Here is a 57178-nt window from a genome sequence, read left to right as displayed (position 1 = left end):
GACGGCGTGACCGCGGTGCACCTCAGCGGCGTCCACGCCGCGCCGGACCAGGACGTGGCGCTGCGCCTGGTGGCCCTGGCCGACCGGCTCTACGACCGCTCGATCCCGGTGCGCGTCTCGGGCGAGGCGCTGTCGGCGCTGTTCACCGAGGAGATGCTGCAGGGCGGCTACCGGAAGAAGTACCTCCGCGCGATCAGCCGCCTGACGGCCCTCTCCCGGGACCTCGCCACCTCCTGACCGCCCTTTCCGGTGAAACCCGGCTCGGTCCGAACGCAGCCCCCACCAGCGCGAACGCCGTCCGCGCGGTGGGGGCTGCGTCAATTTCGTACGAAATTGACCGCTGCCCGGGTGACGGCGGGGTTCAGCGGGCCAGGACTTCGGTGATGGCGTCCAGGCCGGTGTCGAGCTCGTCGCGGGTGATCACCAGGGGCGGGGCCAGGCGCAGGGTGGTGTCCTGGGTTTCCTTGCACAGGACACCGCGCTCGACGAGGGCTTCGCTGGCCTCGCGGCCGGTCGGGCCGCCCGGGGCGATCTCCACGCCTGCCCACAGCCCGCGCCCGCGGACCTCCAGCACTCCGCGGCCGACGAGCTCGCCGAGCCGGGCGTGCATGTGGGCGCCGAGGTCGCGCGAGCGCTCCTGGAACTCGCCGGTGCTCAGCAGGCGGATCACAGCGCGCCCGACGGCGCAGGCCAGCGGGTTGCCGCCGAAGGTGGAGCCGTGCTGGCCGGGGCGCAGGACGCCGAGGACGTCGTCGCGGCCCACCACCGCGGACACCGGCAGGATGCCGCCGCCGAGCGCCTTGCCGAGGGTGTAGAGGTCGGCGCGGATGCCGTCGTGCTCGCTGGCCAGCAGTTCACCGGTGCGGGCCAGGCCGGACTGGATCTCGTCGGCGATCAGCAGCGCGCCGTGCTCGTCGCAGAGCCGCCGCAGCCGCGGCAGGTAGTCGGCGGGCGGCACGATCACGCCCGCCTCGCCCTGGATCGGCTCGACCAGCACCGCCGCGGTGCGCTCGCTGATGGCCGCTTCCACCGCTGCGGCGTCGCCGTACTCGGTGATGCGGAAGCCCGGCGTGTACGGCCCGAACCCGTCGTGCGCGACCGGGTCGGTGGAGAACGACACGATGGTGGTGGTGCGGCCGTGGAAGTTGGAGCCGGCGACGATGATCTCCGCCTGGTTCTCCGGCACGCCCTTGACCTGGTAGGCCCACTTCCGGGCGATCTTGATGGCGGACTCGACGGCCTCCGCGCCGGAGTTCATCGGCAGCACCCGGTCGGTGCCGGTGAGCTCGGCGAGCTCGCGGCAGAACGGGCCGAGCTGGTCGTGGTGGAACGCGCGGCTGGTCAGCGTGACCCGGCCGAGCTGCTCGGTGGCGGCGGCGACCAGCGCGGGGTGCCGGTGGCCGAAGTTCAGCGCCGAGTACCCGGCCAGGAAGTCCAGGTGGCGCCGTCCGTCCACATCGGTCATCCAGGCGCCGTCGGCCTCGGCGATCACGACCGGCAGCGGGTGGTAGTTGTGCGCGCTGTACTGGTCGTCGAGGGCGCGGAGACCGGCGGCCTTCGACGAAGCTTCGAGGTGCGACGGAACGGCTGTCATGGACACAAGGCTATGTCGCAGGTGGCGAAGATTTCAGCCGCTAGGCGTTGCTTGCGATGGCACTTCGTTGCGTGGTCAACGCCGGTGTCGTCTGATCGTTGTTTCATCGAGGGAACTGGGCGTCGGCTTGACATCATGTGGCCGACGGGGGATTCGCAGCGGCGGAAGGCGGGACATCGATGCCGGACGAGGGTGAGTACCGGGTGTACCTGGGTGCCTACACGGGCGCGGATTCGGCGGCCGACGGCATCCGGTCGGCCACCGCCGACGGGCGCGGTTCGCTGCGGTGCGCCGAAGGCGTCGCCGAGATCCACGACCCGTCGTTCCTGGCGCTCGCGCCGGACGGGTCGACGCTGTTCGCGGTCAGCGAGGAGCGCGACGGCCGGGTCTTCGCGCTGGAGGTCCGCGACGACGGAACCCTCCGCGAGCTGAACTCGCAGCCGACCCTCGGCGCGGCTCCGTGCCACCTGAGCGTGCACCCGTCCGGGAAGTACCTGCTGACCGCGAACTACGAGTCCGGCAACGTGGTGGTGCACCCGATCGACGCCGGCGGTGTGCTGCGCGAACCGTGCCACGTGGTGCAGCACAGCGGCAGCGGCCCGAACCCGCAGCGCCAGGAGGGCCCGCACGCGCACCAGGTGCTGCCCGATCCCACCGGCCGGTTCGTGCTGGCGGTGGACCTGGGCACCGATTCGATCTACACCTACGACTTCGACGCGGACAGCGGGCACCTGATGCTCCGGCACGAGCTGGCGCTGCGCGCCGGGACCGGGCCCCGGCACCTGGCGTTCCACCCGGACGGCAAGCGCGCCTACCTGGTCAACGAGCTGGCGTCGTCGGTCACCGAGCTCGGCTACGACCCGTCCTCGGGTGCCTTGGAGCCGGGGCGGACGCTCAGCTCGCTGCCGCCGGACCACGGGCGGCCGAGCCTGGCCGCCGAGGTGGTGGTGACCCCGGACGGCCGGTTCGTGCTGGCCTCCAACCGCGGCCACGACAGCATCGCGGTCTTCCGGACCGATGCCGGCGACGGCGAGTTCCGGCTGCTCGGCATCCACCCGGCGGGAGTGGCCGAGCCCCGCCACATCGCGCTGTCCCCGGACGGCGGGGTCCTGTTCGCGGCGGGCCAGCGCAGCGACGACGTGCAGGCGTTCGCGATCTCGCCGCAGGGCGAGCTGACCCCGCTCGGCGACCCGGTCGCCACTCCGACGCCAGTCTGCATCCTGCCGGTGCCATGATGGCACCACACTTTTCGGGTGCCTCCATATCGCATCGTATTCGCAGGTGAAGCGCTAGTTCGCGCGGTCGGCCCAGGGTGTTGCTCGGCTTGATGAGCCACCCCGGGCTTGCGATGGCACCGATGTGATGCCATGATGGTGCCATGGATCTCACGACGTACGTCGACAACCTGCGCCACCAGCTCGCCGTCGCGGCCGAAGCGAGCGGGGAGGACGCCCGGGCGCTCGCCGAGCGCCTCACCGCGCCGCTCGACTCGGCCGTCCGGCTGACCCTGCTGGACGCGCTGTCGGACGCTGCCGACGAGATCACCCGGGACCTCGCCCCGGGCTCGGTCGACCTGCGGCTGCGCGGCGGGAATCCCGGCTTCGTCGTGACCCCGCCGCCTGCCGAGGAGGCCGCCGAAGCCGAGGCGGAGCCGGAGCAGCCGGAGCCGTCGGCCCCGCAGGAGGGCGACGACGGGGCCATGACGCGGATCAACCTCCGCCTGCCCGAGCACCTCAAGGCGCAGATCGAGACGGCCGCCAACCGCGACGGCCTGTCGGCCAACGCCTGGCTCGTGCGAGCCGCGTCCGCCGCGCTGGAATCCGGACGCCGCACCACCCGCCGCGCCGCGCGCGGCGGCCAGCACTACACCGGCTGGGTTCGCTAACCACCACCGGAACTTTCCGCTCACCGCACATCCCCGACCAGCGGGGATGCTCATCGAAGTCCCCAGGAGGGCACTGCCATGCCGAAATTCGACACGCCCGAACCGATCACCGCGACCATCGAGCTCGCGCTCGGCGACGTCCGCATCGTCGCGGGCGACGACCGCGTGGACACCGTGGTCGAAGTGCGTCCCACCGACAGCTCCGACAGCAAGGACGTCAAGACCGCGGAGCAGGTCAAGGTCACCTGCTCGAACGGGAACCTGCAGATCCTGGGGCCGAAGGGGCGGTCGCCGTTCAGCAAGGTCGGCTCCGTGGACGTGGTGGTCGAGCTCCCGGCCGCTTCGCGGCTGCGCGTCGACGCGGCCGCGGCGAGCTTCCGCTCCGAGGGCGTGCTCGGGGAGTGCCGGTTCAAGACCGCGGCCGGTCACCTGCAGCTCGACCGGACCGACGCACTGACCCTGAGCACCGCCGCGGGTGACGTCAGCGTCGAGCACGTCGCGGGCCGCGCCGAGATCACCACCCACAGCGGAAGCCTGCGCGTCAGCGAGATCGAGGGCTCGGCGGCGATCAAGAACTCCAACGGCGCGAGCTGGATCGGGCTGGTCGGCGGCGATCTGCGGGTGAGCGCCGCCAACGGCGACATCACGGTGGACAGCGCGCAGGCGTCGGTGAACGCCAAGACCGCCAACGGGACCATCCGCATCGGCGAGGTCGTCCGCGGCGAGGTGGCGCTCGCGACGTCCATGGGCGGCCTGGAGATCGGCATCCGCGAGGGCAGCGCTGCCTGGCTGGACGTGCGGTCCTCCTTCGGGCGCGTGCACAACTCGCTGACCGCCGCGGACGGCCCGGCCGAACCCGACGAGAAGGTGGAGGTGCGCGCCCGGACCTCGTTCGGCGACATCACCGTCCGCCGTTCCACCGAGGCCTGAGCGGAGGACGAGATGACGAAGCCGGCGATCGAAGCCGTCGGACTGCGCAAGTCCTACGGTCACAAGCTCGTGCTCGACGGGATCGACCTGCGGATCCCGGAAGGCAGCATCTTCTCGCTGCTGGGCCCCAACGGGGCGGGCAAGACCACCACGGTGCAGATATTGAGCACGCTGCTCGGCGCCGACGCCGGGGCGATACGCGTCGCCGGGCACGACCCGGCGACCGAGCCCGACCTGGTCCGGTCGGCGATCGGCGTCACCGGCCAGTTCGCCGCGGTGGACGACCTGCTCACCGCCGAGGAGAACCTGCTGCTGATGGCCGACCTGCGGCACCTGCCGCGCGCGGTGGGGCGGCGTCGCGCCGCCGAGCTGCTCGACCGGTTCGACCTGCGGGAAGCCGCCCGCAAACCGGCCTCGACCTGCTCCGGCGGCATGCGCCGCAGGCTCGACATCGCGATGACCCTCATCGGCGAGCCGCGCATCATCTTCCTGGACGAGCCGACCACCGGCCTCGACCCGCGCAGCCGCCGCGTCATGTGGCAGCTGATCCGGGAGCTGGTGGCCGACGGCGTGACGATCTTCCTCACCACGCAGTACCTGGAGGAGGCCGACCAGCTCGCCGACCGCATCGCCGTGCTCGACGGCGGCCGGATCGTCGCCGAGGGCACCGCGGCGGAGCTGAAGAGCCGGATCCCGGGCGGCCACGTCCGCCTGCAGTTCGGCGACATCACCGAGCTCGAATCGGCGGCGGGCGCGTTCGGCGTGCTCGCCCGCGACGACGAGGCGCTGACCCTGCAGGTTCCCGGCGACGGCAGCCTGCAGACGCTCCGGGCGCTGCTGGACCGGCTCGACCAGGAGTCGATCAAGGTCGAAGGGCTGTCCGTGCACACCCCCGACCTCGACGACGTCTTCCTCGCGCTCACCGGAGCCCCCGAAGCTGCCCAGGAGGTGCTGCGATGACCATCGCCCACGCGGTGCGCGATTCGCGGACGATGCTGCGGCGCAACCTCCTGCACGCGCTGCGCTACCCGTCGATGACGTTGTCGGTGGTCGGCATGCCGATCGTCATGCTGCTGCTGTTCGTCTACGTCCTGGGTGGCGTGCTGGGCGCCGGTCTGGGCGGGGGCGGCAGCTACGTCGACTACCTCGCGCCCGGCATCATCCTGATGGCCGCGGCGTCCGGCTCGATGACGGTGGCGATCTCGGTGTGCTCGGACATGACCGAGGGCATCATCAACCGGTTCCGCACCATGCCGATCTCCCGCGCTTCGGTGCTGACCGGGCACGTGGTGGGCGGCACCGTGCAGACGGTGCTCAGCGTCGTGCTGATCACCGCGGTCGCGCTGCTGGTCGGCTTCCGGCCGGCGGCCGGTCCGCTGGGCTGGCTGGCCGCGCTCGGGCTGCTGACCCTGGTCAGCTTCGCGCTGAGCTGGATCTCGGCGGCGGCGGGCCTGATGACCAAGAGCGTGGAGACGGCGAGCAACATCGTGCTGCCCCTGTCGCTCCTGCCGTTCATCGGCAGCGCCTTCGTGCCGACCGGTTCGATGCCGCCCGCGGTGCGCTGGTTCGCCGAGAACCAGCCGTTCACCCCGATCATCGAGACCATCCGCGGCCTGCTGATGGGAACCCCGGTCGGTGTTGACGGGATGCTCGCGGTGGGCTGGTGCGCGGCCATCGCCCTGGGCGGCTACCTCTGGGCCCGGGCGGCGTTCAACCGCGCACCGGCCTGAGGGTCACATCATGCGGGTGTCGTAGCGGCCCGGGGCGTACTGCTGGAGGGCCGTGCGGATCCGGCGGATCTCCTGGCGGCGGCTGAGCCAGCCGCCGGTCGCGCCGATCGGGAAGACCAGGTGGCCGCCGTGGTGCGGGCGGAGCCGGTGCCACGGCGCCGAGCGCGGAGCGGTGCCCTCGGTGAACCACACCGCCACCGAGGCCCGCTTGCCGCTGCCGACCACGCCGACCCGCTGGACCTGGCTCCACGGGATCTCCCGCTTCAGGCCCATCCGCGAGATCAGCAGGCCGTCGCTGTTGACCTTCAAGAGCAGGCCGGGCAGCACCGCCCTGGCCACCGACCAGGCCGCGCTGAGACCCAGCAGCAGCATGCCGATCTGGAAGATCAGGAACCGGTCACCGGGGCCGAGGACGTTGCGGAACAGCTCGTAGGCCCCGAACATGATCGCCACGCAGACGGCAGCGGAGAGCAGCGCGCGGAAGCGCCCGGCGGTGGTGAACACCGGCCCGGGGTTGTCGCGGCGGACCTGCGGCTGCTGGGAGGTCTGCCGGGGCTGCGCGGGCACGATCTTGTCGCGCACCGGCGCGACCTCGGCCCGCGCCGCGGCGACCGGCACCGGCGGTTGCGGCGCGGGTGCCGGAGCCGCCGGTGCCGGTGCTGCGGGCGCGGCCTGGGTGTAGGTGCGGGTCGCCGGCCGCGGTGCGGCGACCGGCTGCGGCGGGGGAGTGTCGGGCAGCTGCGCGCTGGCCGTCTGCTGCAGCTGCGTGGCGTGCTGGGCGATCACATCGCTGATCGCCGGCGGCAGCCACTGGTTGCCGTGCGGACTGGATTCGCCGATCTCGTCCAGCATCTGACCGGGCGTCGGGCGGGCCGCCGGGTCCTTGGCCAGGCACGCGGCCAGCAGCGGGCGCAGTCCGTCCGGCACCTCGGACAGGTCCGGCTCGGCGTGGGCCACCCGGTAGAGCAGGGTGGCGGTGCTCTCCTCGCCGAACGGGCCGCGGCCGGTGGCGGCGAACACCAGCACCGCGCCGAGCGAGAAGACGTCGCTGGGCGGGCCCACCTCGGTGCCCAGGGTCTGCTCCGGGGAGAAGAAGCCGGGCGTGCCCATGAACATGCCGGTCGCGGTCAGCGCGCTGCCGGTCATCGCCCGCGAGATGCCGAAGTCGATGACGCGCGGACCGTCCGGCCCGAGCAGCACGTTGGCCGGTTTCAGGTCGCGGTGCACCAGCGCGGCGCGGTGGATCGCGATCAGCGCTTCGGCGAGCCCGGCCCCCAGGCCGCGCACCGTCGCCTCCGGCAGCGGTCCGTGGTCGGCCACCGCCTGGTGCAGGGTCGGGCCCGGCACGTACTCGGTGGCCAGCCAGGGCTGCTCGGCGTCCGGATCGGCGTGCACCACGGCGGCGGTCCAGAACCCGCCGACCGAGCTCGCGGCGATCGCCTCGCGGCGGAACCGCTCCCGGAACTCCGGGTCCTCGGCCAGATCGGGCCTGATCACCTTGACCGCCACGACCCGGCCGCCGCGCGAGCGGCCGAGGTAGACCCCGCCCATCGCGCCGCGCCCCAACCGGGCGAGCAGCCGGTAGTCGCCTACCCGGTGCGGGTCGCTGGCCAGCAACGGCTGCACGGGCTATCGGCCTCCTGTCCACGAGATCGCGAATTCGTCCGGTTCGAGCTTAGAGGCTGTCACCGGAGCCGTGTGGTGCCCCGGGGGCGTTGGCTGCCCGATCGGCCTGGCAGCGGTTCCCCCACCGCGGGCCGCCGCATTGCCGCTGCCGGTGCGGGCTGGTAATCGAATACTTGGCTTCGTTCCAACCCTTTCTCGGCGTCGGTGTTGTGGGTATGATCCGGCGCACTGCGAGCCCGAGGAACGATCACCGCGATCGAGGGAGGCGCGCGTGTCGCCCACCGACCAGCTCGACCCCGCCGTGGCGCTGCACGGCGTCGGCAAGTCGTTCCCCGGCGTGGTGGCGGTCTCCGACGTGTCGTTGCGCATCCCGCCCGGCGAGGTGCACGTGTTCGCCGGGGAGAACGGCGCGGGCAAGTCGACGCTGATGAAGCTGATCGCGCAGGTCGAACCGCCGAGCACCGGACACGTCGAACTGGGCGGCGTGCGCGTCGAGCACCACGGCCCCGGTGCGGCGCGGCGGCTGGGCGTGTCGATGGTGCACCAGGAGTTCGCGCTGGCCCCGGACCTGTCGGTGGCCGAGAACCTGTTCATCGGTCACGAGCCCGGCCGCGCCGGCTGGATCTCCCGCTCCGCCGAGCGCCGCGCCGCGCGCGAGCTGCTCGCCGAGGTCGGGCTGGACATCGATCCCGGCCGCCGCGTCGGGCAGCTGTCCACAGCGGAGCAGCAGCGCGTCGAGCTGGCCAAAGCCCTTGCCGTGCAGGCGAAGGTGCTCATCCTGGACGAACCGACCGCGACCCTGACCGAGGGCGAGGCCGCGGAGCTGTTCGGCATCGTGCGCGGGCTGACCGCCAAGGGCATCGCGGTGCTCTACATCTCGCACCGGCTGGACGAGATCTTCGAGATCGGCGACCGGGTCACCGTGATGCGCGACGGCGCGGTGGTGGCCACCCGGCCGGTGGCCGAGCTCGACGAAGCGCGGCTGGTGCAGCTGATGGTCGGGCGCGACGTCGCCAACCTCTACCCGCGCACCCACCAGGAACCCGGTCCCGTGCGGCTGAGCGTCTCGGGGCTCACCCGCGGCGATGCCGTGCGCGACGCGTCCTTCGAGGTCCGGGCCGGGGAGATCGTCGGTCTGGCGGGCCTGGTCGGTGCCGGGCGCACCGAGCTGGCGCGCGCGGTGTTCGGCGCCGAGCTGCCCGACGCGGGCACCATCGCGCTGGACGGCAAGGTCCTGCGCATCCGCGGGCCCGCCGACGCGATCGCCGCCGGGATCGGCTACCTCACCGAGAGCCGCAAGACCGACGGGCTGGCCCTGCAGCTGGGCGTGGACAAGAACATCACGCTGGCGAACCTGCCGATGCGCGCCGGGCTGATCGACCTGGCCGCCGAGCGCCGCATCGCCGAGCGGGAGCGGGACGGCCTGCGCATCCGGGTGCCGTGGGTGGGGCGGCCGGTGCGCCAGCTCTCCGGCGGCAACCAGCAGAAGGTGATCCTGGCCCGCTGGCTGGAGACCGGCGCGGACGTGCTGTTCTTCGACGAACCCGGCCGCGGCATGGACGTGGGCGCCAAGTCGGAGATGTTCCAGCAGATGGATTCGCTGGCGGCGCGCGGCGCGGCGGTGGTGCTCATCTCCAGCTACCTCCCGGAGCTGCTGAACATGTGCGACCGGATCCTGGTCATGCGCGGTGGGCGGATCACCGGCGAGGTCGGTCGCGCGGAGTTCTCCGAGGAACGCGTCGTCGCGCTGGCGACCGGTGCCCGGAACGTCGAGAACGGGGGCAAGCATGGCTGATCCGGCCACCGAACCGTCCACATCGGACCGCGGGTTGCTGGGTGCGCTGGGCGACCGCATGTCCGGTGCGGTCTCGCAGGTCGCGGCGGCGGGCGCGCTGATCGTCGTGTTCGTGGTGCTGTCGGTCATCGCACCGTCGTTCCTCACCGCCGACAACCTGTTCAACCTGGGCTCGCAGACCTCGGTGAACGCGGTGATGGCGGTCGGCGTGACGCTGGTGATCATCACCGGCGGCATCGACCTGTCGGTGGGCTCGGTGGCCGCGCTCTCCGGCGTGATCGGCGTGCTGCTGATGGCCGAGCACGGGTTCAACCCGCTGATCGGCATCCTCGGCGGCATCGCCGTCGGCGCGGTGGCCGGGCTGGTGAACGGGCTGCTGGTGTCGGTGGTGGGGCTGCCGCCGTTCATCGCGACGCTGGGCATGCTCAGCGTCGGCCGCGGGCTGGTGCTGATCGCCACCGGCGCGGTCGCGGTGTTCGGCGCACCGGAGTCGTTCCGGCTGCTCGGCCAGGGCGTCATCAACGCCATCCCGATCCCGGTGGTGCTGATCGCGGTGGTCGCGGTGCTCGGGCACCTGGTGCTGACCCGGACCAGGCTGGGCCGCTACGCCTACGTGATGGGCTCGAACATGGAGGCCGCGCGGTTGTCGGGCGTGCCGGTGAAGCGCTACACGACGCTGGTCTACGTGCTCTCCGGCGCGCTGGCCGGGCTCGGTGGCATGATCGCCGCCTCGCGGATCAACTCCGGCCAGCCGAACTTCGGCGAAGGCCTGGAGCTGGACGTGATCGCCGCCGTCGTCATCGGCGGCGCCAGCCTGTTCGGCGGCCGCGGCACCGTGCTGGGTTCGCTGATCGGCGCCTTCCTCGTCGCGGTCATCCGCAACGGCGCGGTCCAGCTCAACATCGGCACCTTCTACCAGAACGTGCTGATCGGCGTGATCATCTGGCTGGCGGTCTGGTGGGACCGCTACCAGCGGCGCAAGCTCGGCGGCGACACCGCGTGAGCGGCAGGAGTCCGGTGATGAGCAAGGGAGCTCGGGGATGAAGAAGGTTCTGACCGCGGCGTGCGTGCTGGTCTCGGTGGTGGCGGCGGGCTGCAGCGTCGGGGTGCGCGAGCAGACCGGCGGCGGAGGCGAGCAGGGCGGGCCGATCAAGATCGCGGTGGTGCCGAAGGCGATCGGCTTCGACTTCTGGGAGAACGTGCGGGTCGGCGCGGAGTGCGCGGGCGGCAAGCAGCCGGACGTCACGGTGCACTGGGACGGCGTGCACGCGGAGAGCGACGTCAGCGGCCAGCAGAGCCTGCTGCAGAGCCTGCTGGCGCAGGGCGACGTCAAGGGCCTGGTCTACGCCGCGACGGACGCCAAGGCGCTGGCCGACGTCACCAAGTCCGCGCAGGGCCAGGGCACCACGGTGGTCAACATGGACTCCGGGACCTCGCCGCAGCCGCCCGACGTCCCGGTGTACGCCACCAACAACGTGGCCGCCGCCGAGCAGGCCACCGACGTGCTGGCCGAGCAGCTCGGCGGGCGCGGCAAGGTGGCGTTCATCGAGTTCCAGGCGGGCACCAGCACCAACGAGACGCGCGGCGAGGGCTTCAAGCGGGGCATGGCCAAGCACCCGGGACTGCAGCTGGTCGCCCAGCAGTCCAGCGAGAGCGACTTCAACCGGGCGCTGCAGGTCACCCAGGACATCCTGACCGCGAACCCGGACCTCAACGGCATCTACGCGGCCAACGAGCCGAGCGTGCTCGGCGCGGCCGAAGCGGTCCGGCAGGCGGGCAAGGTGGGCCAGGTCAAGATCATCGGCTGGGACACCTCGGAGGGCGAGATCCAGGCCCTGCGCGACGGCGTGATCACCGGCCTGATCGCGCAGAACCCGTTCAAGATGGGCTACGCCGCGGTGAACGCGGCGGTGGCCGAGATCCGCGGCGAGCCGAACCCGGCGCCGGACACCGACACCGGCTCGACCCTGATCACCAAGGACAACGTGGACAGCCCGGAGGTCCAGAACCTCCTCAACCCCTCCTGCGACAACCCGCCCGCCTGAGCCGGAAGGTGCTGAGCCCGGGGCGCGGGTGCACCGGCGGGGCCGGGGAGGTAGAACCATCCGGTGGTCACCGCGATCCTCAACCCGCTGGTGCAGGAAGTCCTGGACCTGATCGGGATCTTCGCGTTCGCGCTCTCCGGCGCGCTGCTCGCCGTGCGCAAGCGCTTCGACGTCGTCGGCATCGTGGTGCTGGCCGAGGTGACCGCGCTGGGCGGCGGGGTGTTCCGGGACCTGGTGATCGGCGCGGTGCCGCCGGTGGCCTTCACCGACATCGCCTACTTCACCACGCCGCTGATCGCCTCGGCGGTGGTGTACTTCTGGCATCCCCGGCTGGCCCGGATCCGCCGGTTCGTGCTGTTCTTCGACGCGATCGGGCTGGGCGTGTTCTGCGTGGCGGGCAGCATCAAGGCGCTGAACTTCGGCATGCACCCGCTGGCCGCGATCGCGCTGGGCGCCGCGACCGCGATCGGTGGCGGCGCCATCCGCGACGTGCTGGCCGGGGACGTCCCGGCGCTGCTGCACCCGGAGAGCGAGATCTACGCGGTGCCCGCGCTGCTGGGCAGCGGTCTGGTCGCCCTGCTGGCGGTCACCGGGGCGCTGACGCCGATCACCAGCGCCTTCGCGGCGCTGCTGGCGATCGTGGTGCGGCTGCTCGCGCTGCGCTTCGGCTGGCGCGCGCCGCTGGCCCGCGGTGGAGCGGCGCTATGAGCGCTGCTCGAGGACTTCGAGCGCCTTGTCGGCGTGCAGTCCCATGCGGAACTCGCTGCGGATCACCGCCAGCACCCGGCGCTGCTCGTCGATGACGAAGGTGTGCCGCTTGACCGGGATCGGCCCGAACCGGCGCTTGACGCCGAACTGCCGCGCGACCGCACCGTCGACATCGGACAGCAGCGGGAACCCGAAGCCGTGCGCCTGCGCGAACTGCTGCTGCTTGCCGACCTGGTCGGCGCTGATCCCCACCGGCTGCGCGCCGATCTCGCCGAACTCGGCGGCCAGATCCCGGAAGTGGCATGCCTCCGCGGTGCACCCGGTGGTCATCGCCGCCGGGTAGAAGAACAGCACGACCGGCCCACCGGAGACCAGCTCGGACAGCTTCCGCTCCGCCCCGTCCTGATCCGGCAGCGCGAAATCGCCCACCACTTCGCCTTCCCGCATCCCCGCTCCTCCCACGACCGAACCCGAGCGCCCCAGGGTATGACCTCCCGCGCGGTCGTCGTCCTCCGGCGTCGCGGGTGTGTGCGAGGCTCGGGGCGGCCGTGTTCCCCACTGCTACCGACCGGGAAGGTTCATGCTCGTCCGTCGCGCCTACATCCCCGACAGCAAGCGTCCTGAGTCGTTCGACAGGTGGCCCTACACCGTGCCGTGCGTCGCCGAGCTCGCCGAGCGCGGGCTGGCGTTCACCGCACCGGTGACCATGCTGGTCGGTGAGAACGGCTCCGGGAAGTCGACGTTGGTCGAGGCGATCGCGGAGGGCTTCAAGCTCGACTCGCACGGCGGCCGGGCGGGGCGCAAGTACGTCAACGACCGGCCCAGGACTCCGCTCGGCGACGTCCTGGCGTTGGAGACCACCCCGGCCGGGAGCCGGATGATCACCGGGCCGCGGTCCCGCCGCAAGGGGTTCTTCCTGCGCGCGGAGACCGCGTTCGGGCTGATGAACGCGGTCAACGGCCGTTACGGCTACTGGGAGGACGACACCTCGGCGATGTCGCACGGCGAGGGGTTCCTGGCCGTGTTCGAGGCGATGTTCCGGGAGCGCGGTTTCTACGTGATGGACGAGCCGGAGGCCGCGCTGTCCTTCGAGTCCTGCCTCAAGCTGGTCGGCCTGATGCACGAGCTGGCCCGGACCGGAGCGCAGGTGGTGTGCGCGACGCACTCGCCGGTCCTGGCCGCGACACCGGGAGCCGACATCGTCGAAGTGGGCGAGCACGGCATCCGCCGGGTGAAGTGGGAAGACCTCGACCTCGTCGACCACTGGCGCCGCTACCTCACCGATCCCGGCCTCTACCTGCGCCACATCACCGGGTGACGCCGATTCGTGCTGGGAGCAGTGGGTTCTCGCCCGGGCAGGGGTAGCGCTGCAGGTGGGGGACACCCGTTGGCCGTGCTCGTCCGGCGGGTGGTGGGGGACGGGGCGATCGTTGGCGCTGGACGACGACGGGAGGTCGCGTCCGTCGTTCCAACGATCCCAGAGAGGAAATGTCGATGCGCTTCCGATTCTCCGCGGTGGCGTCGCTGGCCGCGCTCCTGCTGCTCCCGGCGGGTGCGGCGTTCTCCGCGCAAGCCGATCAGGAGGCCGCCGGGCCCCGGCAGACCGCTGTTCGCATCGTCAACGTGAGCTCGGGCCAGAAGCTGATCCCTACCGGGTACGGCGCGAACAAGGCGGACAACATCGTCGTCTGGGCGATCGCCGTCGAGGAAGCTCCCGGCGGGAAGCTGTGGCGGCTGCAGTTCCTCGGCGACGGCTACTACCAGATCCGCAACGTCGACACGAACAAGTGCCTCACGGTCGGCGACTACACCGCGCCCGACGGGCGGACCGCGGTGGTGCAGCGGGAGTGCGGCCAGGCGTTCAACCAGCAGTGGGGCCTGCCGCCGGCGGGCAACGGGCACCTGATCGTTGCGCGGTCGGACGGTCGCGTCGTGACCCCGTTCAACACGGGCGGCAACTTCTGGGCGGTGCTGGACCAGGAGTCCGGAGCGCTGACCCAGCAGTGGAACTTCCCGCCGGCCTGACCGGCCGCGACGTCGCAGCGCCCCGTGCCGGACTCCGGCGCGGGGCGTTCGTGCTGCGCACGCTCGACTGATGTTCGGAGCGCATGCATTCATGCACGGACGGTGCGGTAATCTGAAGACGTTTCGGGGGTCAGGGTCGGATCGGGGGGTTCGACCGCGCGGAGCCGGAGCAGCCTTGGGGGTCAGGGCCGGCTCCGCGCCGACCACCTCTCCATCGCTCCATCGCTCGATCGGCGTGGTCTAGCGCACTGTTTACCGGTCGGTAACCGCCGTAGCTGGCATGATCGCCCGACGTAGGGCAGCGCAGCCGGAAGCGGGAAGGATCGTGTGGTGACGAAGATCGAGCGACTGGGAGTCATCGGCGGCGGGCAGATGGGCGGTGGCATCGCGGAGGTCGGTGCCCGGGCCGGTCTGGACGTGATCGTCTGCGAGGTCAGCGACGAAGCCGCTCGCGCCGGCCGCACCAGGCTGTGGAAGTCGCTGAACCACGCGGTGCAGAAGGGCAAGCTGACCGAGGCCGAGCGCGACGCCGCGCAGGCCCGCCTGCACTTCACCACGACGCTGGCCGACCTCGACGACCGCAACATGGTCATCGAGGCCATCGCCGAGGACGAGGAGCTCAAGACCAAGCTGTTCGCCGAGCTGGACAAGGTGGTGTCCGATCCGGACGCGATCCTGGCGTCGAACACCTCGTCCATCCCGATCGCCAAGCTGGCCAGCGCCACCAAGCGCCCGCAGCAGGTGCTCGGCGTGCACTTCTTCAACCCGGTCCCGGTGCTCAAGCTCGTCGAGCTGGTGCCGTCGCTGCTGACCTCGGAGGAGACCGTCGAGCGGGCCGCGGCGTTCGCCACCGAGCAGCTGGGCAAGGAGACCATCCGGGCCAAGGACCGCTCCGGGTTCGTCGTCAACGCGCTGCTGGTGCCCTACCTGCTGTCGGCGATCCGGATGGTCGAGGGCGGTTTCGCCAGCGCCGAGGACGTGGACAAGGGCATGGTGCTGGGCTGCGCCCACCCGATGGGCCCGCTGCGCCTGTCCGACCTGGTGGGCCTGGACACCCTCAAGGCGATCGCGGACTCGATGCACGAGGAGTACGGCGACCCGAACTTCATCGCCCCGCCGCTGCTGCGCCGCATGGTCGAAGCGGGCCTGAAGGGCAAGAAGTCCGGCAAGGGCTTCTACGACTACAGCTGACCCCGCGCGGGTGAGAGGTGAAGGGCACCCTTCACCAACTAACTTGGCGAAAGGTGCCCTTCACCCCACCTCGTCCGAGTGAGCGCGACCCGGCGAGCTCGATCGGGGTAGGTGAAGGGCACCTTTTAGCAAGTTACTTGCTAAGAGGTGCCCTTCACCTCAGCTCGCTTCGCGCGCGAGGAGGGTGCGGAGCTCGGCGACCACGCGGGCCGGGGCGTCCTCCATGGGGAAGTGGCCCGCGTTCGGGATCGTGGCGAGGGTTGCGGTCGGGATGTCCTGGGTCAGGCGGTGGGCGTAGGTAACCGGCTGCCAGCGGTCTTCGGCGCCCCAGATGACGTGGGTCGGGGTGCGCAGGGTTCTCAGCAGCGGTGCTGCTCGCTCGGTGGGTGTCGAGTCGTAGTGGCGGACCTGGTGCTCGAAGAAGGATGCGCGGCCCATCGGTGTCCGATGTGGACGCAAGTAGGCCTCGAGGGTGTCGCCGGTCATCCGGGACGGGTCGGCCACCGTCATCGTCAGCTGGCGGGTGAGCAGGGCTTCGAAGTCGTGCTGGGGCATCGCGGCGTGGTCGTCGAGGTGGTCGCGGATGATCTCCCGCCAGGTGCTCGACGGCCAGGAGTCGTAGCTGACCGAGTCGATCAGCGCCAGCCGCGCGACGCGATCCGGGTGCGCTGCGGTGAAGATCTGCGCCACCGCGCCGCCGATGTCGTGCGCGATCAACGTGCAGCGCCGGATTCCCAGCTGTGCCAACAGCTTCTCCAGCAGGGCTGCCTGCGCGGTGACCGAGGTGTCGCGGTCGACGGGGCGTTCCGAGGCGCCGTAGCCGAGCAGGTCGTAGACCAGGAGCTCGTGGCCGTCGGCTTCGAAGGCCGGTGCCACCTCGCGCCAGATGTGGGAGTGCGACGGCGTTCCGTGCAGGAACACCAGCGCCTCGCCGGTGCTGCCGGTGGTGTGCCGGTGGGCCAGCCGGACGCCGTCGACGACGATGTGGTCGGTGAGGATCACGCGGCTTCCCCCACGGTGATGACGAGCTTGCCGAAGAAGTTCTTGGCGGTGAAGGTGCGCTGGGCTTCGCGGAGCTGGTGCAGCGGGTGGGTGCCCGCCAGCAGCGGGGTCAGCTCGCCGCGCTCGACGTGGCCGATCAGCTGGGCGAAGTCCTCGTGGGTGCCGAAGGACGAGCCGATCAGCTGCAGCTGCCGCAGGTAGACGGTGCGCAGGTCGGTCTCCACCAGCGGTCCGGCGATGCCGCCCGCGACGACGTAGCGGCCGAGCGGGGCGAGCACGCGCAGCAGCTGCGGGAACGCCGGGCCGGCGACCACGTCGGCCACCACGTCGGCGGGGCCGGTCTCGGAGACCAGGTCCGGCGAGTTCCGGTCGACCGCCGCGTGCGCGCCGAGCCGCAACGCCTGCTCGCGCTTCGCGGCGCTGGTCACGGCGATCACCCGCGCGCCGCGCGAGGTCGCGAGCTGGATCAGCGCCGAGCCGACGCCGCCGGAGGCTCCGGTGACCACCACGGTTTCCCCGTCGCGGACGCTCGCTCGGTTGAGCATGCGCATCGCGGTGGCGTAGGCCGTGGGGAAGGTGGCCAGTTCGGCGTCGCTGAGCGGGCTTTCGATCGCGTGGGCGTTGCCGGCCGGGACGGTGGTGTGCTCGGCGAACCCGCCGTCGCGTTCGCTGCCCAGGTACTCGGTGTCCACCAGCTCGCGCTCGCCGCCGGTGTAGAGCATCGGGTCGACGATCACCCGCTCGCCGAGCCGTGAGCCGGGCACGCCCGGCCCGACCTGGTCGATGCGGCCGACCACGTCGGCGCCCTGGATGCGCGGGAACGCCAGCGGCTCGCGCCGCCAGCCCGCGATGTTCGCCGGATCGTCGGGTGTGCCGTAGGCGCCTTCGCGGGTCCAGATGTCGGTGTTGTTGATGGCCGTCGCCGCGACCCCGATCCGGACTTCGCCCGGCCCGGCCTGCGGGGTGGGCACGTCTTCGCGGTACTCCAGCTTCTCCGGCCCGCCGAAGCCGGTGAGCAGCACTGCGCGCATGTGGGGCACTCTCCCATCGAGGTATACCGACCGGTGTGGTTACCACGATAGGCGCATCGGTGCCGCCGCTGTCAACCCACCGGTCGGTATAGTAGAGGCGTGGCAGAAGTGGCGGAGTTGCTGGAGAAGCTGACCCCGGCGGGGCGGCGGGTGCTAGACGTCGCGGCCGAGCTGTTCTACGCCGAGGGCATCCACGCGGTCGGCGTCGAGGCCATCGCGGCCGGGGCCGGGGTGACCAAGAAGACGCTCTACGCCTGCTTCGGGTCGAAGGACCGGCTGGTCACCGCGTACCTGGTCGAGCGCGACCAGCGCTGGCGGGAGTGGCTGCGGAGCTGGGTGGCGGAGCACGCGAGCGGGCCTCGCGAGGAGCTGCTGGCGGTGTTCGACGCGCTGGGCGCGTGGATGGATCGCGCGAGCTTCCGGGGCTGCGGCTTCGTCAACGCGCTGGCGGAGATGCCCGAGGCGGACCACCCCGGGCGGTCGGTGGTCATCGGGCAGAAGCGGTGGATGCGGGACTACTTCGAAGAGCTCGCGGCAGCGGCGGGAGTCGCCGAGCCGGCGCGGTTCGCCGACAGCGCCCTGCTGCTCTACGAAGGCGCCACGGTCGTGGCGTCGACCGACGTCCCGGGCGCGGTCGAGCACGCGCGTCGCACGGCGGAAGTCCTGCTTGCGGCCTGAGTTCTGGTTCCACCGCGCGGTGTTCCGTTTCCGCTGGTCGGGTCCCGTGAGTGTTTTGAGGGGCTATAGCACCCCAAAGTGCTCACGGGTCTGAACCAGCGAAAACGGAGCAGTGGTGGCGATTTCGCGCTGAACCTGCAAGGGGGGGCGGCGCTCTCGCGGGTCGTGCGATCGGTCGATGGATCAGTCCACTTCGGACGTGATGGTGCCGCGGAGGGCGTCGACCGCGTGGCGGCGGTGTTCGTCGAGCAGCCGGACCAGGTCGTCGGCTCGGCGGTTCTGCGCCGCCGCCACGATGCCGTCGTGCTCGTGGCGGACCCGGGTGCGGTTGGTGTCGGAGTTGTAGTAGACGGCCCGGTAGGCGTCGGTGGCGTCCCAGAGGGTGCGCACGACGCGCAGCAGGCGCGGCATGCCGGACGGTTCCAGCAGGGCGAAGTGGAAGCGGCGGTTGGCCGCGATCATGGCGACCAGGTCGCCGCCGTCGGCCGCCCGCTCCACGTCATGCTGGGCGTCGGTGATCCGCGCCAGGTCGGTGTCGGTGAACCGCTCGGTGGCCACCGCGGCGGCCTCGGCCTCCAGCAGCTCCCGCATCCGGTAGACCTCCAGCAGGTCGCTCAGCGACAGCTCGGCCACCGAGTAGCCCCGGTGCGGCTGGTAGACGACCTGGCCCTCCGCCTCCAGCGTCTTCAGCGCCTCGCGCAGCGGTACCCGGCTCACGCCGAGGCCCTGGGCGATCGAGTCCTGCCGGATCGGCTGGCCCGGCGCCAGCTCCCCGGACACGATGGATCTGCGCAGCTCGCCGAGGACGAACTCCTGCGTGGTGGGTGGTCGCCGCATCCCGGTCCTCCGTTCTCCGGTTCCTTGACCGGTTGCCCGACAACTGTATATTGGATCCAATATCGCGGTGACGCAAGCCACTGGTGCGGGGAAGGGCGGGTGCATGAAGACGCTGCCGATGGACGGCGTGGTCGTGGCGGACTTCAGCCGGGTTCTGGCCGGCCCGTACGCGACCACGCTGCTGGCCGACCTCGGCGCCACGGTGATCAAGGTGGAGCGTCCCGGCACCGGCGACGACACCCGCACCTGGGGCCCGCCCTGGACCGAGCACAGCTCGTCCTACTTCGAGTCGGTCAACCGCGGCAAGCGCAGCATCGCACTCGACCTCGGCGACCCGCAGGACCGGGCGGCCGCGCACGACCTGGTCCGCCGCGCCGACGTGCTGGTGGAGAACTTCAAGCCGGGCTCGCTCGCGCGCCACGGCCTGGACCACGCCGCCGCGCGCGAGCTCAACCCCCGGCTGATCTACACCTCGATCTCCGGCTTCGGCAGCGACGGTGGCGCCGAGCTGCCCGGCTACGACTTCGTGGTGCAGGCGCTCGGCGGGCTGATGAGCATCACCGGCGAAGCCGACGGGCCGCCGATGAAGGCCGGTGTGGCGCTGGTGGACGTGCTCACCGGCAAGGATGCCGCGCTGGGCATCCTGGCCGCGCTGCGCCACCGCGAGCTGACCGGCGAGGGCCAGCACGTCGAGGTGAACCTGCTGTCCAGCCTGCTGGCGTCGCTGGTGAACCAGATGAGCGGGCTGCTGACCACCGGCACCCCGCCGCGGCGGATGGGCAACCGGCACCCGAGCATCGCGCCGTACGAGACGTTGCGCTGCGAGGACGCCTTCCTGGCCGTCGCGGTCGGCAACGACGGCCAGTTCCGCAAGCTGTGCGGGGCGCTCGGACTGCTCGGCCTGCCCGACGACGAGCGGTTCGCCACGAACGCGCAGCGCGTCGCCCACCGCGACGAGCTGGTCCGGCAGCTGGAGAACGTCCTCGGCGCCCGCACCGCGGCCGACTGGCAGGAACGCTTGCAGGGCTTGGGAATCGCGTGCGGGCAGGTCAACGACCTGGCGCAGGCGGTGCACTACGCCGAGTCCCTGGGTCTGCGCCCGCTGGTCGACCCCGGTGGCGGAGCGACGATGCAGGTGCGCATGCCCATCGACTTCTCCGCGCACGGCAGCGCCGAGGTGACCCCGCCGCCACTGCTCGGCGAGCACGGCAAGGAGGTCCTCGCATGGCTGGAGGACCCCGAACAAACGCTTCCCCCCATCGTCTCCAGATGATTGATTCCAGGCTCGTTTTGCGTGGCGGTGCGGGTAGCGGTACCTCAGAAGCTCCCTGGACTGCGGGTGTCCCTCCTGATGTATGTCCGATACACGGCGGAGGGGCCGTCCTCGCCAGGAAGCTTCTGAGAACCCGCGGCGGTGCAAGCTGCGGGGGTGGGTTAAGCGCTGCGCGCTTGCGGCAGCTCGTGCTGTTGTTGCGGTGCGCGTCGCGGCTGCGGCCCGGAAATCAACCACATTGGAGGAACCAGCAATGAGTGCCGGTGGCAAGCGTCCTGCGTTCGACCCGCGCGATCCGCTCGGGATCGACGCCGAATTCACCGCGGAGCAGCTGGCGATCCGCGACAGCGTGCGCGCGCTGTGCCGCGACCACGTGCAGCCGCACGTCGCGGAGTGGTACGAGCGCGGGGAGTTCCCGCAGGCCCGCGAGCTGGCGCGGGAGCTGGGCAAGCTCGGCGTGCTGGGCATGCACCTGGAGGGCTACGGCTGCGCCGGACTGTCCGCAGTGGACTACGGCATCGCCTGCGAGGAGCTGGAGGCCTGCGACTCCGGGCTGCGCTCGCTGGTGTCGGTGCAGGGCTCGCTGGCCATGTTCGCCATCTGGCGCTGGGGTTCGGAGGAGCACAAGCAGCACTGGCTGCCGCGGATGGCGGCGGGCGAGGCGATCGGCTGCTTCGGCCTGACCGAGCCCGACCACGGCTCCGACCCGGCCTCGATGCTCACCTCGGCGCGCCGCGACGGCTCCGACTGGGTGCTCAACGGCCGGAAGATGTGGATCACCAACGGCAGCATCGCCGCGGTGGCCGTGGTGTGGGCCAAGACCGACGAGGGCGTGCGCGGCTTCGTCGTCCCGACCGACACGCCGGGCTTCTCCGCGCCGGAGATCAAGCACAAGCTGTCCCTGCGCGCCTCGGTGACCAGCGAGCTGGTGCTCGACGACGTCCGGCTGCCCGCCGACGCGGTGCTGCCGGAGGTCACCGGCCTGCGCGGCCCGCTGTCCTGCCTCAACGAGGCGCGCTACGGCATCGTGTGGGGCGCGGTCGGCGCGGGCCGCAGCTGCCTGGAGGCGGCGCTGGACTACGCGACGACCCGCGAGCAGTTCGGCCGGCCGATCGGCGGCTTCCAGCTCACCCAGAGCAAGCTCGCCGACATGGCGGTGCGGGTGCAGAACGGCAGGCTCCTCGCCCTGCACCTCGGCCGCCGCAAGGACGCCGGGCAGCTCATCCCGCAGCAGGTCAGCTTCGGCAAGCTGGACAACGTGCGCGGAGCGATGGAGGTCGCCCGCACCGCGCGCACCATCCTCGGCGCGAACGGGATCTCCCTGGAGTACCCGGTGATCCGGCACATGACGAACCTGGAGTCGGTGCTGACCTACGAGGGAACCGGCGAGATGCACGCCCTCACCATCGGCCAGGCCCTCACCGGCCTCAACGCCTTCCGCGGCTGAGGTTTCCAGACCGGTCCGCACGACGGTGCGAGTTGCGGAGGACTGCGCACCGTCGGTCGCGGGGTTGACGCGATTTCAATGGAAGTCGGACGTCCGATTTCCATTGAAATCGCGCAGACCCCGACGCACCACCGGTGTGTCGGGTGTCCGACACGCCGGTGGTGGATGCGATTTCCATTGAAATCTGATGGTCGATTTCAATGGAAATCGCGTGGGGCAACGGGATCGGGTGTCACCAGACGGTGAAACCGCCGTCCACGACCATGTTGCTCCCGGTGACGAAGCTGCTGGCCTCGGAGGCCAGGAACACCGCCAGCGGGCCGATCTCGCGCGGTTCGGCGACCCGGCCCATCGGCGTCTGCGCCAGCCACTGGGCGTACCACTCGGGCTGGGTGTCCTGGACGCCCTTGAGCAGGTCCGTTCCGGTGTAGCCGGGGGAGATGGAGTTGACCCGCACGCCGCGGCCGCTCCACTCGCCGGCCAGCGACTTGGTCAGCATGATCACCGCGGCCTTCGAGGTGTTGTAGTGCGCCTGCGGCTGCGGGTGGTTGGAGATAAGCCCGGACATCGAGGCGATGTTGATGATCGACCCCGAGCCCTGCGCCAGCATCGCGCGGCCGACCTCGCGGCAGCACCAGAACACCGCGTCCAGGTTCAGCCCCAGCACGCGTCGCCACGATTCGTCCGAAGTGGACTCCGCGGGCTCGTTGCGCACGGTGCCCGCGTTGTGCACCGAGACGTCGATCCGGCCGTGCTCGGCCACCACGCGCTCGACCATTCCGGCCACCGCCGCCGAATCGGTGACGTCGACCTGCCGGAACTCGCCCCCGACGGCCTCGGCGGCCGCCTGCCCGGTCGCCGGGTTGATCTCGGCGATCACCACCTGCGCACCCGCGGTGCGCAGGGCCTTGGCGATCTCCAGCCCGATGCCCTGGCCGCCACCGGTGACCAGAGCGACCTTGTCCTGCAACGAGAAGACGTCGTTGCCCATCCGTCCCGCCTTTCCGCACGTCGTGATCCCGCCGCGATTGTGCCGCCGCGCCCAGGCGAAGTGAACCAGCGATCGCCCGCCGGGGCCAGGCATCCCCGCGTCACCCGGCGCGGCGTCAATTTCGTACGAAATTGACGTTCACCCGGGTGGCGGTCAATTTCGTACGAAATTGACCAGTGCCCGGGTGGCGGTGGGGTCAGCGGAGGAGCGGGGGGAGGATCCGGTGGGGCCAGTCGGTGGCCCGCTCGTAGGCGTGGGCCAGCTGGAGGAGCGGCCACTCCGCGTGGTTGCGGCCGATCAGCTGGACTCCCATCGGCAGGCCCGCCGCGTTGCAGCCGACCGGGAGGTTGGCGACCGGGTGCCCGGACAGCGTCCACGGGGCCACCGCCTCCATCCAGCGGTGGTAGGTGTCCATCGAGCGGCCGCCGATCTCCTGCGGCCAGCGCTGCTCGGCGTCGAACGGGAACACCTGCGCGCTCGGCGCGAGCAGGAAGTCGTACTCGTCGAACAGCGCCGACACCGCGGCGTGCCACTCGTCGCGGCCGGTCAGCGCGCGGCTGATGTCGGGCACCTGGAGCCGGTGGTAGTTCTCGATCTCGAAGATCAGCTCGGGTTTGAGCAGCGCGCGCTCGGCCGGGTCGTCGTAGAGCTCGGCGTGCTTGCGCCCGACGGTCCACGACCGCCACAGCAGGAACGTCTCCCACGCCTGCTCGACCGGGAGCGGCTTGGCGACCGGCTCGACCGCGCAGCCGATCTCGCCGAAGGCGGCGAAGGATTCGGCGCACAGCTCCAGCAGCCCCGGCTCGGTGGGCAGGTGACCGTCGAAGTCGCCGACCCAGCCGATCCGCACGCCGTCGAAGTCGTGCTCCAGCCGGCCGGCGAACAGCTCCGGGTCCTGCTCGATGCTCAGCGGCGCCCGTTCATCGGGACCGGCCATCGTGGACAGCAGCATCGCCAGGTCCCGCACCGTGCGCGCCATCGGGCCGACCACCGACGGCGAGCTGAGGAAGCCCTCGACCGGGATGCGCCCGAAGCTGGGCCGCAGCGACACGATGTTGTTCCAGGCGGCCGGGTTGCGCAGCGAGCCCATGAAGTCGCTGCCGTCGGCCACCGGCAGCATCCGCAGCGCCAGCGCCGCTCCGGCACCGCCGCTGCTGCCGCCCGCGCTGCGCGCGGTGTCGTAGGGGTTGCGCGTCGTGCCGAACACCGGGTTGAAGGTGTGCGAGCCGAGGCCGAACTCGGGGACGTTGGTCTTGCCGATCACGATCGCGCCCGCTTCGCGCATCCGCCGCACGTGCAGCTCGTCGCGGTCGGCGATCGAGTCGGCGAACAGCGGCGAGCCCATCGTGGTGGGCAGTCCCGCGGCGTCGGAGAGGTCCTTGACCGCGATCGGGAAGCCGTGCATCCAGCCGCGGTGCTCGCCGCGGTCGAGCTCCTGGTCGCGCCGCCGCGCCTCGTCGAGCAGCTCCGCTTCGTCGCGGCGGGAGACGATCGCGTTGACCTGCGGGTTGAACCGGTCGATGTGCGCGAGGTAGGTCTGCATGACCTCGACGCAGCTGACCTCGCGCCGGGAGATCAGCCAGGACAGTTCGACCGCGTCGAGCAGCACCAGCCCGGGGATCTTCGATGCGGGCAGTCCGGATCCGGGCGCTACCGACACGCTGCGTCCTCCTGTGTGCTGTTCGGGCCGTCCCTTTCGACCTTTCCGCCAGGCGGGGTCGCACGTCAACCGCCCGCCGGCCGCAGCGGTGGAGCAGAGGCGTACGTCACGTTAGCGTTGCTAAAAACCATTCGGGTTTCCACGCTGGGACGACCAGACACCGCTCGGAGCCGAGGAGGGCGCAGTGGCAGCCGCCGGGCAGCAGCGGACAGTCGGGACGACGCGGGTGCTCTCGTCGGTGGCCGCGGTGGTCACCGTCGGGGTGTTCCCGGTGTTCCTCGTCGGCGGTCTCGGCGTGCAGCTGCAGCAGGAGTTCGGCTTCGGCGCGGCGCTGCTCGGCGTCGGCGCGGCCGGGTTCTTCGGCGTCGCCTCGCTGTCGTCGCGGACGATGGGCTGGCTGGTCGAGCGGATCGGCTCCCGGCTGGGCATGCGGGTCGGCGCGCTGGGCAGCTCGGCTTGCCTGTTCGGGATGGCCGCCGCGCCCAACGCGGCCTGGCTGCTGGCGGGGCTGTGGCTGGCGGGGCTGCCCAACTCGCTGGCGCAACCCGCCTCGAACCTGCTCATCGCGCAAGGCATCCCGGTTCACCGGCGGGGCATGGGCTTCGGCGTCAAGCAGTCCTCGATCCCGGCCGCCACGCTGCTGGCCGGTGTGGCGGTGCCCGCGGTGGCGCTGACCGTCGGCTGGCGCTGGGTGTTCGTGATCGCCGGTGCGATCGGCCTGGTCGCCGCGGCGGCGGTGCCCCGGCTGCCGGAAGCCGAGCGCACGAGGTCGGCGAGCGCTGCGGGCGGTGGGTCCGGCCCGCGGCGGAGCGCGCTCCTGCTGCTGGCGATCTCCGGCGGCCTCGGGTCGGCCGCGGCCAACGCGCTCGGCGCGTTCGTCACCACCACGGCGGTCGAGGTCGGGTTCAGCCCGTCGGCGGCCGGGCTGGTGCTGTCGTTGGGCTCAGTGACCGGACTGCTGATCAGGCTGGGCGCGGGAGTGGTCGCCGACCGGCGGAACCCGAACCTGGTGCGGGTCATCTCCGGGATGCTGCTGATCGGTTCGATCGGCTTCGGCCTGATGGCCGTGCACTCGACGGTGGCGTTCCTGATCGGGGTGTCCATCGGCTTCGGCGCGGGCTGGGCCTGGCCGGGACTGCTGAACTTCGCCGTCGCCAAGATCGCCCCGGACCGGGTCGCCAGCGCCACCTCGTTCACCCAGACCGGCATCTACCTGGGCGGCAGCCTGGGACCGCTGCTGTTCGGCCTGCTCGCCGAGCACGCCGGGCTGGACGGGGCCTGGCTGGCGGCGGGTGCGGCGGCGATCGTCGCGGGCGTCCTGCTGCTGTTCATCCGCCGCTGACCGGCTGGAGCGGGATGCGGGCGTCGGCCGGCTTGCGGGCCACTCCGCCGTAGAGCAGCCGGTACCGGTCGGCGGCAGAGGTCGGGCGGCCGGGGTCGGGGCGCCAGTCCGCGAGGTTGGTGGTGCCCGGGGGCAGGATCTCGAAGTCGCCGAACAGCTTGTCGATCCAGCTGGTCTCCCGCGGGTGCAGCGGATCGGAGGTCTCGGCGTAGAAGTCGGTCAGCACCTGCACCGCCTCCGGCGCGTTCGTGCCGGTCACGTGCGAGATCACCAGGTGGCTGCCCGGCGCGAGGGCGTCCCGGTAGGTCTCCACCAGGCCGAGCGGATCGTCGGAGTCCGGGATGAAGTGCAGCACCGAGGCCATCAGCAGCCCGACGGGCCGGCGCAGGTCGAGCAGCTGCCGGGCCTCCGGCGAGCGGAAGATCGCTTCCGGTTCGCGGCAGTCGGCCTGCAGGATGTCGGCGCGCGGCTCGGCGGCCAGCAGCGGTTTGCTGTGCGCGACGGTCAGCGGCTCGTTGTCCACGTACAGCACCCGGAAGTCGCGGGTGCGCCGCCGCGCCACCTCGTGCAGGTGTCCGATGGTGGGGATGCCGGAACCCAGGTCGAGGAACTGGTGCACCCCGCGGGCCAGCAGGAACTCCACGGTCCGGCGCAGGAAGGCGCGGTTCTCCTGGTAGCAGGCGCCGATGCCGGGCAGCACCTGTTCGATGCGCTCCGCGAAGCCGCGCTCCACGCCGAAGTTGTGCCCTCCGCCCAGGAAAGCGTCGTAGATCCGGGCGGCGGCGGGACGGACGATGTCCATCTCGCGCGGCGGCGACTTGCGCGTTTCGACCATGAACTCCCCCTTCTCGCTGGAATCGTACAGTAGTCAACCATCAACGCAGCGTGTTCATCGACTGCTCGCGCGCCGCTCTTGCCCATCGTCGTGCGCGCATATCACGATGGGCTCCTCGTGACTCGCGTTCTCCCAGGAGGTGCTCGTGACCGACGTCCGCGCGGTGGTGGCGACAGGCAAGGGCAGGCCCGTCGAAGTGGTGACCATCGACGTCCCGGATCCCGGCCCCGGTGAGGCGGTGGTCCGGGTGCAGGCCTGCGGCGTGTGCCACACGGACCTGCACTACCGCGAAGGCGGTATCAGCGACGAGTTCCCGTTCCTGCTCGGCCACGAGGCGGCCGGTGTGGTGGAGCAGGTCGGCGAGGGCGTCGAGGACGTGCGGCCCGGTGACTTCGTGGTGCTGAACTGGCGCGCGGTGTGCGGCACGTGCCGGGCGTGCAAGCGAGGTCGGCCGCAGTACTGCTTCGCCACCCACAACGCGGCGCAGCCGATGACGCTGGACGGCGAACCGCTGTCGGCGGCCCTGGGCATCGGCGCGTTCGCGGAGAAGACGCTGGTGCACGCCGGGCAGTGCACCAAGGTGGACCCGTCGGCCCGCCCGGCGGTGGCCGGGCTGCTCGGCTGCGGCGTGATGGCCGGGATCGGCGCGGCGGTCAACACCGGCGGCGCCGGGCCGGGCGACTCGGTGGCGGTGATCGGGTGCGGCGGTGTCGGCGACGGCGCGATCGCCGGAGCGGCGCTGGCCGGGGCTCGCCGGATCATCGCGGTGGACCGCGACCCGAAGAAGCTGGACTGGGCGCGGCAGTTCGGCGCCACGCACGTGGTCAACGCCGCCGAGACCGACGCGGTCGAGGCGATCCGGGAGCTCACCGGCGGTTTCGGCGCCGACCTGGTGATCGACGCGGTCGGCAGGCCCGAGACGTTCCAGCAGGCCTTCTACGCGCGGGACCTGGCGGGCACGGTGGTGCTGGTCGGCGTGCCCACGCCGGAGATGAAGCTGGAGCTGCCGCTGCTGGACGTGTTCGGCCGCGGTGGCGCGGTGAAGTCCAGCTGGTACGGCGACTGCCTGCCGGAGCGCGACTTCCCGGCGCTGGTGGAGATGCACCAGCAGGGCAGGCTGCCGCTGGAGAAGTTCGTCAGCGAGGAGATCGCGCTGGACGGGGTGGAGGAGGCCTTCGCGCGGATGGAGCGCGGCGAGGTGCTGCGCTCGGTGGTGGTCTTCTGATGGCCGCGCGCATCGACCACACGACGACCTCGGGCACGTTCTCGCTGGACGGCCAGACCTTCGACGTCGACAACAACGCCTGGGTGGTCGGCGACGACGCCGAGTGCGTGGTCATCGACGCGCCGCACGACGTCGAGGCCATCCGCGCGCTGGTCGGCGACCGCGAGGTGCGGGCCGTGCTGTGCACGCACGCCCACGACGACCACGTGCGCCGGGCACCGGAGCTGGCCGAGGCGGTCGGCGCGCCGATCCTGCTGCACCCCGACGACATGGTGCTGTGGCGCCTGACCCACCCGGAGCGCGAGCCGGACGGGGAGCTGGCCGACGGTCAGGTCGTCGAGGTCGGCGGGATCGGCCTGCGGGTGCTGCACACGCCGGGGCACGCGCCGGGCGCGGTGTGCCTGCACTCGCCGGAGCTGGGCGTGGTGTTCACCGGCGACACGCTGTTCGCCGGCGGGCCCGGCGCGACCGGGCGGTCCTATTCGGACTTCGGCACCATCACCGAGTCCATCCGGGACCGGTTGCTGCCGCTGCCCGCGGACACCGAGGTGCGGCCCGGGCACGGGGAGAGCAGCACGATCGGCGCCGTGCGGTCGCAGTTCGACGAGTGGGTCGCGCGCGGTTACTGATCGTCGCGGCCCGAGCGCGGGGTAGGGTTCCCGGTTACCACTTTCGGCGGATGAAGCTGCGCGGTGCAGTGCGCACGATCTTGTCCGTGAGCGGCGACCGGGCCCGCTCACGGTTGGCGCCGCGAGCCGATCCGCACATCGCGTGAGGCAGGTCCGATGGTCGATCATGCGCTGGGCCGCACCGCGGCGGCCGGTTCGGGAGCGGGCGCGTGGCCCTGGCTCGTGGCGCACCGCGCGGTGCTCGGCGACATCGGCTTCGTGCTGGTGCTGTCGGTGGCGCACGGCTTCGACCTGTCCATCGGCGAGCACCCGCCGTGGATGGACTGGTGGTGGCCGCTGCTGGTGAGCGTGCCCGCCACCGCGATGCTGGTGCTGCGGCGGCGGATGCCGTGGACGGTGCTGCTGGTCATGCTGGTGGTCACCGTCGCGCTCACGCTGCTCGAGCTCTACATCGGCGGCCTGAACCTGGCGATCCTGATCGCGATCTACTCGGTCTGCGTGCGCGGTTCGCTGGCGGTGTCGGTGGTGGCCGCCTCGCTCGCGATGATCTTCCCGGTCACCCAGATGATCGTCTACGAGCTGACGCCGGTGGAGAGCTTCCTGCGGATCACCGGCGGCGTGGTCAACCTGGTGATGGTGATCGGCTGGGCGCGCGCGATGCAGGTCGGCAGGCGGCGCGCGGCGCAGCTGGAGCAGACGCTGACGATGCTGGACGAAGCGCGCGATCAGCTGGCCGCGGACGCGGCGGCCGTCGAGCGGGCGCGCATCGCCCGGGAGTTCCACGACATCGTCTCGCACAACCTGTCGGTGGTGGCGCTGCGCGCCGGTGTCGCGCGGGCGCTCATCGACCGCGACCAGGAGCACGCGCGGCAGACGTTGCAGGAGCTGGAGCAGAGCTCGCGCGGCGCGCTGGGGGAGATGCGCAACCTGCTCAACGCGCTGCGCGACCGCAACGCCGCGGGGCAGGACCCGATGGACTGGCAGCCGACGCCGGGGCTGGACGGGGTGGACGCGCTGGTCCACTCGGTGCGGGGCGGCCAGGTGGAGTGGCGGTTCGAGCGGCGCGGCCAGATCCGCGAGCTCGGTTCCGGGGTCGAGGTGACCGCCTACCGGATCGTGCAGGAGGCGATGACCAACGTGCTCAAGCACGCGGGGTCCGGGCGGGCCCGGGTGGTGCTGGACTACGGGGCGAGCGCGCTGCGGATCGAGGTGACCAACCACCTCGGCGCCGGGGAGGTACCGCCGGTGTCCCATTTCTCCGGACATGGGCTGATCGGTCTGCGGGAACGCGTTGCGCTGCTGGGCGGAACATTGACCGCGCATCCGGTTTTGAACGGATTTCACCTTGAAGCCGTGCTACCGTGCGCGGAAAATTCGGACCTGGCCTGAATCGGAACTGGGCCGGCCCGGAGCAAGGAGGCCCCGCGTGGAAACAGAGGACACGACTGTCCTGGTGGTCGATGACCAAGCGATGATCCGCGCGGGACTGGTGGCGCTGCTGTCGAACGAGCCGGGCCTGCGGGTGCTGGCCGAAGCGGCCGACGGCGACGCGGCGCTGGCCGCGGTGCGCCGGCGCCGTCCCGACGTGGTGCTGATGGACGTGCGCATGCCCGGCAAGGACGGCATCAGCGCCGCCGCGGACATCATCGCCGAGACCGGCGGCACGACCGCGGTGATCATGCTGACCGTCCACGACCTGGACGAGTACGTCTACGCCGCGCTGCGCGCCGGTGCCAGCGGGTTCCTGCTCAAGGACGCCACCCCGGAGGACCTGGTCAAAGCGGTCCGCACGGTCGCGGCGGGAGAAGCGCTGCTGGCCCCGCGCGTCACCAAGCGGCTGCTGCGGCGCTTCGCCGCGCTCGGCGTGCGCGACGCGCGCAGCGAGCTGGGCGTGCTGACCGAGCGGGAGCTGGACGTGCTGCTGGAGGTGGCCAGGGGCGGCTCGAACGCCGAGATCGCGCGCAACCTCGGCCTGGCCGAGCTGACCGTGAAATCGCACCTGTACCACGTGATGCAGAAGCTGCACCTGAGCTCGCGGACGCAACTCGTGATCACCGCCTACGAAACCGGCCTGGTCTGCCCGGGGCAGGACAACAACAACCTCCGCCAGGCCTCGGCCTGACGCGATTTCAACGGAACTCGGACGTGCGATTTCCATTGAAATCGCCCGAATCGCCCCGTGCCCGGGCGTGTCGGGGCGCACGGCGGGCCACCCCGGCCTGAGGCCGGGGAGCCGGGGGCGGGGTCTAATGGGGACATGAGTTCTGCACTGCGAGTCGGTCTCGTCGGCTACGGCGTCGGGGGCGCGATCTTCCACGCTCCGCTGATCGCCGCGCACCCGTCGCTGCGGTTGTCCGCGGTGGTCACCGCGAACCCCGAGCGGCAGCAGCAGGTGCGCGCCGAGCACCCCGATGCCGCCGTCGTCGACGACATGGACGCGTTGCTGGCCGGGGATCTCGACCTCGTGGTGGTGGCGAGTCCGAATCGGACGCACGCCGAGCTGGCCACCGCGGCGCTGGACGCCGGGCTGCCGGTGGTGGTGGACAAGCCGTTCACGCCGACCGCGGTGGAGGGGCGGCGGCTGATCGAGCACGCCGAGTCCAAGGGGTTGCTGCTGACGGTCTTCCAGAACCGCCGCTGGGACAACGACGTGCGCACCGTGGCCAAGCTCATCGAGGACGGCGAGCTGGGCCGGGTGCACCGCTTCGAGTCGAGGTTCGAGCGCTGGTCGCCGACGCCGAAGCCGACCTGGCGCGACTCCGGCGGTGCGGAGGACGTCGCGGGCATCCTCTACGACCTGGGCAGCCACCTGATCGACCAGGCCCTGCAGCTGTTCGGGCCGGTCGCGGCGGTGTACGCGGAGATCGACCGCCGGCGGCCGGGCGTGCGGGCCGACGACGACTCCTACCTGGCGCTGTCGCACGTCAACGGGGTCCGCTCGCACCTGTGGATGAGCAAGGTGGCGGCTCAGCAGGGCCCGCGCTTCCGGGTGCTGGGCGAGAGCGCCGCGTTCACCAAGTACGGCCTCGACCCGCAGGAGGCGGAGCTGCGCGCAGGCCGCCGTCCGGTGGACGAGACCTGGGGCCGCGAACCGGAGGAGGACTGGGGCGTGCTCGGCGTCGGTGACGACGTCCGCCGCGTGCCCAGCGAACGGGGCGACTACCTGGCGTTCTACGACGGAGTGGTCCGCTCGCTGCGCGACGGCGCGCCGCCACCGGTCGACCCGGCGGACGCGGTGGCGGCGCTGGACATCATCTCCGCGGCCCACCGCTCGGTCGCCGAGATCACCGTCGAGCGCCTGCTGTGAGCCGCTGATCTGGCGGGAAGTCGCCGTCCACCAGGTGCTTTCGCCGCGCTGACGGGGCATCACTCGTACTGGGGCTGTACGCGCCCGGTGATTCCGGGCATGGTCCTGCTCGGGCACATTCCCTCCGCCGCTCGAAGAGGAGGACGGGGTGAACGTTGGCAGCGCGGTTCCGGAGTTCCTGCCACCGCTGGTACCTCCGGCGTTGCGCCGGTGGTCGGCGCAGTGGATCGGCAAGCGCACCGACCCGGCTCACCGGATCGTGCGGTCGTTGACGTCGGACCACGTGGCCTGGGTGGAACCGGGGCACTGGCTGGGGCAGACGTTCACCGCGCCGGGGCCGTTCACCGCGGTGGGCCTCGACCTGGCCAGCGATCCCGGAACGGCGGTGCGCGGACGGCTGGAGCTGTGCGGCGCCGATGGCACCGCGCTGGCCGACCAGGTCGTCGAGCGGGGCATCGTGCGCTGGGACCGCTTCGCCCACTTCGTCGAACTCCCCGAGGTCCTCGGTCCCGGGGAGTACCTCCTGCGGGTCCGGGCCGTGGTGGGTCGTCTCGGATGGTCCACGCTGGCCGAGCCCGTCCCGTCCGGGGTCGACGACGGGGTGTCGCCGCTCCCGGTCGTGGGGTCGGCCGTGCGCGACGGCGTCCCCGAGCCGGGAGTTCGGGCCATCGGCGTCGAGACGGTTCCCGCGCCCAACCCGGTGTTCCGCACCTCGTTCGAGGTGCCCGGCGAGGTGCGGAAGGCCGAGCTGAGCGCGGTCGGTCTGGGGTACGGGGAATTCCGGCTCAACGGTCGAGAGGTGACCGGCGACGTGCTGGAACCCGCGCAGACGACGTACGACCGCACCGTCCTGCACCGCACCTACGACGTGACCGCGCTGCTGCGCGCCGGGCAGAACACGCTGACCGCGGAAACGGGCCGCGGCTTCTACGCCGCGAGAGGGGCGAACACCTGGGGGTGGAACTTCGCCCGCTGGCACCGCGAACCGGTGGTGCTGGCGCAGCTGGACTACGTCGACGGGGCGGGGGAACGGCACGTCGTCGCCTCGGGCGCGGATTGGGAAGCGGCCGAGGGCGCGGTGACGTCGGACCTGCTCTACGTGGGCGAGACGACCGATCCGGGGCGTGCACGTGGCGCGAAGTGGGAACCGGTGCTGGTCGTGGCGCCGCCGGGCGGGGTGCTGAAACCGGCGACCGCACCTCCGGTGCGCTGCACCGAGCTGCTCGCGCCGGTGTCGAGCACCTCGCAGGACGGGGTGGTCGTCCACGACTTCGGGGAGGTGCTCGCCGGGCGGCTCCGCCTCTCCGCGGTGGGTGAGGCAGGTGCGGAGATCGTCGTCCGGTACGCCGAGCAGCTCGCTGCCGACGGTGCTGTGCGCTGCCGGAACCCGCTGGCCGCTGGAGGGACCCAGGTCGACCGCTTCGTCCTGGCCGACAGCGGAACCGAGGCCACCTGGGAGCCGCGGTTCAGCTACAAGGGCTTCCGGTACGCCGGTGTGCAGGTCCTGGGGCGGGCGGTGGTGACCGCGGCCCGCGCGGTCAGGCTGGAGACACCGGTGGCGCGCGTCGGTGAGTTCGAGTGCGCGGACGACCTCCTGACCTGGATCGTCGGCGCCACCGCCCGGACTTTCCGCAACAACCTGCACGGCGTGCCCACCGACACCCCGGTGTACGAGAAGAACGGCTGGACCGCCGACGCCCACCTGGCCGCCGAAGCCGTGCTGCACCACCTGGACCTGCGCGAGTCGTTCGGGAAGTGGCTGGACGACCACGTCGACGCGCGCGACGAGCACGGCGTGGTTCCGCAGATCGTGCCCACCCCGGACTGGGGCCGGGCGGCGGATCCGGCGTGGAGCGCCTCGATGGTGCTGATCCCCTGGTACCTCTACCAGGAGTACGGCGACCGGGCGGTTCTCGAGCGCTACGCGGACCCGATCCGCACCTACGCCGATCGACTGCTCGACCTCGCACCGGACGGGGTGTGGCCGCACCACAGCTGGGGCGACTGGCTGTCCCCGGGTCACCACTTCGCGCCGGAGGGCCCGATGCCGACCGCGACGATGATGCTGCGGCACGTGGTGAGCCGGTGCGCCGACGTCCTCGACGTGCTGGGCGAGTCCGGAGCGGAGCGCTACCGGGCGGCCTCGAACGCCGTGGCCACCGCCTACCACCAGCGGTTCTTCGATGCGGGAACCGGTACCTACCGGGTTCCGGACGTCGGCTACCGGCAAGCCGTGAACGTGCTGCCGCTGGCGTTCGGCGCGGTCCCGGCCGAGCACGTCGCCGCCGTTGCCGAAGGCCTGTTCGCCGACGTCGAGCACCGGACGGCGGGCCACCTGGACTGCGGTGCGGTGGCGGCGAAGCACCTGCTGCCGGTGCTCGCGGCGCACGGCCGTCCCGACCTCGCCATCACCGTGGCCACCCGGCGGGACCGGCCGGGCTGGGGGGTGTGGCGGGATGCGGGAGCCGCCACGCTGATGGAGTCGTGGGACGAGACCGCGCGCTCGCACAACCACTACTTCCTGGGCGCTGCTGCCGCCTGGATCCAGCAGGCGGTCGGCGGCCTGCGCCCGACCAGCCCCGGGTGGGCGACCTTCGACATAGCGCCGGTCCTCGACGACCGCGTGGAGTGGGCCCGCACCGCCCACACGACTTCCCGCGGCCGCGCCGCCGTCGAGTGGCGGCGTTCGGACGGGACGTGGGAGCTGGAGGTCGAGGTGCCGGAGACCGCGACCGCGGCGGTGCGGCTACCGGGCCACCCGGAGACGTCGGTTCCGGGTGGGCGGCACGTGCTGCGGCTGCCGGTCGTGACCGGAGGAGATCGCGCCGCACCAGCCTGAGAGGAGTACCGATGTCTCGGCAACTTCCCGGCCGCACCTGGAAGGTCGCTGCGCTCGCGGGCATGGCCTCCTACCTCGACGCCGGGGCGCTGGTCACCTCCGGCATCGTGCTCGGTGGTTCTTACGCCGAGGTCCTCGACGTGGGGGCCGTCGGTGCGCTTCTCGGGTTGCAGACGCTGATGTTCGCCCTCGGTGCGCTGTGCGGCGGTCGGCTCGGCGATCTGTTCGGTCGTCGCCGGGTGTTCACCCTGTCGCTGCTGCTCTACGCCGCGGGCATCGCACTGCTGATCGTCGCGTCGCCGCTCTGGCTGCTGCACGTCGGTGTCGTCGCCGTGGGGCTGGCGATAGGTGCCGATCTCGCCGCCTCGCTGGCGCTGATCAACGAGGAATCGCCCGACGGGCACAAGGGGAAGATGGTCATCTTCTCCAACATCCTGTGGATCGGGGGCATCGTCGCCGCGATGGGCCTCAGCGCGGTGGTCGGCTCGTGGGGTGTGCTCGGCGGGCGCATCATGTTCGCGCACCTGCTGGTGGTGGCGATCGTCGTGCTCGTGCTGCGCTTCGCGCTGGGCGAGTCCGCCGAGTGGGTCGCGGCGCGGCGCGCGGCGGACGCACCCGGTGAGGCGGGAGAGATCCGGTTCAGCCGCGTCGGCCAGCTCTTCCGCGCTCCCGTGGTGTTCTCGGTCGTCGCGCTGGGTTTGTACTACGCCACCTGGAACCTCGGCGCGTCCACGATGGGCAGCTTCGGCACCTTCCTGTGGACCAACCTCACGGGCGGCGGTGTCGCGGAGTACTCCCGGCTGAGCCTGCTCGGCCTGCCGGTCGGCTTCCTGGCCGGTCTGGTGTTCATGCGGGTGGTCGACCGGCCGGCGCGGTACGCCTGGTTCGCGGGTGGCTCCGCGTTGATCCTCGTCGCCTGGGCGCTTCCCGCGCTGTTCGGGGCGAACCGGTTCACCCTGGTCGCCGTGCTGCTGCTCTCGGGGCTCGGCAACGCCTTCTGCGGTGAGGGCATCTACAAGGTGTGGTCGCAGGAGCTGATCCCGACGCTGCTGCGCACGACGGCCGGCGGGCTCACGATCGCCTTCGCCCGCGTGGTCGCGGCCCTCGCCGCGTTCGTCACGCCCGCGATCGCACTGGCCGATCCGGCGCTGCTGTTCTGGCTGCTGTTCGCCCTCACCGCGGTCGCGAACGCGATCGGCCTGTTCTGGGTGCCGCGGCTGCCGAAGGCGCGCGAGCTGGAGGACGTGCCGGTGGTGGCCCGGCTCCGGCGTGAGCCACCACCGGCGGGACGTCAGAACCGGTAGGTGCGGGCGACCGCGACGAGGTCGCCGTCCTCGCGGGTCCCGGCCTCGAGGTCGGCCGGTCTCGGCCGGAATCCGGGCGCCGCGGCGAGACCGCGGGTCTCGTCGATCGCCGTCACCTGGACCTGGCCACCGCGCGTGCGCAAGGAGATCTCGACGCCCTCCGGCGGCAGATCGCGGAAGCGGATCTCGCCGGGCCAGGTCGCGGTCCGGGTGCCCGACACCTGGAGCGCGACGGGAGCGCCGCCGGGCATCCGCGCCGTGACCTCGGTGATCGGCTGGTCCACGCGCAGCACCACCGATCGCGCGCCGCGGGCGGAGGACACGTGCAGGTTCGCGGTGTCCCCGGTGCGGGTTCCGGTCACGAGCGGCCCGTCGACGGCGAGCGGCTGCGCCGGGCCGGTCCACAGCTCACCCCGCGCATATCCGGGCGGGAGCGCATCGGTGTTCCGGGTGCCGACGAACTGCGCGGTCCACTCGGTGGGCTCCGCCTCGGCGCTGACCCAGCTGGCGGTGCGGGTGTCGGCGTCCAGCACGTAAGCGAGGTGGGACCGGCGCGGGTGCTGCGCGTCGAACCGGTCGATGGCGAGTCCACTCAGGACGAGCGCGATCGTTGCGCCGAGCGCCGTGGACACCGCCAGGACGGCCGACCGGCGGGACAGCGCGCGGTCGGGCAACAAGGTCTCTCCCAACGGAACCAGGAAGAGTCCGAAGAGGACGATCAGCGCCGCGGTCGCCCCGCCCAGCGCCAGGCCCATGCCGTTGAAGACGGTGCGCGCCACCACGGGAACCACCACCGCGGCCACCGCGGCAGCGGCGGCGATCGCGATGGCTGACCACCTGGGGAAGAACATCGCCAGCAGGAGGCCGAGTGCCCCGGCCAGCGCGGGCACGGTGAAGACGAACGCGGCGCCGGGAGCGAGGAAAGCGCACGCGATGCCCGCGGCCGTGGGCCAGGTCAGCGCCCCGAGGGCGAGTGCGGTGGGGCCGAGCCGGGTGCGGAGCGCCAGGTACCAGGCGATCAGCGCGGTCCCGGTGAGCGCTGCGAGCGCGAGCAGGAAGGCCAGCGGCCGGTGCAGCAGGCCGTTCATCAGGTCGTAGTCGGGCCGCACCGCGACCAGCAGCGACCACAGCTCCTGCGCGAGCACGACCGCCACGGCGATCGGGACCAGCGCGGACAGCGCGCTCAGCAGCGTCCGCGGCAGCGAGATCAGGCGCCGGTACCGCGCCAGCACCACGGCGCCCACCAGCAGCAACGCGTTCAGCAGGGCCAGCGGCAGGACCACCGCGTCGGGGTAGGTGATCAGCAGGCCGAGCGCGCGGAAGTAGACCAGGTCGTGGTCCGCGCGCAGGTCCGCGAGGTCGGCGCCGCCGAAGGCGCGGGTCAGCGCGAGCATGTTCTCGCCCTGGTGCTGGAGGCTGCCGGGGTTGAGGTTGGCGATCGTGTCGCTCGCGGTGTGGTACCGCGACGAGCCTTCGAGGTAGGCCGAGTTGAGGCCGGCGAACCCGGCAGCGGCCAGGTCGGTGAAGTCGGTGCTGTTGGGCATCAACCGGTACATCTCGACCATCGAGGAGTCACCGCGCGGGTGCTCGACGGAATCGGCGAACACCTCGATCAGGCGCGCGTTGTCCTCGGTGGTCTCGAACATCAGCGACGGGCCGTCGACACCGCGCGCCTCCCAGTTCAGCACCACCCCGCCGCGAGCGGCCAGCGGGTGCTCCCGGGCGAAGGCGCCCGCCCCGAGCGAGCCGTCCTCCTCGCCGTCGGTGATCAGCAGCACGAGGTCGTTGCGCAGCGGCCCGCTCTCCCGCAGCGCCCGCACGGTCTCCAGCATCGCCGCCACCGAGGCACCGTCATCGGAAGCCCCGGGGCCGACCCCCGCCGAGTCGTAGTGGGCGGCGAGCAGGACCGCTCCCGTCGACGCGGTGCCGGGCAGCGTGGCCACCACGTTGTCGACCTGGCCGAAGGTCGCCAGCCCGGTGGCGGCGTAGGCGCCCAGCGAGCTCTGGACCTCGACCTGGAGCCCTGCCGCGCGCAGCCGCCCGACCAGGTGGTCCCGGGCCCGGTCGGCGGCCGCGCTGCCCATCGGCCGCGGTTCGGTCGCGAACCCGCGCAGCTCGGCGATGGCCCGCTCGGCGCTGAACTCCCCGGCCGGGGCGTCCCGGTCGGGCTGCTGGACGCTCGCCGCGCCGAACACCGTCACCACGAGCACTGCTAGCACGGCCAGGACCCCGGGCACCCGGAACCGCGTGCTGATCGACTTTCCGTTCACAGCGGGGAAAGCTACGGGCGCGGCGAGCGTTGCGTAATGCGGTGCGCTGCACAGTTGCCCTGCGGTTGTCCGCAGGGGCCCGGAGAGCTCAGGTGCTTCGCGGCAACCTGAGCACCGCGAGTGCGCCGGCGAGCACGCCGATCGAGACCAACGTCGTGGTCTGCTGGACGGCGCCTGCGGACAGGTCCGCTGCGAGCTGGGGCCCGGCACCGGCGAGGTAGACGCTGCCATAAGCGGCGACGCCGACGACCTGCGCGATCTGCGAGGCGGTCGTCAGCACGCCGCTGGCGTCCGCGGCGTCGGCGGGCTCGACCCGCGACACCGCGACGGTCAGCAGGGGACTGGTGAGGTAGCCCATGCCCAGGCCGCAGACCAGCTGCAGCACCGGGAGCCCGGCCCCGCCGGGGTGCGCGACGAGGCCGATGCCGAAGTACCCGGCGGCTGCGACCAGGCACGCACCGCTGATCATCGCCCGGTGCCACCGGGCAGGCACCTGCTGCCAGGTCAAGCTCCCGATCGCCACGCCGATCGCCAGCGGGGCGAAGATCAGCCCGGTGCGGGTCGCGGATTCACCGAGCCCCGACTGCAGGTGCTGGGAGAACGAGAACAGGAACCCGGCGTAGCCGCTCATCGCGCAGAAGAGGGCGATCGCACCGGGCACCAGGCCGGGCGCCCGCAGCACCCGGCCGGACACCAGAGGCGCCCCACACCGCCGCGCCACGCCGCGTTCGACCAGCACGAACACGCCGACCAGAACCGCCGATGCGGCCAGCGAACCCCACGTCCAGGCCGGCCAGCGCTGCTCGTGCCCCAACACCAGCGGAACGACCAGGCACAGCAACGCCGCGGTCAACGTCACCAGCCCCACCGGATCCACGCCCTTGACCACCGATGGCCTGCCGGAGGGCAGCACTCGCCTGCCGAGCACCACGAGCACCAGCCCGGCGGGCACGTTGATCAGGAACACCGGCCGCCAGCCCGCACCGAACAGGTCGGCGCTCACCAGCAGCCCACCGGCGACCTGACCGACCACCACGCCCAGGCCGATCACCGCCGCGTACAGGCTCAGCGCCCGCGCCCGGCGGGCACCCGCGAAGCGGAGCTGGATCATGCTGTAGATCTGCGGCATCAGCAGCGCCGCGCCGATGCCCTGCACGACGCGGGCGCCGATCAGCGCACCAGCGCCCGGCGCGAGGCCGCAGGCCAGCGACGCGACCGTGAAGACGATCAGCCCGCACAGGAACACGGACCGGAAGCCGAATCGGGCCCCGAGCCGAGCTCCGGTGATCAGCAACGCGGCATAGGCGATCGTGTAGCCCGAAACGATCCACTGCAAGGCCGATCCGCTGGTGCCCAGATCCGCGCGGATCGCCGGGGTCGCGACGTTGACGATCGTCGAGTCCAGCAGTGCCATGAACACCGCGCCGAGCAGGACGAGGAGCGTCCTGCCGTCTGCGGTCCCGGTGTTGCGCGAAACCACTCGGTCGCGCGTCGACTCACTCATGGCGCCGATGATTCGGCCGACCGGATTCGAGTACCAGGCCATCGTCGATCCTGGTACCCGCACCACCTGGTTGCCCGCTGCGAAGATCTCGCATGATGGTGGCGTGACCACCACCGGCCCCGGCGCACCACGGCGAACCGAGCTCGCGGCCTTCCTGCGGGCCCGCCGGGAAGCAATCATCCCGGAAGAGGTCGGGCTGCGGGCGGGGCCCCGGCGGCGCACTCCCGGACTGCGCCGCGAGGAGGTCGCGGAGCTCGCCGGGGTCGGCGTGGTCTGGTACACGTGGCTCGAACAGGGCCGCCGGATCAGCCCGAGCACCCAGGTGCTCGATGCGATCGCCCGGACGTTGCGCCTGGACCCGACCGAGCACGAGCACCTGTACCGGCTGGTGGGCATGCCCAGCCCGCCGCCGAACGCCCCGGTGGCGCCCGCGCAGGAGCACCAGGTGATCCTGGACGCGCTGAACCCGCTGCCGGCGGTGCTGGTGACAGCGCGCTACGACGTCCTGGCGTTCAACGACGCTTATGCGGCGCTTGATCCGGCGATCGCGTTGCTGCCCGCAGCCGAGCGGAACGTGCTGTGGCACCTGTTCACCACCGAAGAGCACCTGCTGCCGCTGGTCGACTGGGACGGTGAAGTGCCGTTCATGGTGGCCCAGCTGCGGGCGGAGTTCGGCAAGCGCCTCGGCGATCCGCACTGGACCGGGTTCATCCGGCGGCTCACGGAGGCCAGCGCGCGGTTCGCGGAGCTGTGGGCCAGGTACGAAGTCGCCGCCCCGGTCGTCCGCAACAAGTCGTTCCGGTCGGTCGACGGTGCGGAGGTCGAGATCACCTCGACCGCGTTCGCGGTGGCCGCCGCCCCGGACACCAGGATGTGGGTCTACACGCCCGTCACCCCGGAGTCGGCCCGGGTCGTGGGACGGCTGATCGACCGGTACCGGGAGGCCGGGCCTGCCGAGCTGCTGGCCACCCGGAAGCGCCGCTGAACGGTGCGGTCCCACGCGCTCGCTGGTCAGGTCGCGCCGAGTTGCGATCCGACTGCGTCCCCCCACGCTGAAACGACGAGGTGTCGAGCGTGAAGGAGCCGCGGATGAGCAGCGAGACCAGCGTCGGCAGCGTCGGGTGGACCACCACTCCGGCCGTGCGCGAGCACCTCGGACGGCCGGAGCTGGACGGCTTGCAGCTCTGGTGGCAGGCCGCCAACTACCTCTCCGCCGGGCAGATCTACCTGATGGACAACCCGCTGCTGCGGGAGCCGCTGCGACCGGAGCACGTCAAGCCCCGGTTGCTCGGGCACTGGGGGACCACGCCGGGCCTGAACTTCGTCTACGCGCACCTCAACCGGGCGATCCGGGCGCGCGAGCTGAACATGATGTACGTCATCGGGCCGGGTCACGGCGGCCCCGGCCTGGTCGCGGCGGCGTGGCTGGAGGGCACCTACAGCGAGGTCTACCCGGATGTCGCGCAGGACTGCGACGGGCTGCGGCGGCTGGTCACCCAGTTCTCCTTCCCGGGCGGCATCCCCAGCCACGTCGCGCCGGAGACGCCGGGGTCGATCCACGAGGGCGGCGAGCTGGGCTACTCGCTGTCGCACGCGCACGGCGCGGCCTTCGACAACCCGGACCTGATCGTGGCGTGCGTGGTCGGCGACGGCGAGGCCGAGACCGGCCCGCTGGCCACCAGCTGGCACGCCAACAAGTTCCTGGACCCGGCCACCGACGGCGCGGTGCTGCCGATCCTGCACCTCAACGGCTACAAGATCGCCAACCCGGCGGTGCTGGCGCGCATCCCCGACGACGAGCTGCTGAGCCTGCTGCGCGGCTACGGCTACGAGCCCTACCTGGTCTCCGGCGCGGTGCCGGAGGCGATGCACCACCTGTTCGCCGCGACGCTGGACCGGTGCCTGGACGAGATCAGCTCGATCCACCGCCGGGCCCGCCGCGACGGATGGACGCAGCGCCCGCGGTGGCCGATGATCGTGCTGCGCACCCCCAAGGGCTGGACCGGTCCGTCCACGGTGGACGGCAAGCGGGTGGAGGGCTCGTGGCGCTCGCACCAGGTGCCGATCAGCGATCCGCGCGGCAACCCGGAACACCTGCGCCAGCTGGAGGCCTGGCTGCGCAGCTACGACCCCGCCGCGCTGTTCGACGACGACGGTGCCCCGGTGCAGCGCATCAAGGACCACAACCCGACCGGTCTCCGGCGGATGAGCGCCAATCCGCACGCCAACGGCGGGCTCCTGCTGCGGGCGCTGCGGCTGCCGGACTTCCGGGACTACGCGGTGCCGGTCGACGAGCCCGGGGCGAGCACCGGTGAGGCCACCAGGGTGCTCGGCGAGTTCCTGCGCGATGTGATGCGCCGCAACGCCGACGCGCGCAACTTCCGGGTGTTCGCGCCGGACGAGAACAACTCCAACCGCCTCAACGCGATCCTCGACGCCACCTCCCGCACCTGGGTCGCCGACACCGAACCGGACGACGACGCGCTGGCCCCCGACGGGCGGGTGATGGAGATCCTCTCCGAGCACACCTGCCAGGGCTGGCTGGAGGGCTACGTGCTGACCGGCAGGCACGGCTTCTTCTCCTGCTACGAGGCGTTCGCGCACATCGTGGACTCGATGGTCAACCAGCACGCCAAGTGGCTCAAGGTCGCCGCCGGGCTGGCCTGGCGGCCGCCGATCGCCTCGCTGAACTACCTGCTCACCTCGCACGTGTGGCGGCAGGACCACAACGGCTTCTCGCACCAGGACCCGGGTTTCATCGACCACGTGGTGAACAAGAAGGCCGAGGTGGTGCGGGTCTACCTGCCGCCGGACGCCAACACCCTGCTGTCGGTGGCCGACCACTGCCTGCGCAGCCGCGACTACATCAACGTCGTGGTGGCGGGCAAGCAGCCCGCGCCGCAGTACCTGGACGTGGACGCGGCGGTGGTGCACTGCACGCGCGGCATCGGCATCTGGGACTGGGCCAGCAACGACCGGGGCGGCGACCCGGACGTGGTGCTGGGCTGCGCGGGCGACGTGCCGACGATGGAGGTGCTGGCCGCCGTGGACCTGCTCCGCGACCACTTCCCGGACCTGCGGATGCGGGTGGTCAACGTGGTCGACCTGATGCGGTTGCAGGACGAGCGCGAGCACCCGCACGGCCTGTCCGACGCCGAGTTCGACAGCCTGTTCACCCGCGACCGGCCGGTCATCTTCAACTACCACGGCTACCCGTGGTTGATCCACCGGCTGACCTACCGCCGCCGCAACCACGGCAACATCCACGTGCGCGGCTACAAGGAGGAGGGCACCACGACCACGCCGTTCGACATGTGCGTGCTCAACCAGATCGACCGGTTCAACCTGGCCATCGACGTGATCGACCGGGTGCCGCGGCTGGGTCCGAGCGCGGCGTACGCGCGGGAGGCGTTGCAGGCCAAGCTGATCGAGCACCGCCACTACGTCTCGACGCACGGCGAGGACATGCCGGAGATCCGGGACTGGACGTGGCGGGCGCGATGAGGGTGCTGACGGTCAACGCCGGTTCCAGCAGCCTGAAACTCGTGCTGCTGGACGGTGATTCGGTGGTCGCCCACGAGCACCTGGAGCGGTGGGACGGGGAATCCGAGCCGATCCGCCGGTTCCTGGACGAGCACGGTGCCGACGCCATCGGCCACCGCGTGGTGCACGGCGGTACCCGGATCGTGGCGGCGACCGTGGCCGACGACGAGGTGGTGGACTACCTCGCGTCGCTGACCGAACTCGCGCCGCTGCACCAGCCCCGCGCGCTGGGCGGGCTGCGCGCGGCCCGGTCGATCGACCCGGACACGCCGTCGGTGGTGTGCGTGGACACCGCCTTCCACGCCGGGCTCCCGGCGGCGGCGTCGACCTACGCGCTGCCGCGGGAGTGGAACCGCAAGTGGTCGTTGCGCCGCTACGGCTTCCACGGGCTCTCGCACTCCTACGCGGTGGTGCGCGGCGCCGATCTGGTGGGCCTGCCGCCGCGCCAGGGCAGGGTGCTGAGCTGCCACCTCGGTGCGGGCGCGTCGATGGCCGCGGTGCGCGACGGCCGCTGCGCGGACACCACGATGGGCTTCACGCCGGAGGAGGGGCTGGTGATGAACACCCGCAGCGGCACCGTGGATCCTGGCCTGATCGGGTACCTGATCAACGTGAAAGGCGTTGCGGCGCACGAGCTGTTCGACGTCCTGGCGAAGCGGTCGGGCCTCGCGGGGCTGTCCGGCACGTCCGGTGACCTGCGCGATGTGCTGACCGCGCGGTCCGAAGGGGACGGAGATGCCGCGGTGGCCTTCGACGTCTACCGGCGCAGCCTGGTGCGCTACGCGGGAGCGATGGTCGCCGTGCTCGGCGGCCTGGACCTGCTGGTGTTCACCGGCGGGATCGGCGAGCACCAGCCACCGGTGCGAGCAGCGGTCGGCGAAGCGCTGTCGTTCGCAGGCGTGGCACTGGACCCGCAGCGCAACGAGGCGGCATCGGGTGACGCCGACATCACCGCGGTCGGAGCGCCCGTGCGCACAGCTGTCGTCGAAGCCCGCGAGGACTTGGAAATAGCCCGGCAGACCCGCGCCGCGGTCGAAGGGTGAGCGGCGCGGGTTTCGTGGTTCGGCGGTGGGTGTCAGGCCTCGGCCGTACCCTTCTCGATCATGGGCATGCGCGGCTGGAAGGCCGATCTGGGAAGGGCGGAAGCGCCTGCTGCGCAGGAGCGGGAGGTCCTGGAGCAACGGCTGGCAGCGCGCGGGGTGCGGCTGATCGAGCCGGGGACCGAGCGACCTGACGTGGTGCTCGCAGGCGAAGTGGTCTTCTCCGTGCGGATCGACGGATTGGACGACCAGCACCGGGGCATCCCGATCTGGCCGGAAGCCGAGCTGCACGAGTTCCTGCTGACCGACGAGCCCGGCGGCGGTGCGGTCTTCACCGACCACGACGAGCTCGCCGCCGGATCCGCGGCGAAGGTGCTGGACCTGCTGCGCGCAGCGGACTGGACGGCGTTCGCCCCGCAGCGGGATCTGCCGCTGCTGCGCGAAACCCTGACCGCGCTGGAGAACTCCGGCGGGATCACCGAGGTGCACCGGTTCGCCACGGAGCAGCTCGTCGCCCGTGGTGCGCGACTGCGCCACCAGTACGCGCACCCCCTTTTCGAGGAGGGCGGCCAGGTCGAGAGCTTCGGGCTCAGCCCGTGCGGTCGCTACCTGGCGACCGGGCGGTGGGGCGATGACGCGGGAGCCGGGATCCTGCAGATCTGGGAGCTGGCCACCGGGCGAGCGGTCAACGAGATCGCCGTCGACGGCGGCATCGGGTGGCGGAGCCAGCGAGACCTGGTGCAGTGGTCGGCCGACGGCAGCCGCCTCGCGCTCGGCTTCTGCACCAACCTGGTCGGTGTCTGGGATCCGTTCGGGCAGAGCGCCAACCCCCACGGCTACGCCGACGTGACCGACGGCGGTAGCGAAGGCGCGATCTTCGCGCTGTCACCCGACGGGAGACGCGCGTTCATCAGCATGCGCACCGCGGGCGCCGAAGTGATGGGCTGCATCGCCGCGCTGGACCGCGGTCAGGTCGTCTACGCCGACCAGTTCCAGCTGGTCAGGGGGCAACGACCTGAGCTGCTCCGCGAACCGATCCCGGCGGAGCTCAAGCACCGGCTCGGTGCCTCGAATCCCGGCCGCGACGGCGAACCCGACGAGTACGAGTGGTCCTTCGGCCGGGTGCGGTGGTCGCGCGACGGTTCCCGGCTCGCGGGCCACCGCGGTTCGACGGCCTGCGCCGTGGACCTGCCGGGCGGGCGGATGCGCTGGCTGGTGCGGACCGATGCCTCGATGCCGCTCGCGTGGAGCCCGGACGACCGGTTCGTCGCCGCTGTGGGAAAGGGGGAACTGGTCGTCCTGGACGCCGAAACCGGTGACCAGGTGGGCGAATCCGTCGAGCAGGACTCGGGCATGCCGCACTGGGGAGTGCGCGACGGCGCAGCCCGGTTGGCGATCGTGCTGGAGGACGGCGGCGGTGTCGACGTCCACGACGAGGACGGCAGGCGCTTCCACCTCGACATCGACACGACGGAGCAGCTCGGCGAGCACTTCGGCGAGCAGCACCCCTGGGCGTGGGAACCGGCGGGCGAGCACGGTGCCTGCCTGACCGGCGATGACCGGATCGAAGTGTGGTCGCTGGGCGAGGAGCCCGCGCTGGTGCGGTCGCTGCACGTGCCGGAGGGCACGACGGCGGTGCTCTGGGGCGCTGGCGGCGTGCTGGTCGTGCTCGGCGAGAACACGTTGCGCTTCGTGCGAGCCCTGAGCGGTCAGGTGCTCGGTGACATGACCTTCGACCGGGAACCGGACGAGGACTCGCGCCCGGTGGAGGAGGGCGAATTCCTCGGCGACTGGTTCCAGGAGGACTCGTTCCCGCTGGACGATTCGACGTGGTGCACCATCGCCCGTCCGGCGGTCGGACCGGCGGCACGTCTGGTGATCGCCCCGGAGGGGCGGCGCGACGACCTCGACGCGGTGCTGTCCTGGACCGTGGACCGGCGCTTCGCGTGGCCCGCGCGGTGGGGCGAGCTCGATCTCGTCCCGGGCCTCGAAGCCGCAGAGGAGGCGCTGGAGGGCTGATCAGCCGCGGGCGGCCGAGTTCCAGAGGACGCACTCGTCGCAGTAGCCGCCGCCTGCTCGCCACCACTGGCAGCAGGTGGTCCGGCGGGGCCACGGGTCGCGGTCGGGGGCGATGTCCAGGAGGTGTTCGCGGTCGGTCGCGGCGCGCAGTTCGCGGGCGGTGGCGATCGCGTCGCCGGGCAGGCCCGCGCGTTGCAGGCGCCAGAGGACGGTGCCCACCGAGCCGACCGGGTTTCCCCAGTACTCGTGGCTCTCCGGTGGCGGGCCGCCCAGGGCGTGCAGGGCCTCGGTCAGCGGTTCGAAGGCCTCGGACAGGTCCTGCCACCACTGCTGCGCGGTGACGACCTGCGACGTCGACGGCCGGAGCGCGGACAGGCGGCCTTCCGCGGTGATCGCGACGCGCAGGTCGCGCAGCGACGGCACCGGCGCGCCGAGGTGGAGCTCCGGGACCGTGGCGCACGCCGCCAGCCAGCCGAACCGGAACGCCACCAGCACCAGCCCCGCGCGGCGGTGCTGGAAGCCGCCGCGTTCCTGCCACTCCTCGACGCAGCGCGGCAGCCACGGGCTTTCCGGGTCGCAGAACTCCGCCCACGGCACCGCGGGCAGGCCGGAAACCGGAACGGTGCCCGGCCTGGGCAGCAACCTGTCGCACTCCCGCACGCGTCCGGCCAGCACGGCCGGAGAGCACTCGAGCATGTTCGCGATGCCTCCTCGCTCGTCGGCCGACAGCCTACAACCGATCCGAATGGCCACTGTGGACGATTGAGCGGGTGAGGTGCGCTGAGGCGGCCTACGCTGGAGCGGTGCCTTCGGCGGTGAACCTGGTGAAGCGCTTGCTGCTCGGTCGGCCGTTGCGCAGCGACCGGGTGGCGGAGACGCTGCTGCCGAAGCGGCTCGCACTGCCCATCTTCGCCAGCGACCCGCTCTCCTCGGTCACCTACGCCACTCAGGAGATCCTGCTGATGCTCTCGATCGGCGGGCTCGCGCTGCTGCACCTGGCGCCGTGGGTGGCGCTGGCCGTGGTGGTGCTGCTCGCGGTCGTGGTCGCCTCCTACCGGCAGGTGGTGCACGCCTACCCCAGCGGTGGCGGCTCGTACGAGGTGGTGGTGCGCAACCTCGGCCGCGATCCCAGCCTGGTGGTGGCCGCCGCGCTGATGGTCGACTACGTGATGACGGTGGCCGTGTCGGTCGCCGCCGGGGTGGAGAACATCGTCTCCGCGCTGCCGCAGCTCTACCCGCACCGGGTGGCGGTGGGCGTGGGCGTGGTCGTGCTGCTGATGGCGATGAACCTGCGCGGCGCGCGCGAGTCGGGGCGGGCTTTCGCGGTGCCCACCTACCTGTTCGTCGCCGCTCTCGGACTGACCATCGTGGTCGGGCTGACCCAGTTCGCCGCGGGTCACCCGCCGGTCGCGGAGAGCGCCGGGTGGGGCATCAGGCCCGAGCAGGTGGACATCACCGGCATCGCCTTCGTGTTCCTGCTGCTGCGGGCGTTCTCCTCCGGCTGCACGGCGCTCACCGGGGTGGAGGCCATCTCCAACGGGGTACCCGCTTTCCAGCGGCCGAAGGCGGTCAACGCGGGCCGGACCCTGGTGATCATGGGCGTGCTGGCGATCTTCCTGTTCAGCGGGGTGACCGCGCTGTCGGTGATCGCCCAGGTCCGGGTTGCGGCGAACCCGTGCGACCTGATCGGGTTCCCGACCGACTGCCGCAGCACCGGTCAGCGCACCGTCATCGCGCAGCTGGCGGGAGCGGTGTTCGGCCTGGACAGCCCGCTGTTCTTCGTCGTGCAGGTCGCCGCGGCGCTGATCCTGCTGCTGGCCGCCAACACCGCGTTCAACGGCTTCCCGACGCTGGCCTCGCTGCTGGCCCAGCGCCGCTACCTGCCGCGCCAGCTGCACACCCGCGGTGACCGGCTGGCGCACTCCAACGGCATCGTCCTGCTCGGGCTGGTCGCCATCGCGCTGATCGCGGCGTTCGAGGGTTCGGCGACAGCGCTGATCCAGCTCTACATCCTCGGCGTGTTCACCTCGTTCACGCTGAGCCAGATCGGCATGGTGCGGCACTGGAACCACGAGCTGGCCAGCGCCCGCGGTGCGCAGCGCAGGCGCATCCACGCCCACCGGCTGATCAACGCCGTCGGCGCGGTGCTCACCGCGACCGTGCTGGTGGTGGTGCTGGCCACCAAGTTCACCCACGGCGCCTACCTGGTGGTGATCGCGATCCCGCTGCTCTACGGGATGATGCGCGGCATCCACCGGCACTACCGCGAGGTGCGCCGGGAACTGGAACCGGAGCGCGGCGACATCGCGCTGCCGAGCCGGGTGCACGCGGTGGTGCTGGTGTCCACGCTGCACAAGCCGACGCTGCGCGCGCTGGCGTTCGCCCGCGCGAACCGGCCGGACACGCTGACCGCGCTCACCGCGAACGTCGACGAGGGCGACACCGAGGTGCTGCGCCGGGAGTGGGAGCGGCACGGGATCGAGGTGCCGCTGAAGGTGGTGGAGTCGCCGTACCGGGAGATCACCCGGCCGGTCATCGACCACATCAAGCGCATCCGCCGCGCCGGGCCCCGCGACCTGGTGTGCGTCTACGTCCCGGAGTACGTGGTCGGGCGCTGGTGGGAGAACCTGCTGCACAACCAGAGCTCGCTGCGCCTGGTCTGGCGCCTGCGCTTCGAACCGGGCGTGCTGGTGGTCAGCGTCCCGTGGCAGCTGGCCTCCAGCCACCACCGGCGGATCGACAGGGCCGACCACGCCCCCGGCCGAACCCGGCGCGGCATCGGTTAGACCGGCACCTGCTGGAGGGTGCTCAGCAGGCGGTAGGAGGCGAGCCGGTCGGCCGGGTCGTGGGCGGTGGTGGTGACCAGGACTTCGTCCGCGCCGGTGCGCGCCGCCAGTTCTTCCAGGCCGGTGGCGACCTCGTCCGGGGTGCCGAACAGGTGGCCGCGCAGGGCGCGGTCGAACTGGGCGCGCTGCCGGTCGGACATCGACTTCGCGAGGATCTCCTCCGGCGCCTCCAGCGGTGGGAACTCGCCGTGGGTGCGGGAGTAGGCGGTCGCCCACGCCTCGGGGACGAGCAGGCGCCGGGCCTGCTCGGTGCTCTCGGCGACCGCGATGGAGCGGGCGAGCACCACGTACGGCTCGGCGGCCCGCGTCGAGGGGCGGAAGTTCGCCCGGTACTCCTCGATGGTGCGGATCATCCGGTCGTCGCCGTGGGCGGCCGCGATCACCAGCGGCAGCCCGAACTCCGCCGCGGTGGCCGCACCGGCACCGGTGGCCAGCAGGAGCACCGGCAGGTCCAGCCCTTCGGCGGGGACCGCGTGCACGCCGGAGGCCGATCGGCCGTCGAGGTAGCCCAGCAGCTCCGCGAGCTGCTCGCCGAACCGGTCGGCTGCTTCCTTGCCGCGTCCCAGCGCGCGCCGGATGCCGTCGGTGAAACCGACCGAGCGGCCCAGCCCGACGTCGATGCGGTCCGGGAACAGCGAGCCGAGCACGCCGAACTGCTCGGCGACCACGAGCGGCTGGTGGTTGGGCAGCATGACGCCGCCGGTGCCGACCCTGATCCGGCTGGTCGCGGCGGCGACGGCGGCTGCGAGCACGGTGGGCGCGGCCCCGGCGACGCCGGGCACGCTGTGGTGCTCGGCCACCCAGAACCGGTGGTAGCCGAGGTCCTCGACCTGCTGGGCGAAGCGAACGGTGTCCCGCAGCGCCTGCTGCGGGCTCAGCCCCAGTCCGACGTGCGAGCGGTCGAGCACGGAAAGTCTCACACCGGGCTCAACGCCGACGGCCCCGCAAGATTCCCGGTGTGACGGATCAGCCGATGCCCAGCCGGCCGGAGATGTCGCGCAGGCACTCCTCGAAGACGGGTTCCAGGTCGGTGTAGGCGAAGTCCAGCTGGTGCAGGACTTCCATGCACAGCAGGCCGTACAGGCGAACCCAGCAGGACAGGAAGACGTGCGCGGCCTCGGGCGGCAGGGCGCCGCCGATGGATTCGGAGTAGGCGGCCAGCTGCCCGCGCAGCGACGGCGCCAGCTCGGCGGGCCCGGGCACCGGGAACGGCCGGGTCCGCCACAGCTCGGCGGTCAGGTCCAGCAGGACCTGCTCGAAGCGCTGCCCCGCCTGGTTGCGCGGTGAACCGGGCCACTGGTGGGCCGGGGTGATCGGGCTGGCGAAGATCCAGCCGAACTCGGCCGGGTGGGCGGTGGCCCAGCCGCGCATCGCCCGGCAGGCCGCCAGCAACCGGTCGCCGACCGGCGCGGTGGCGATGGCGTCCCTGGCCCGCTCCATGGTGGTGGCCAGCTCGCGGAAGAAGTCCGCGGTCACCGCGCCGACCAGCTCGTCGTGGCTCGAGTAGTAGTGGTAGAGCGCCGGACCGCTCATCCCCACCCGCCGCGCGACGGCGTTGATGGTCACCGCCGCCGGTCCGCCTTCCACCAGGAGTGCGCGCGCCGCCCCGTGGATCTCCTCCAGCGCGGCCTGGCGCAGCCGCTCCCGCCTGCTCGTGCCCGCGGCCATCGATGCCCCTTCCCGTTGCCCGTTGACATCTTAGATCAACTATGTTTGCTTAATGGCTCTAAGTAAACCTAGAAGGGGTAAGAAAGTGGCGAAACGCTGGTGGTGGGTCCCGCTCGTCGTGCTGGCCGTGTGGTGGCGGTCGTCCAGGGCCGCGCACCTGCGCCGCGATCAGGAGGTGGCCGGACGATGAAGGTGGCAATCGTGGGTGGCGGCATCGGCGGACTGGCCGCGGCCGTCGCCTTCCACCAGCGCGGGTGGCAGGTCGAGGTCCTCGAACGCGCGCCGGAGTTCACCGAGATCGGTGCGGGGCTGTCGATCCAGCCCAACGGCCTCCGCGCGCTGCAGGAACTCGGCCTCGGCGATCGCGTGCGCTCCGCCGGGCCGGCGGACCCGCTGGCAGGCATCCGCCGCGCGAACGGGAACTGGTTGATCCGCAACGACGTCGACGACCTCAAGCGGCGCTTCGGCCAGTGGGCGACGGTGCACCGCGCGGACCTGATCGACCTGCTGCTCTCGGCCCTCCCGGCGCACGCGCTGCGCCCCGGCACCGAGGTGAGCCAGGTGCGGCCCGACGGCACGGTCGGGCACGGCGGCACCACCACCGCGGATCTGGTGGTGGGCGCTGACGGCGTGCACAGCGCGACGCGGCGCTCCCTCTGGCCGGACACCCCGGGCCCGCGCTACGTCGGATACACCACCTGGCGACTCATCGCTCCGCCCCACCCCGTCGCCGAGAGCGCGGAAACCTGGGGCAGCGGCGAACGATTCGGCTGCGTGCCGATGCCCGACGGTCGCGTCTACTGCTACCTGATGGCCAACGCCCCGACCGGCACCCGCATCGGCCTGGACGAGCTGCGCGAGCGCTTCGCCGGCTGGCACGACCCCATCCCGGCCCTGCTGGACTCGGCGCACGAGGTGTCGCAGCACGACACCTACGAGCTGCCGGAACTGCGCACCTTCGTCACCGGGAACGTCGCACTGCTCGGCGACGCCGCGCACGCCATGACACCGAACCTCGGCCAGGGAGCCTGCCAGGCGCTCGAAGACGCCGTCACGCTCGCCGCCGCCGTCGACGAGCTCGGCGTGCGCGCGGGACTGGCGGAGTACGACCGCACCCGCAGGCCGCGCACCCAGCTGATCGCTCGCCGATCCCGCCAGGTCGCCGCCCCGGCGCACTGGACATCACCACCGCTGACCGCACTGCGCAACGCAGCGCTGCCCCACGTGCCCAGCACCTTCCTCGAACGCTCGATCACACCCGCCTACACCTGGACGCCCTGACGCTCACGGCGAGTTGGGGATCAGGATCCAGAGCACCACGTAGCACAAGACCTGCGGGCCGGGCAGCACGCAGGAGACGACGAAGGCCAGCCGGACCAGCCCGACGCTCCAGCCGAACCGGTTGGCGATCGCGCTGCACACCCCGGCGATCACGCGCTGGTCTCGAGGCCGTTCCAAACCACTCATGCCCACAGCCTGCGAGCGTCCCGGACCTCGCGCACCTCGGGCAGCCGTGGCACGTTGAGGCCGTGGAGTTCGAGCAGATCGCCCGCGACCTGTGCACCGCCGACCCCGCGGGATTCATCCCCGCCCGCGACCGGGAAGCGGCGGCGGCCAAGCAGCGCGGCGACGACGACCTCGCCGCCGCGCTCAAGAAGCTGCGCAAACCCACCACGGCGGCGTGGGCGGTGAACCTGCTGGCCGCCCACGACCCGGCGGCGCTGCGCACCCTGCTGGACCTGGGGGAGCGGCTGCGCTCGGCCCAGCGCGAATTGCGCGGCGACGACATCCGCGGCCTCGCCGGAGAGCGCACCAAGACCCTGCGCGACCTCACCGACCGCGCCGCCGCCCTGGCGGCCGAACACGGCCACGCGCTGACCGAAACCGCACGCCAACAAGTCGAGCTGACCCTCACCGCCGCGCTCTCCGATCCCGCCGCAGGCCGCGAAGTGCAAGCGGCGACCCTGGCGAAACCCCTGGAATACAGCGGATTCGGCCTCGACGAACTCGCCGTCGCCGCCATGCGCCGCACCGCGCAGCGAACCTCGCGCCAGGCGGAACCCCTCGCGGAACTCCGCGAAGAGCTGCGGCGCAGCGACGCGCAGCTGGGCGAAGCCGCGGACGCGCTGGAAACCGCCGAGCGCGCGCAGCGCGAGGCCGAAGACCGGTGCGAGGAGCTGCGCGACGAGATCGACGAGCTGCGCGAGCAGCTCGCGCAGCGGCGCGACGCGCTGGAGCACGCGGAGGGCGAGCAGCGCGAGCTCCGACGCAGTGCGAAAGCCGCCCGGCAGCGCCGGGAGCGCGCGCAGCGCGACCGCGACGCGGCAGCGGAGCGGCTGCGGAGCGCGGAGGAGCGCTGAGCCATCCGCGGAGCGGATGGCGGGCATGCGCGGAGGGGGCTTTACCGGCGTGTGACGGCCGCTTATGGTCGAGCGCCGGATCCGCGTCGGGTACGCGCCGCGCGGTCGGTTCCACGGCCCTACTGGGACACCGTCGTCCGGGGAGACCGCATGAGGCCACCGCAGAGCATCCGGCGGATGCGCGTGCTGCTCCTCGTCCTGCTGCTGCTCATCGGCATCATCAACTACGTCGACCGCAGCACGCTGGCCATCGCCAACCACAGCGTTCAGGACGAGTTCGGCATCGGGCCGACCGAGATGGGGCTGCTGCTGTCGGTGTTCTCCTGGGCCTACGCCTTCGCGCAGCTGCCCGCCGGAGGGCTGCTCGACCGGTTCGGGCCGCGGAAGGTGCTCGGCGGCGGGTTGCTGCTGTGGTCGGTCGCGCAGGCGTTCTGCGGTGTCGCCGCCAACTTCAAGCAGATGCTGTTCGGGCGGCTGTTCCTCGGCGTGGGCGAGGCACCGGCATTCCCCGGCGGGGCCAAGGTCGTCGCCGACTGGTTCCCGCGCGAGTCCCGCGGGTTGCCGATCGGGCTGTTCAACACCGCGTCCACGCTGGCACCGGCCATCGCACCGCCGCTGCTGACCTGGCTGATGCTCAGCTACGGGTGGCGCACGATGTTCGTGGTGGCCGGGGTCGCGGGCATCGTGCTCGCGCTGATCTGGTTCGCCGTCTACCGGGACCGCGGGCAGCTGTCCGCCGAACCCGGGCCGGTGCCGGAACCGGTGTCGCTGCGCGAATGGCTGGGCCTGCTGCGCCACCGCAGCACCTGGGGCATGATGATCGGCTTCTCCGGGGTCATCTACTCCGTCTACCTCTACCTGACCTGGCTGCCCGCCTACCTGTCGGGCGAGCGCGGCCTGAGCGTGGCCGACACCGGCATCGCGCTCGTCGTGCCTTACCTCGCAGGAACCCTCGGCATGCTCTCCGGCGGCGGTGTCGGTGATCTGCTGGTGCGGCGCGGGGTTTCGACGATGACCGCGCGCAAGGTGCCGATCTGCGCCGGGCTGCTGCTCGGCGGGCTGTGCACCATCCCGGTCGCGCTCACCCCGAGCACCGCGCTCGCGCTGGTGTGCATCTCCGCGTCGCAGTTCTTCATGAACAACGCCAGCGCTGGTGCCTGGTCGCTGGCCACCACCGTCGGCGCCGAGCGGATCACCGCCTCGCTGGGCAGCCTGCAGAACTTCGGCGGCTACTTCGGCGGTGCGTTCGCGCCGCTGATCACCGGGATCATCGTGGACCGGACGGGATCGTTCGTGATCGCGCTGCTGGCGGCCAGCGGGATCGCCATCGCCGCCGCGCTCAGCTACGCGTTCCTGGTCGGCAGGCCCGTCGGCATGGAGCCGTGACAAGCCCACAGCAGAGCAACGGAGGGTGCAGATGGCCGAGGCGAACCCGACCGATCCGGCGAAGGCCTTCCCGGACAAGCACATCCCGCGCCCGCAGGTGCGCGACCTGCCGGAACCACCGGCCCGGCAGTGGCGGCTGATCGGTCCTGGCATCGTCGCCGCCGGGGTGGGGCTGGCCAGCGGCGAGTTCATCCTGTTCCCCTACATCACCTCGCAGGTCGGGCTGACCTTCGTGTGGGCCGCGCTGCTCGGCCTGCTCACGCAGTACTTCCTGAACATGGAGATCGAGCGCTACACGCTGGCCACCGGGGAAACCGCGGTCACCGGGTTCAGCAGGCTGTGGAAGCACTGGGGCCTGGTGTTCGCGGTGCTGGCCTACTTCGCGAACCTGTGGCCCGCCTGGGCGACCAGCTCGGCGACGCTGTTCACCTACGCCTTCGGCGGCGACGTCGCGGTGGTGTCGGTGGTGATCCTCGTCGTGGTGGCGCTGATCCTCACCCTGGCACCCGCGGTCTACACCGCGCTGGAACGGGCGCAGATGGTCAAGGTGGCGGCGATCCTGCTGCTCATCGTGATCGGCTCGCTGTTCGTCCTCGGCGCCCGCACCTGGAGCGCGCTGCCCACGATCGTCTCGGAAGCGCGGTTCCCGGCCGCAGAGCTGGGCTTCGCGGTGCTGATGGGCGCGCTGGCCTTCGCCGGGGCGGGCGGCGGCCAGAACCTGGTGCAGAGCAACTGGATCCGGGACAAGGGCTTCGGCATGGGCCGCTACGTGCCGAAGATCGTCTCGCCGCTGACCGGCGAGACCGAGGCGCGCGGGCAGGCCGGGTTCATCTTCCCGGCGACCGAGGAGAACCTGGACCGCTGGCGGGTGTGGTGGCGCTTCGCCAACAAGGAGCAGGCGCTGACCTTCGTGGCCATCACGTTCCTGTCCATCGTGTTCATGTCGCTGCTGGCCCACGCGACCGTCTTCGGCTCCGGAGAGGTGTCCAACGACGTGTCGTTCCTGCGCGTCGAGGGCGAGGCGATGATGGCCGCGGCCGGTGGTTGGTTCGGCTACTTCTTCTGGATCGTGGGCGCGTTCTCGCTGTTCGCCGCGGCGCTGGGCATCGTCGACTACACCAGCCGGCTGGCCGCCGACGTGCTGAAGACGACCTACTTCCCGAAGGCCTCGGAGAGCGCGATCTACGCCGCGCTGGTGTGGGGCCTGGTGGCGATCGGCATCGTCGTCGTCCTCGCCGGGCTCGGCCAGCCGCTGCTGCTGGCGACGATCTCGGCCTGCACGGGCGGGGTGATGATGTTCATCTACTCGGGCCTGCTGATCGCGATCAACCGCAGGATGCTGCCCGCCCCGATCCGCGTCCGCGGCTACCGGCTGGCGGCGCTGATCTGGTCGATCCTGCTGTTCGGCGTGCTCGCGGTGCTGACGGTGCTCCAGCAGCTGGACAAGGTGTTCGGCTGACCGCGATCATCGGTGCGATGGGCGTGGGGTGGTCGCGGTGAAGGCGGCGGAGGCGTACCGCTTCCGCCTGGACTGGTTCGTCAGCTTCGTGTCGGTGGTGGAGCACGGCGGTTTCTCCGCAGCCGCGCAGGCCCTGTACCGCTCGCAGTCGAGGATCAGCACCCACGTCGCGGAGCTGGAACGAGCGCTGGACGTGCGGCTGTTCGACCGCACCTGCACGCCGGTGGAGCTGACCGCCGAAGGCCGCGAGCTGCTGCCCCACGCCCGAGGCATGCTGCAGCACCTGCAAGCGGCCAGCGACAACGCGGCGCGAGCCGCGCGGCGAGTGCACGGCAAGGCCCGGCTCGGCGCATGCCCCAGCGCGGCGGCGCACCTGTTCCCGTTCCTGTTCGAGCAGAGCGCGCGGCGCTACCCGGGAGTGGAGCTGGTGCTGCAGGAGGGCACCGCGCTGGAACTGGAGGCGGCGCTGCTGTCCGGAGAAGTCGACCTCGCGGTCCGGCCAGTGCTGCCCGTTCCGTCCAGCGACGCGCTGACCTGCCGGCCGCTGTGGCAGGAGCCGCTGGTAGCGGTGCTCCCGCGAGGAGAATCACCGGCCGGTCCGCTGCGCCTGGCGGACCTGGCCGCCCGACCGCTGATCGCGGTGGGGGAGAGCGCTCGCGGTAACGTCGCTGCGGCGCTGGCCTTCGAGCGAGCGGGCCTGACGCCCGACGTCGTCTTCCGCACCGACCAGCCCCAAACCCTGATCGCCCTGGTGCGCGCCGGGACAGCGGTAGCCGTGACGAACGCCCTGGCCGTGCTGACGGCCAACACCGACGGAGTGCGGCTAGTTCCGGTCGCGGACGAACCTCGTGCTCACGAAGTGGCTCTGTGGTGGCGCACCGATCGGACGCCGAGCGGACCTGTTGAGGCTCTTCGCTCTCTTCTGGTCGATGCGCCGTTGCCGGATCTGGGCTTGGGTTAGGGGGTTTGGTGGGTTCTGGGGTTGTGGTTGGTTTTTGGTTCTGCTGTTGAGTTTTCGAGGTGCGTACTACTGATGTTGTTTCGTCGTGTGTGGGGTCATCCCCGTGGTTTGTGGGATTGTGGGGGCTGTGGTCCGGATGTCAAGCCCGGCCTGGCGGCCGCCCCTTCGGGGTTTCAGGCTTGACATCCGGACC

49 protein-coding genes (1 of these 49 cut by a window edge) are annotated in these 57178 nt (G+C 71.7%); 34 read left to right on the top strand and 15 right to left on the bottom strand.

Translation table 11 applies throughout. The features are described 5' to 3' along the window. On the top strand, positions 1–237 hold the 3' portion of the coding sequence (zapE, locus tag OU416_RS36040; protein WP_270931565.1) for a cell division protein ZapE. It extends 786 nt beyond the left edge of the window; only the last 237 of its 1023 coding nucleotides appear in the window; its start codon lies beyond the left edge, outside the window; the stop codon is at positions 235–237. Positions 238–361: 124 nt separating this feature from the next. On the opposite strand, the gene rocD is transcribed toward zapE, so the two are convergent. Further along, on the bottom strand, positions 362–1594 hold the full coding sequence (gene rocD, locus OU416_RS36035; RefSeq protein ID WP_270931564.1) for an ornithine--oxo-acid transaminase: 1233 nt from the start codon (positions 1592–1594) through the stop codon (positions 362–364). Between the two features lie 179 nt (positions 1595–1773). Here rocD and OU416_RS36030 point away from each other — a divergent pair, with 179 nt between their 5' ends. From OU416_RS36030 to OU416_RS36010, 5 genes are all read left to right on the top strand, one after another. Continuing rightward, on the top strand, positions 1774–2829 hold the full coding sequence (locus OU416_RS36030) for a lactonase family protein (RefSeq protein WP_270931563.1): 1056 nt from the start codon (positions 1774–1776) through the stop codon (positions 2827–2829). 143 nt (positions 2830–2972) lie between these two features. Then, positions 2973–3479: a toxin-antitoxin system HicB family antitoxin gene (locus OU416_RS36025; RefSeq protein ID WP_270931562.1), complete on the top strand. Its 507-nt coding sequence runs from the start codon at positions 2973–2975 to the stop codon at positions 3477–3479. Between the two features lie 78 nt (positions 3480–3557). Beyond that, positions 3558–4409, top strand: a complete 852-nt coding sequence (locus tag OU416_RS36020; RefSeq protein WP_270931561.1) for a DUF4097 family beta strand repeat-containing protein — start codon at positions 3558–3560, stop codon at positions 4407–4409. 12 nt (positions 4410–4421) lie between these two features. Beyond that, complete coding sequence (locus OU416_RS36015; RefSeq protein WP_270931560.1) at positions 4422–5369, top strand: ATP-binding cassette domain-containing protein; 948 nt, start codon at positions 4422–4424, stop codon at positions 5367–5369. After that, positions 5366–6139 (top strand): ABC transporter permease, encoded by a 774-nt coding sequence (locus tag OU416_RS36010; protein ID WP_270931559.1) that lies wholly within the window; start codon positions 5366–5368, stop codon positions 6137–6139. The genes OU416_RS36015 and OU416_RS36010 overlap by 4 nt, the downstream gene beginning before the upstream one ends. Positions 6140–6142: 3 nt before the next feature. On the opposite strand, the gene OU416_RS36005 is transcribed toward OU416_RS36010, so the two are convergent. After that, positions 6143–7765 carry a serine/threonine-protein kinase gene (locus OU416_RS36005; protein ID WP_270931558.1) on the bottom strand — a complete coding sequence of 541 codons (1623 nt, stop codon included), beginning with the start codon at positions 7763–7765 and terminating at the stop codon, positions 6143–6145. Between the two features lie 271 nt (positions 7766–8036). Here OU416_RS36005 and OU416_RS36000 point away from each other — a divergent pair, with 271 nt between their 5' ends. The 4 genes from OU416_RS36000 (at position 8037) to OU416_RS35985 (ending at position 12313) form a co-directional block, all read left to right on the top strand. Further along, a complete protein-coding gene (locus OU416_RS36000; RefSeq protein WP_270931557.1) occupies positions 8037–9560 on the top strand; it encodes a sugar ABC transporter ATP-binding protein in 1524 nt (507 codons plus the stop codon). After that, positions 9553–10563, top strand: coding sequence for an ABC transporter permease (locus OU416_RS35995; protein WP_270931556.1), 1011 nt, complete (start codon positions 9553–9555; stop codon positions 10561–10563). The genes OU416_RS36000 and OU416_RS35995 overlap by 8 nt, the downstream gene beginning before the upstream one ends. Before the next feature lie 37 nt (positions 10564–10600). Further along, the gene (locus OU416_RS35990) at positions 10601–11605 is read left to right on the top strand and encodes a sugar ABC transporter substrate-binding protein (RefSeq protein ID WP_270931555.1); all 1005 of its coding nucleotides are present in this window, start codon (positions 10601–10603) and stop codon (positions 11603–11605) included. A 63-nt stretch (positions 11606–11668) separates the two neighbouring features. After that, positions 11669–12313 (top strand): trimeric intracellular cation channel family protein, encoded by a 645-nt coding sequence (locus tag OU416_RS35985; protein ID WP_270931554.1) that lies wholly within the window; start codon positions 11669–11671, stop codon positions 12311–12313. Here the strand turns inward: OU416_RS35985 and OU416_RS35980 are convergent. Beyond that, a complete protein-coding gene (locus OU416_RS35980) occupies positions 12308–12760 on the bottom strand; it encodes a peroxiredoxin (protein WP_270931553.1) in 453 nt (150 codons plus the stop codon). The two genes, OU416_RS35985 and OU416_RS35980, sit on opposite strands and share 6 nt — an antisense overlap. Before the next feature lie 133 nt (positions 12761–12893). Between OU416_RS35980 and OU416_RS35975 the strand changes: the two genes are divergently transcribed. The 3 genes from OU416_RS35975 to OU416_RS35965 all read left to right on the top strand — a co-directional run bounded on the left by OU416_RS35975 (position 12894) and on the right by OU416_RS35965 (position 15529). Beyond that, positions 12894–13631: an AAA family ATPase gene (locus OU416_RS35975; RefSeq protein WP_270931552.1), complete on the top strand. Its 738-nt coding sequence runs from the start codon at positions 12894–12896 to the stop codon at positions 13629–13631. Positions 13632–13807: 176 nt separating this feature from the next. Then, positions 13808–14338 (top strand): RICIN domain-containing protein, encoded by a 531-nt coding sequence (locus tag OU416_RS35970; protein ID WP_270931551.1) that lies wholly within the window; start codon positions 13808–13810, stop codon positions 14336–14338. Positions 14339–14668: 330 nt separating this feature from the next. Further along, the gene (locus tag OU416_RS35965) at positions 14669–15529 is read left to right on the top strand and encodes a 3-hydroxybutyryl-CoA dehydrogenase (protein WP_270931550.1); all 861 of its coding nucleotides are present in this window, start codon (positions 14669–14671) and stop codon (positions 15527–15529) included. 159 nt (positions 15530–15688) lie between these two features. Here OU416_RS35965 and OU416_RS35960 read toward each other — a convergent pair whose 3' ends face one another. Together OU416_RS35960 and OU416_RS35955 are read right to left on the bottom strand one after the other, a co-directional pair. Then, the gene (locus tag OU416_RS35960; protein WP_270931549.1) at positions 15689–16531 is read right to left on the bottom strand and encodes an alpha/beta fold hydrolase; all 843 of its coding nucleotides are present in this window, start codon (positions 16529–16531) and stop codon (positions 15689–15691) included. Continuing rightward, entirely contained in the window at positions 16528–17562 is a 1035-nt protein-coding gene (locus OU416_RS35955; RefSeq protein WP_270931548.1) for an alcohol dehydrogenase family protein, read from the bottom strand. Before OU416_RS35955 ends, OU416_RS35960 begins: the two co-directional genes overlap by 4 nt. Before the next feature lie 108 nt (positions 17563–17670). Here OU416_RS35955 and OU416_RS35950 point away from each other — a divergent pair, with 108 nt between their 5' ends. Then, complete coding sequence (locus OU416_RS35950) at positions 17671–18240, top strand: TetR/AcrR family transcriptional regulator (protein ID WP_270931601.1); 570 nt, start codon at positions 17671–17673, stop codon at positions 18238–18240. A 183-nt stretch (positions 18241–18423) separates the two neighbouring features. Here the strand turns inward: OU416_RS35950 and OU416_RS35945 are convergent, their stop codons facing one another. Further along, positions 18424–19077: a GntR family transcriptional regulator gene (locus OU416_RS35945; protein ID WP_270931547.1), complete on the bottom strand. Its 654-nt coding sequence runs from the start codon at positions 19075–19077 to the stop codon at positions 18424–18426. Between the two features lie 103 nt (positions 19078–19180). On the opposite strand from OU416_RS35945, the gene OU416_RS35940 reads away from it, so the two are divergent. After that, positions 19181–20350, top strand: coding sequence for a CaiB/BaiF CoA transferase family protein (locus tag OU416_RS35940; protein ID WP_270931546.1), 1170 nt, complete (start codon positions 19181–19183; stop codon positions 20348–20350). A 253-nt stretch (positions 20351–20603) separates the two neighbouring features. Then, positions 20604–21797 carry an acyl-CoA dehydrogenase family protein gene (locus OU416_RS35935; RefSeq protein WP_270931545.1) on the top strand — a complete coding sequence of 398 codons (1194 nt, stop codon included), beginning with the start codon at positions 20604–20606 and terminating at the stop codon, positions 21795–21797. 232 nt (positions 21798–22029) lie between these two features. Here the strand turns inward: OU416_RS35935 and OU416_RS35930 are convergent, their stop codons facing one another. Together OU416_RS35930 and OU416_RS35925 are read right to left on the bottom strand one after the other, a co-directional pair. After that, on the bottom strand, positions 22030–22788 hold the full coding sequence (locus OU416_RS35930; RefSeq protein ID WP_270931544.1) for an SDR family NAD(P)-dependent oxidoreductase: 759 nt from the start codon (positions 22786–22788) through the stop codon (positions 22030–22032). Between the two features lie 196 nt (positions 22789–22984). Continuing rightward, positions 22985–24448 carry an amidase gene (locus OU416_RS35925; protein ID WP_270931543.1) on the bottom strand — a complete coding sequence of 488 codons (1464 nt, stop codon included), beginning with the start codon at positions 24446–24448 and terminating at the stop codon, positions 22985–22987. A 184-nt stretch (positions 24449–24632) separates the two neighbouring features. Here OU416_RS35925 and OU416_RS35920 point away from each other — a divergent pair, with 184 nt between their 5' ends. Beyond that, positions 24633–25790 carry an MFS transporter gene (locus OU416_RS35920; RefSeq protein ID WP_270931542.1) on the top strand — a complete coding sequence of 386 codons (1158 nt, stop codon included), beginning with the start codon at positions 24633–24635 and terminating at the stop codon, positions 25788–25790. Here OU416_RS35920 and OU416_RS35915 read toward each other — a convergent pair. After that, positions 25777–26625 (bottom strand): SAM-dependent methyltransferase, encoded by an 849-nt coding sequence (locus OU416_RS35915; protein WP_270931541.1) that lies wholly within the window; start codon positions 26623–26625, stop codon positions 25777–25779. The genes OU416_RS35920 and OU416_RS35915 overlap by 14 nt on opposite strands. 145 nt (positions 26626–26770) lie before the next feature. On the opposite strand from OU416_RS35915, the gene OU416_RS35910 reads away from it, so the two are divergent. From OU416_RS35910 to OU416_RS35880, 7 genes are all read left to right on the top strand, one after another. Continuing rightward, a complete protein-coding gene (locus OU416_RS35910) occupies positions 26771–27850 on the top strand; it encodes an S-(hydroxymethyl)mycothiol dehydrogenase (protein ID WP_270931540.1) in 1080 nt (359 codons plus the stop codon). Next, positions 27850–28479, top strand: coding sequence for an MBL fold metallo-hydrolase (locus OU416_RS35905; RefSeq protein WP_270931539.1), 630 nt, complete (start codon positions 27850–27852; stop codon positions 28477–28479). Before OU416_RS35910 ends, OU416_RS35905 begins: the two co-directional genes overlap by 1 nt. 156 nt (positions 28480–28635) lie before the next feature. Next, positions 28636–29868, top strand: coding sequence for a sensor histidine kinase (locus tag OU416_RS35900; RefSeq protein WP_270931538.1), 1233 nt, complete (start codon positions 28636–28638; stop codon positions 29866–29868). A 37-nt stretch (positions 29869–29905) separates the two neighbouring features. Continuing rightward, complete coding sequence (locus OU416_RS35895; protein WP_270931537.1) at positions 29906–30601, top strand: response regulator; 696 nt, start codon at positions 29906–29908, stop codon at positions 30599–30601. Between the two features lie 135 nt (positions 30602–30736). Continuing rightward, on the top strand, positions 30737–31786 hold the full coding sequence (locus tag OU416_RS35890) for a Gfo/Idh/MocA family protein (protein WP_270931536.1): 1050 nt from the start codon (positions 30737–30739) through the stop codon (positions 31784–31786). Positions 31787–31934: 148 nt separating this feature from the next. Next, positions 31935–34625, top strand: a complete 2691-nt coding sequence (locus OU416_RS35885) for a family 78 glycoside hydrolase catalytic domain (RefSeq protein WP_270931535.1) — start codon at positions 31935–31937, stop codon at positions 34623–34625. Between the two features lie 11 nt (positions 34626–34636). Continuing rightward, a complete protein-coding gene (locus tag OU416_RS35880) occupies positions 34637–35929 on the top strand; it encodes an MFS transporter (protein ID WP_270931534.1) in 1293 nt (430 codons plus the stop codon). Here the strand turns inward: OU416_RS35880 and OU416_RS35875 are convergent. Together OU416_RS35875 and OU416_RS35870 are read right to left on the bottom strand one after the other, a co-directional pair. Next, the gene (locus tag OU416_RS35875) at positions 35917–38199 is read right to left on the bottom strand and encodes a M20/M25/M40 family metallo-hydrolase (RefSeq protein WP_270931533.1); all 2283 of its coding nucleotides are present in this window, start codon (positions 38197–38199) and stop codon (positions 35917–35919) included. The two genes, OU416_RS35880 and OU416_RS35875, sit on opposite strands and share 13 nt — an antisense overlap. An 88-nt stretch (positions 38200–38287) precedes the next feature. Then, positions 38288–39703, bottom strand: coding sequence for an MFS transporter (locus OU416_RS35870; RefSeq protein ID WP_270931532.1), 1416 nt, complete (start codon positions 39701–39703; stop codon positions 38288–38290). A 7-nt stretch (positions 39704–39710) separates the two neighbouring features. Here OU416_RS35870 and OU416_RS35865 point away from each other — a divergent pair, with 7 nt between their 5' ends. The 4 genes from OU416_RS35865 (at position 39711) to OU416_RS35850 (ending at position 46305) form a co-directional block, all read left to right on the top strand. Next, entirely contained in the window at positions 39711–40688 is a 978-nt protein-coding gene (locus OU416_RS35865) for a helix-turn-helix transcriptional regulator (protein WP_270931531.1), read from the top strand. A gap of 104 nt (positions 40689–40792) precedes the next feature. Beyond that, complete coding sequence (locus tag OU416_RS35860; RefSeq protein WP_270931530.1) at positions 40793–43207, top strand: phosphoketolase family protein; 2415 nt, start codon at positions 40793–40795, stop codon at positions 43205–43207. After that, the gene (locus tag OU416_RS35855) at positions 43204–44289 is read left to right on the top strand and encodes an acetate/propionate family kinase (protein WP_270931529.1); all 1086 of its coding nucleotides are present in this window, start codon (positions 43204–43206) and stop codon (positions 44287–44289) included. Before OU416_RS35860 ends, OU416_RS35855 begins: the two co-directional genes overlap by 4 nt. 60 nt (positions 44290–44349) lie before the next feature. Continuing rightward, positions 44350–46305, top strand: a complete 1956-nt coding sequence (locus OU416_RS35850; protein ID WP_270931528.1) for a WD40 repeat domain-containing protein — start codon at positions 44350–44352, stop codon at positions 46303–46305. Here OU416_RS35850 and OU416_RS35845 read toward each other — a convergent pair whose 3' ends face one another. After that, the gene (locus OU416_RS35845) at positions 46306–47001 is read right to left on the bottom strand and encodes a hypothetical protein (RefSeq protein WP_270931527.1); all 696 of its coding nucleotides are present in this window, start codon (positions 46999–47001) and stop codon (positions 46306–46308) included. It lies immediately after the preceding gene. 107 nt (positions 47002–47108) lie between these two features. Between OU416_RS35845 and OU416_RS35840 the strand changes: the two genes are divergently transcribed. Next, positions 47109–49091: an APC family permease gene (locus tag OU416_RS35840; RefSeq protein ID WP_270931526.1), complete on the top strand. Its 1983-nt coding sequence runs from the start codon at positions 47109–47111 to the stop codon at positions 49089–49091. Here OU416_RS35840 and OU416_RS35835 read toward each other — a convergent pair. Next, positions 49088–50071 carry an MsnO8 family LLM class oxidoreductase gene (locus tag OU416_RS35835; protein WP_270931525.1) on the bottom strand — a complete coding sequence of 328 codons (984 nt, stop codon included), beginning with the start codon at positions 50069–50071 and terminating at the stop codon, positions 49088–49090. The genes OU416_RS35840 and OU416_RS35835 overlap by 4 nt on opposite strands. Positions 50072–50117: 46 nt before the next feature. Then, on the bottom strand, positions 50118–50819 hold the full coding sequence (locus OU416_RS35830) for a TetR/AcrR family transcriptional regulator (RefSeq protein WP_270931524.1): 702 nt from the start codon (positions 50817–50819) through the stop codon (positions 50118–50120). Between the two features lie 186 nt (positions 50820–51005). Here OU416_RS35830 and OU416_RS35825 point away from each other — a divergent pair, with 186 nt between their 5' ends. Beyond that, a complete protein-coding gene (locus tag OU416_RS35825; protein WP_270931523.1) occupies positions 51006–52100 on the top strand; it encodes an FAD-dependent monooxygenase in 1095 nt (364 codons plus the stop codon). Between the two features lie 3 nt (positions 52101–52103). Here the strand turns inward: OU416_RS35825 and OU416_RS35820 are convergent, their stop codons facing one another. After that, positions 52104–52286 carry a PspC domain-containing protein gene (locus OU416_RS35820; RefSeq protein ID WP_270931522.1) on the bottom strand — a complete coding sequence of 61 codons (183 nt, stop codon included), beginning with the start codon at positions 52284–52286 and terminating at the stop codon, positions 52104–52106. A gap of 62 nt (positions 52287–52348) precedes the next feature. Here OU416_RS35820 and OU416_RS35815 point away from each other — a divergent pair, with 62 nt between their 5' ends. The 4 genes from OU416_RS35815 (at position 52349) to OU416_RS35800 (ending at position 56985) form a co-directional block, all read left to right on the top strand. After that, positions 52349–53179 (top strand): coiled-coil domain-containing protein, encoded by an 831-nt coding sequence (locus tag OU416_RS35815; RefSeq protein WP_270931521.1) that lies wholly within the window; start codon positions 52349–52351, stop codon positions 53177–53179. Positions 53180–53329: 150 nt separating this feature from the next. Continuing rightward, positions 53330–54565: an MFS transporter gene (locus OU416_RS35810; protein WP_270931520.1), complete on the top strand. Its 1236-nt coding sequence runs from the start codon at positions 53330–53332 to the stop codon at positions 54563–54565. Positions 54566–54596: 31 nt separating this feature from the next. After that, entirely contained in the window at positions 54597–56024 is a 1428-nt protein-coding gene (locus OU416_RS35805; RefSeq protein ID WP_270931519.1) for an Nramp family divalent metal transporter, read from the top strand. A 37-nt stretch (positions 56025–56061) separates the two neighbouring features. Then, entirely contained in the window at positions 56062–56985 is a 924-nt protein-coding gene (locus tag OU416_RS35800) for a LysR family transcriptional regulator (RefSeq protein WP_270931518.1), read from the top strand. Positions 56986–57178 lie beyond the last annotated feature (193 nt).

Source organism: Saccharopolyspora indica (assembly GCF_027853965.1).
Taxonomy (GTDB): domain Bacteria; phylum Actinomycetota; class Actinomycetes; order Mycobacteriales; family Pseudonocardiaceae; genus Saccharopolyspora; species Saccharopolyspora indica.
This window is presented reverse-complemented; position numbering and strand designations above follow the sequence as displayed.

What these genes read in the sequence shown, in the direction of transcription:
- OU416_RS36020 (WP_270931561.1), top strand. Translation starts at nt 3,558, where the DNA reads ATGCCGAAATTCGACACGCCCGAACCGATCACCGCGACCATCGAGCTC.
- OU416_RS35810 (WP_270931520.1), top strand. Translation starts at nt 53,330, where the DNA reads ATGAGGCCACCGCAGAGCATCCGGCGGATGCGCGTGCTGCTCCTCGTC.
- OU416_RS35900 (WP_270931538.1), top strand. Translation starts at nt 28,636, where the DNA reads ATGGTCGATCATGCGCTGGGCCGCACCGCGGCGGCCGGTTCGGGAGCG.
- OU416_RS35820 (WP_270931522.1), bottom strand. Translation starts at nt 52,286, where the DNA reads ATGAGTGGTTTGGAACGGCCTCGAGACCAGCGCGTGATCGCCGGGGTG.
- OU416_RS35990 (WP_270931555.1), top strand. Translation starts at nt 10,601, where the DNA reads ATGAAGAAGGTTCTGACCGCGGCGTGCGTGCTGGTCTCGGTGGTGGCG.
- OU416_RS35855 (WP_270931529.1), top strand. Translation starts at nt 43,204, where the DNA reads ATGAGGGTGCTGACGGTCAACGCCGGTTCCAGCAGCCTGAAACTCGTG.
- OU416_RS35805 (WP_270931519.1), top strand. Translation starts at nt 54,597, where the DNA reads ATGGCCGAGGCGAACCCGACCGATCCGGCGAAGGCCTTCCCGGACAAG.
- OU416_RS36025 (WP_270931562.1), top strand. Translation starts at nt 2,973, where the DNA reads ATGGATCTCACGACGTACGTCGACAACCTGCGCCACCAGCTCGCCGTC.
- OU416_RS35880 (WP_270931534.1), top strand. Translation starts at nt 34,637, where the DNA reads ATGTCTCGGCAACTTCCCGGCCGCACCTGGAAGGTCGCTGCGCTCGCG.
- OU416_RS35980 (WP_270931553.1), bottom strand. Translation starts at nt 12,760, where the DNA reads ATGCGGGAAGGCGAAGTGGTGGGCGATTTCGCGCTGCCGGATCAGGAC.
- OU416_RS35945 (WP_270931547.1), bottom strand. Translation starts at nt 19,077, where the DNA reads ATGCGGCGACCACCCACCACGCAGGAGTTCGTCCTCGGCGAGCTGCGC.
- OU416_RS35870 (WP_270931532.1), bottom strand. Translation starts at nt 39,703, where the DNA reads ATGAGTGAGTCGACGCGCGACCGAGTGGTTTCGCGCAACACCGGGACC.
- OU416_RS36015 (WP_270931560.1), top strand. Translation starts at nt 4,422, where the DNA reads ATGACGAAGCCGGCGATCGAAGCCGTCGGACTGCGCAAGTCCTACGGT.
- OU416_RS35975 (WP_270931552.1), top strand. Translation starts at nt 12,894, where the DNA reads ATGCTCGTCCGTCGCGCCTACATCCCCGACAGCAAGCGTCCTGAGTCG.
- OU416_RS36030 (WP_270931563.1), top strand. Translation starts at nt 1,774, where the DNA reads ATGCCGGACGAGGGTGAGTACCGGGTGTACCTGGGTGCCTACACGGGC.
- OU416_RS35970 (WP_270931551.1), top strand. Translation starts at nt 13,808, where the DNA reads ATGCGCTTCCGATTCTCCGCGGTGGCGTCGCTGGCCGCGCTCCTGCTG.
- OU416_RS35860 (WP_270931530.1), top strand. Translation starts at nt 40,793, where the DNA reads ATGAGCAGCGAGACCAGCGTCGGCAGCGTCGGGTGGACCACCACTCCG.
- OU416_RS35845 (WP_270931527.1), bottom strand. Translation starts at nt 47,001, where the DNA reads ATGCTCGAGTGCTCTCCGGCCGTGCTGGCCGGACGCGTGCGGGAGTGC.
- OU416_RS35915 (WP_270931541.1), bottom strand. Translation starts at nt 26,625, where the DNA reads ATGGTCGAAACGCGCAAGTCGCCGCCGCGCGAGATGGACATCGTCCGT.
- OU416_RS35905 (WP_270931539.1), top strand. Translation starts at nt 27,850, where the DNA reads ATGGCCGCGCGCATCGACCACACGACGACCTCGGGCACGTTCTCGCTG.
- OU416_RS35850 (WP_270931528.1), top strand. Translation starts at nt 44,350, where the DNA reads ATGGGCATGCGCGGCTGGAAGGCCGATCTGGGAAGGGCGGAAGCGCCT.
- rocD (WP_270931564.1), bottom strand. Translation starts at nt 1,594, where the DNA reads ATGACAGCCGTTCCGTCGCACCTCGAAGCTTCGTCGAAGGCCGCCGGT.
- OU416_RS35935 (WP_270931545.1), top strand. Translation starts at nt 20,604, where the DNA reads ATGAGTGCCGGTGGCAAGCGTCCTGCGTTCGACCCGCGCGATCCGCTC.
- OU416_RS35890 (WP_270931536.1), top strand. Translation starts at nt 30,737, where the DNA reads ATGAGTTCTGCACTGCGAGTCGGTCTCGTCGGCTACGGCGTCGGGGGC.
- OU416_RS35830 (WP_270931524.1), bottom strand. Translation starts at nt 50,819, where the DNA reads ATGGCCGCGGGCACGAGCAGGCGGGAGCGGCTGCGCCAGGCCGCGCTG.
- OU416_RS36010 (WP_270931559.1), top strand. Translation starts at nt 5,366, where the DNA reads ATGACCATCGCCCACGCGGTGCGCGATTCGCGGACGATGCTGCGGCGC.
- OU416_RS35825 (WP_270931523.1), top strand. Translation starts at nt 51,006, where the DNA reads ATGAAGGTGGCAATCGTGGGTGGCGGCATCGGCGGACTGGCCGCGGCC.
- OU416_RS35940 (WP_270931546.1), top strand. Translation starts at nt 19,181, where the DNA reads ATGAAGACGCTGCCGATGGACGGCGTGGTCGTGGCGGACTTCAGCCGG.
- OU416_RS35930 (WP_270931544.1), bottom strand. Translation starts at nt 22,788, where the DNA reads ATGGGCAACGACGTCTTCTCGTTGCAGGACAAGGTCGCTCTGGTCACC.
- OU416_RS35955 (WP_270931548.1), bottom strand. Translation starts at nt 17,562, where the DNA reads ATGCGCGCAGTGCTGCTCACCGGCTTCGGCGGGCCGGAGAAGCTGGAG.
- OU416_RS35865 (WP_270931531.1), top strand. Translation starts at nt 39,711, where the DNA reads ATGATTCGGCCGACCGGATTCGAGTACCAGGCCATCGTCGATCCTGGT.
- OU416_RS35995 (WP_270931556.1), top strand. Translation starts at nt 9,553, where the DNA reads ATGGCTGATCCGGCCACCGAACCGTCCACATCGGACCGCGGGTTGCTG.